55 protein-coding genes and 2 pseudogenes (1 of these 57 only partly in view) are annotated in these 55,125 nt (G+C 65.4%); 34 read left to right on the top strand and 23 right to left on the bottom strand.

The features are described 5' to 3' along the window. The coding region (locus tag BUA41_RS18970) for a PAAR domain-containing protein (protein WP_175546906.1) at positions 1 to 428 on the bottom strand (428 nt) is incomplete at its 3' end. A gap of 347 nt (positions 429 to 775) precedes the next feature. Between BUA41_RS18970 and BUA41_RS10885 the strand changes: the two genes are divergently transcribed. From BUA41_RS10885 to BUA41_RS10895, 3 genes are all read left to right on the top strand, one after another. After that, entirely contained in the window at positions 776 to 1,630 is an 855-nt protein-coding gene (locus tag BUA41_RS10885; protein ID WP_072822712.1) for an SDR family oxidoreductase, read from the top strand. 91 nt (positions 1,631 to 1,721) lie between these two features. Next, the gene (locus BUA41_RS10890) at positions 1,722 to 3,023 is read left to right on the top strand and encodes a dihydroorotase (protein ID WP_072822714.1); all 1,302 of its coding nucleotides are present in this window, start codon (positions 1,722 to 1,724) and stop codon (positions 3,021 to 3,023) included. Between the two features lie 74 nt (positions 3,024 to 3,097). Then, complete coding sequence (locus BUA41_RS10895; protein WP_139249109.1) at positions 3,098 to 3,544, top strand: hypothetical protein; 447 nt, start codon at positions 3,098 to 3,100, stop codon at positions 3,542 to 3,544. Between the two features lie 20 nt (positions 3,545 to 3,564). On the opposite strand, the gene BUA41_RS10900 is transcribed toward BUA41_RS10895, so the two are convergent. Next, a complete protein-coding gene (locus tag BUA41_RS10900; protein WP_072822718.1) occupies positions 3,565 to 4,422 on the bottom strand; it encodes an IclR family transcriptional regulator in 858 nt (285 codons plus the stop codon). 109 nt (positions 4,423 to 4,531) lie between these two features. After that, positions 4,532 to 5,059 (bottom strand): 2-oxo-4-hydroxy-4-carboxy-5-ureidoimidazoline decarboxylase, encoded by a 528-nt coding sequence (gene uraD / locus BUA41_RS10905; protein ID WP_072822720.1) that lies wholly within the window; start codon positions 5,057 to 5,059, stop codon positions 4,532 to 4,534. Positions 5,060 to 5,210: 151 nt separating this feature from the next. Here uraD and uraH point away from each other — a divergent pair, with 151 nt between their 5' ends. From uraH to BUA41_RS10920, 3 genes are all read left to right on the top strand, one after another. Next, positions 5,211 to 5,564 (top strand): hydroxyisourate hydrolase, encoded by a 354-nt coding sequence (uraH, locus tag BUA41_RS10910; protein WP_072822722.1) that lies wholly within the window; start codon positions 5,211 to 5,213, stop codon positions 5,562 to 5,564. A gap of 59 nt (positions 5,565 to 5,623) precedes the next feature. Beyond that, positions 5,624 to 6,850, top strand: a complete 1,227-nt coding sequence (locus BUA41_RS10915) for a urate hydroxylase PuuD (protein ID WP_072822724.1) — start codon at positions 5,624 to 5,626, stop codon at positions 6,848 to 6,850. Between the two features lie 97 nt (positions 6,851 to 6,947). Then, entirely contained in the window at positions 6,948 to 7,697 is a 750-nt protein-coding gene (locus tag BUA41_RS10920) for a GntR family transcriptional regulator (protein WP_084671447.1), read from the top strand. 79 nt (positions 7,698 to 7,776) lie between these two features. Here BUA41_RS10920 and BUA41_RS10925 read toward each other — a convergent pair whose 3' ends face one another. Beyond that, a complete protein-coding gene (locus tag BUA41_RS10925) occupies positions 7,777 to 9,144 on the bottom strand; it encodes an NCS1 family transporter (protein ID WP_072822726.1) in 1,368 nt (455 codons plus the stop codon). Between the two features lie 108 nt (positions 9,145 to 9,252). Beyond that, entirely contained in the window at positions 9,253 to 9,984 is a 732-nt protein-coding gene (locus BUA41_RS10930; RefSeq protein ID WP_072822728.1) for an aspartate/glutamate racemase family protein, read from the bottom strand. Positions 9,985 to 10,168: 184 nt separating this feature from the next. Between BUA41_RS10930 and puuE the strand changes: the two genes are divergently transcribed. From puuE to pyk, 8 genes are all read left to right on the top strand, one after another. After that, positions 10,169 to 11,104 (top strand): allantoinase PuuE, encoded by a 936-nt coding sequence (gene puuE / locus BUA41_RS10935; protein ID WP_072822731.1) that lies wholly within the window; start codon positions 10,169 to 10,171, stop codon positions 11,102 to 11,104. Positions 11,105 to 11,116: 12 nt separating this feature from the next. Next, positions 11,117 to 11,608, top strand: a complete 492-nt coding sequence (locus BUA41_RS10940; protein ID WP_072822733.1) for an ureidoglycolate lyase — start codon at positions 11,117 to 11,119, stop codon at positions 11,606 to 11,608. 248 nt (positions 11,609 to 11,856) lie between these two features. Beyond that, positions 11,857 to 12,708, top strand: a complete 852-nt coding sequence (locus BUA41_RS10945) for a bifunctional allantoicase/(S)-ureidoglycine aminohydrolase (protein WP_072822735.1) — start codon at positions 11,857 to 11,859, stop codon at positions 12,706 to 12,708. A 219-nt stretch (positions 12,709 to 12,927) separates the two neighbouring features. After that, positions 12,928 to 14,715, top strand: coding sequence for a glyoxylate carboligase (gcl, locus tag BUA41_RS10950; protein WP_072822737.1), 1,788 nt, complete (start codon positions 12,928 to 12,930; stop codon positions 14,713 to 14,715). 79 nt (positions 14,716 to 14,794) lie between these two features. Continuing rightward, positions 14,795 to 15,571 (top strand): hydroxypyruvate isomerase, encoded by a 777-nt coding sequence (gene hyi, locus BUA41_RS10955; RefSeq protein WP_072822739.1) that lies wholly within the window; start codon positions 14,795 to 14,797, stop codon positions 15,569 to 15,571. A gap of 25 nt (positions 15,572 to 15,596) precedes the next feature. Next, complete coding sequence (locus BUA41_RS10960) at positions 15,597 to 16,484, top strand: 2-hydroxy-3-oxopropionate reductase (RefSeq protein ID WP_072822741.1); 888 nt, start codon at positions 15,597 to 15,599, stop codon at positions 16,482 to 16,484. Between the two features lie 119 nt (positions 16,485 to 16,603). Next, a complete protein-coding gene (locus BUA41_RS10965; protein WP_072822743.1) occupies positions 16,604 to 17,905 on the top strand; it encodes a glycerate kinase type-2 family protein in 1,302 nt (433 codons plus the stop codon). Further along, a complete protein-coding gene (gene pyk, locus BUA41_RS10970; RefSeq protein WP_072822745.1) occupies positions 17,902 to 19,356 on the top strand; it encodes a pyruvate kinase in 1,455 nt (484 codons plus the stop codon). The genes BUA41_RS10965 and pyk overlap by 4 nt, the downstream gene beginning before the upstream one ends. Positions 19,357 to 19,396: 40 nt before the next feature. On the opposite strand, the gene BUA41_RS10975 is transcribed toward pyk, so the two are convergent. After that, positions 19,397 to 20,158 carry a PRC-barrel domain-containing protein gene (locus BUA41_RS10975; protein WP_245791902.1) on the bottom strand — a complete coding sequence of 254 codons (762 nt, stop codon included), beginning with the start codon at positions 20,156 to 20,158 and terminating at the stop codon, positions 19,397 to 19,399. 51 nt (positions 20,159 to 20,209) lie between these two features. Continuing rightward, positions 20,210 to 21,001 carry a PRC-barrel domain-containing protein gene (locus BUA41_RS10980; RefSeq protein WP_245791903.1) on the bottom strand — a complete coding sequence of 264 codons (792 nt, stop codon included), beginning with the start codon at positions 20,999 to 21,001 and terminating at the stop codon, positions 20,210 to 20,212. Positions 21,002 to 21,194: 193 nt separating this feature from the next. Between BUA41_RS10980 and BUA41_RS10985 the strand changes: the two genes are divergently transcribed. Further along, complete coding sequence (locus tag BUA41_RS10985) at positions 21,195 to 22,370, top strand: amino acid deaminase (RefSeq protein ID WP_072822747.1); 1,176 nt, start codon at positions 21,195 to 21,197, stop codon at positions 22,368 to 22,370. Between the two features lie 32 nt (positions 22,371 to 22,402). Continuing rightward, complete coding sequence (locus BUA41_RS10990) at positions 22,403 to 23,521, top strand: endonuclease/exonuclease/phosphatase family protein (RefSeq protein WP_072822749.1); 1,119 nt, start codon at positions 22,403 to 22,405, stop codon at positions 23,519 to 23,521. 60 nt (positions 23,522 to 23,581) lie between these two features. On the opposite strand, the gene serA is transcribed toward BUA41_RS10990, so the two are convergent. Then, the gene (gene serA / locus BUA41_RS10995; RefSeq protein WP_072822752.1) at positions 23,582 to 24,832 is read right to left on the bottom strand and encodes a phosphoglycerate dehydrogenase; all 1,251 of its coding nucleotides are present in this window, start codon (positions 24,830 to 24,832) and stop codon (positions 23,582 to 23,584) included. Between the two features lie 311 nt (positions 24,833 to 25,143). Here serA and BUA41_RS11000 point away from each other — a divergent pair, with 311 nt between their 5' ends. Genes BUA41_RS11000 through BUA41_RS11025 form a run of 6 tightly spaced genes read left to right on the top strand, consistent with a single transcriptional unit; the run spans position 25,144 to position 31,301 of the window. Beyond that, positions 25,144 to 25,410 (top strand): exodeoxyribonuclease VII small subunit, encoded by a 267-nt coding sequence (locus BUA41_RS11000; RefSeq protein WP_072822754.1) that lies wholly within the window; start codon positions 25,144 to 25,146, stop codon positions 25,408 to 25,410. Continuing rightward, positions 25,407 to 26,297, top strand: coding sequence for a (2E,6E)-farnesyl diphosphate synthase (gene ispA, locus BUA41_RS11005; RefSeq protein ID WP_072822756.1), 891 nt, complete (start codon positions 25,407 to 25,409; stop codon positions 26,295 to 26,297). The genes BUA41_RS11000 and ispA overlap by 4 nt, the downstream gene beginning before the upstream one ends. Positions 26,298 to 26,307: 10 nt before the next feature. After that, a complete protein-coding gene (gene dxs / locus BUA41_RS11010; protein WP_072822758.1) occupies positions 26,308 to 28,248 on the top strand; it encodes a 1-deoxy-D-xylulose-5-phosphate synthase in 1,941 nt (646 codons plus the stop codon). Between the two features lie 33 nt (positions 28,249 to 28,281). Continuing rightward, entirely contained in the window at positions 28,282 to 29,052 is a 771-nt protein-coding gene (gene djlA, locus BUA41_RS11015; protein ID WP_072822760.1) for a co-chaperone DjlA, read from the top strand. A gap of 60 nt (positions 29,053 to 29,112) precedes the next feature. Then, positions 29,113 to 29,742: a glutathione S-transferase family protein gene (locus BUA41_RS11020; RefSeq protein ID WP_072822762.1), complete on the top strand. Its 630-nt coding sequence runs from the start codon at positions 29,113 to 29,115 to the stop codon at positions 29,740 to 29,742. Further along, entirely contained in the window at positions 29,739 to 31,301 is a 1,563-nt protein-coding gene (locus tag BUA41_RS11025) for a Na+/H+ antiporter NhaC family protein (protein ID WP_245791904.1), read from the top strand. The genes BUA41_RS11020 and BUA41_RS11025 overlap by 4 nt, the downstream gene beginning before the upstream one ends. Before the next feature lie 150 nt (positions 31,302 to 31,451). On the opposite strand, the gene BUA41_RS11030 is transcribed toward BUA41_RS11025, so the two are convergent. Further along, positions 31,452 to 31,706: a DUF4242 domain-containing protein gene (locus tag BUA41_RS11030; protein WP_072822764.1), complete on the bottom strand. Its 255-nt coding sequence runs from the start codon at positions 31,704 to 31,706 to the stop codon at positions 31,452 to 31,454. 14 nt (positions 31,707 to 31,720) lie between these two features. Then, positions 31,721 to 34,822, bottom strand: coding sequence for an ATP-binding protein (locus BUA41_RS11035; RefSeq protein ID WP_072822766.1), 3,102 nt, complete (start codon positions 34,820 to 34,822; stop codon positions 31,721 to 31,723). Between the two features lie 222 nt (positions 34,823 to 35,044). Here BUA41_RS11035 and BUA41_RS11040 point away from each other — a divergent pair, with 222 nt between their 5' ends. Continuing rightward, entirely contained in the window at positions 35,045 to 35,503 is a 459-nt protein-coding gene (locus BUA41_RS11040; protein ID WP_072822768.1) for a GFA family protein, read from the top strand. 16 nt (positions 35,504 to 35,519) lie between these two features. Further along, positions 35,520 to 36,458, top strand: a complete 939-nt coding sequence (locus BUA41_RS11045; RefSeq protein WP_072822770.1) for a carbon-nitrogen hydrolase family protein — start codon at positions 35,520 to 35,522, stop codon at positions 36,456 to 36,458. Positions 36,459 to 36,591: 133 nt separating this feature from the next. On the opposite strand, the gene trhA is transcribed toward BUA41_RS11045, so the two are convergent. Further along, on the bottom strand, positions 36,592 to 37,275 hold the full coding sequence (gene trhA / locus BUA41_RS11050; protein ID WP_072822772.1) for a PAQR family membrane homeostasis protein TrhA: 684 nt from the start codon (positions 37,273 to 37,275) through the stop codon (positions 36,592 to 36,594). A 55-nt stretch (positions 37,276 to 37,330) separates the two neighbouring features. Continuing rightward, complete coding sequence (gene ribA, locus BUA41_RS11055) at positions 37,331 to 37,966, bottom strand: GTP cyclohydrolase II (protein WP_072822774.1); 636 nt, start codon at positions 37,964 to 37,966, stop codon at positions 37,331 to 37,333. A gap of 131 nt (positions 37,967 to 38,097) precedes the next feature. On the opposite strand from ribA, the gene hemE reads away from it, so the two are divergent. Then, positions 38,098 to 39,162 (top strand): uroporphyrinogen decarboxylase, encoded by a 1,065-nt coding sequence (gene hemE, locus BUA41_RS11060; RefSeq protein WP_072822776.1) that lies wholly within the window; start codon positions 38,098 to 38,100, stop codon positions 39,160 to 39,162. 8 nt (positions 39,163 to 39,170) lie between these two features. Continuing rightward, a complete protein-coding gene (locus BUA41_RS11065; RefSeq protein ID WP_072822778.1) occupies positions 39,171 to 39,563 on the top strand; it encodes a VanZ family protein in 393 nt (130 codons plus the stop codon). A gap of 37 nt (positions 39,564 to 39,600) precedes the next feature. On the opposite strand, the gene BUA41_RS11070 is transcribed toward BUA41_RS11065, so the two are convergent. After that, entirely contained in the window at positions 39,601 to 40,068 is a 468-nt protein-coding gene (locus BUA41_RS11070; protein WP_072822780.1) for a hypothetical protein, read from the bottom strand. A gap of 285 nt (positions 40,069 to 40,353) precedes the next feature. Between BUA41_RS11070 and BUA41_RS11075 the strand changes: the two genes are divergently transcribed. Both BUA41_RS11075 and BUA41_RS11080 read left to right on the top strand, forming a co-directional pair. After that, entirely contained in the window at positions 40,354 to 40,788 is a 435-nt protein-coding gene (locus BUA41_RS11075) for a baeRF12 domain-containing protein (protein ID WP_072822782.1), read from the top strand. Between the two features lie 159 nt (positions 40,789 to 40,947). Continuing rightward, positions 40,948 to 41,464 (top strand): annotated as a pseudogene (locus tag BUA41_RS11080) (integrase core domain-containing protein); the annotation flags it as partial. A 76-nt stretch (positions 41,465 to 41,540) separates the two neighbouring features. Here BUA41_RS11080 and BUA41_RS11085 read toward each other — a convergent pair. After that, positions 41,541 to 42,467: a LysR family transcriptional regulator gene (locus BUA41_RS11085; protein ID WP_072822784.1), complete on the bottom strand. Its 927-nt coding sequence runs from the start codon at positions 42,465 to 42,467 to the stop codon at positions 41,541 to 41,543. 146 nt (positions 42,468 to 42,613) lie between these two features. On the opposite strand from BUA41_RS11085, the gene BUA41_RS11090 reads away from it, so the two are divergent. Then, a complete protein-coding gene (locus BUA41_RS11090) occupies positions 42,614 to 43,390 on the top strand; it encodes a ferredoxin--NADP reductase (RefSeq protein WP_072822786.1) in 777 nt (258 codons plus the stop codon). Positions 43,391 to 43,469: 79 nt separating this feature from the next. Here BUA41_RS11090 and BUA41_RS11095 read toward each other — a convergent pair. The 4 genes and pseudogenes from BUA41_RS11095 to BUA41_RS11110 all read right to left on the bottom strand — a co-directional run. Then, positions 43,470 to 43,589: pseudogene (locus tag BUA41_RS11095) on the bottom strand (P-II family nitrogen regulator); the annotation flags it as partial. 6 nt (positions 43,590 to 43,595) lie between these two features. Next, positions 43,596 to 43,934 carry a P-II family nitrogen regulator gene (gene glnK, locus BUA41_RS11100; protein WP_072822788.1) on the bottom strand — a complete coding sequence of 113 codons (339 nt, stop codon included), beginning with the start codon at positions 43,932 to 43,934 and terminating at the stop codon, positions 43,596 to 43,598. A gap of 167 nt (positions 43,935 to 44,101) precedes the next feature. After that, the gene (gene amtB, locus BUA41_RS11105; RefSeq protein WP_072822790.1) at positions 44,102 to 45,346 is read right to left on the bottom strand and encodes an ammonium transporter AmtB; all 1,245 of its coding nucleotides are present in this window, start codon (positions 45,344 to 45,346) and stop codon (positions 44,102 to 44,104) included. Between the two features lie 12 nt (positions 45,347 to 45,358). Further along, entirely contained in the window at positions 45,359 to 45,697 is a 339-nt protein-coding gene (locus BUA41_RS11110) for a P-II family nitrogen regulator (RefSeq protein ID WP_072822792.1), read from the bottom strand. 257 nt (positions 45,698 to 45,954) lie between these two features. On the opposite strand from BUA41_RS11110, the gene BUA41_RS11115 reads away from it, so the two are divergent. From BUA41_RS11115 to BUA41_RS11125, 3 genes are read left to right on the top strand one after another with little or no spacing between them, the layout of a single operon-like run. Next, entirely contained in the window at positions 45,955 to 46,362 is a 408-nt protein-coding gene (locus tag BUA41_RS11115) for an accessory factor UbiK family protein (protein ID WP_072822794.1), read from the top strand. A 30-nt stretch (positions 46,363 to 46,392) separates the two neighbouring features. After that, the gene (locus BUA41_RS11120; RefSeq protein WP_072822796.1) at positions 46,393 to 47,922 is read left to right on the top strand and encodes a YifB family Mg chelatase-like AAA ATPase; all 1,530 of its coding nucleotides are present in this window, start codon (positions 46,393 to 46,395) and stop codon (positions 47,920 to 47,922) included. Then, positions 47,922 to 48,968 carry a sodium:calcium antiporter gene (locus tag BUA41_RS11125; protein ID WP_072822798.1) on the top strand — a complete coding sequence of 349 codons (1,047 nt, stop codon included), beginning with the start codon at positions 47,922 to 47,924 and terminating at the stop codon, positions 48,966 to 48,968. Before BUA41_RS11120 ends, BUA41_RS11125 begins: the two co-directional genes overlap by 1 nt. A 6-nt stretch (positions 48,969 to 48,974) precedes the next feature. Here BUA41_RS11125 and BUA41_RS11130 read toward each other — a convergent pair whose 3' ends face one another. The 3 genes from BUA41_RS11130 to BUA41_RS11140 are packed head-to-tail and all read right to left on the bottom strand — an operon-like array spanning position 48,975 to position 51,616. Next, positions 48,975 to 50,087: a pyridoxal phosphate-dependent aminotransferase gene (locus tag BUA41_RS11130; RefSeq protein WP_072822800.1), complete on the bottom strand. Its 1,113-nt coding sequence runs from the start codon at positions 50,085 to 50,087 to the stop codon at positions 48,975 to 48,977. A 57-nt stretch (positions 50,088 to 50,144) separates the two neighbouring features. Continuing rightward, positions 50,145 to 50,633, bottom strand: a complete 489-nt coding sequence (locus BUA41_RS11135) for a hypothetical protein (protein WP_072822802.1) — start codon at positions 50,631 to 50,633, stop codon at positions 50,145 to 50,147. Next, positions 50,630 to 51,616 (bottom strand): alpha/beta hydrolase, encoded by a 987-nt coding sequence (locus BUA41_RS11140; protein ID WP_072822804.1) that lies wholly within the window; start codon positions 51,614 to 51,616, stop codon positions 50,630 to 50,632. The genes BUA41_RS11135 and BUA41_RS11140 overlap by 4 nt, the downstream gene beginning before the upstream one ends. Before the next feature lie 199 nt (positions 51,617 to 51,815). Between BUA41_RS11140 and BUA41_RS11145 the strand changes: the two genes are divergently transcribed. Continuing rightward, the gene (locus BUA41_RS11145) at positions 51,816 to 54,026 is read left to right on the top strand and encodes a malate synthase G (RefSeq protein WP_072822806.1); all 2,211 of its coding nucleotides are present in this window, start codon (positions 51,816 to 51,818) and stop codon (positions 54,024 to 54,026) included. A 96-nt stretch (positions 54,027 to 54,122) separates the two neighbouring features. On the opposite strand, the gene BUA41_RS11150 is transcribed toward BUA41_RS11145, so the two are convergent. Beyond that, entirely contained in the window at positions 54,123 to 54,410 is a 288-nt protein-coding gene (locus BUA41_RS11150; RefSeq protein ID WP_139249110.1) for a hypothetical protein, read from the bottom strand. A 189-nt stretch (positions 54,411 to 54,599) separates the two neighbouring features. On the opposite strand from BUA41_RS11150, the gene BUA41_RS11155 reads away from it, so the two are divergent. Further along, the gene (locus BUA41_RS11155) at positions 54,600 to 55,016 is read left to right on the top strand and encodes a PaaI family thioesterase (protein ID WP_072822811.1); all 417 of its coding nucleotides are present in this window, start codon (positions 54,600 to 54,602) and stop codon (positions 55,014 to 55,016) included. A 15-nt stretch (positions 55,017 to 55,031) separates the two neighbouring features. Here the strand turns inward: BUA41_RS11155 and BUA41_RS11160 are convergent, their stop codons facing one another. Next, positions 55,032 to 55,125: the end of a DUF423 domain-containing protein gene (locus tag BUA41_RS11160; RefSeq protein WP_245791905.1), read on the bottom strand. 311 nt of this gene lie beyond the right edge of the window; 94 of the gene's 405 nt are visible here — the last part of the coding sequence; the start codon falls outside the window, past its right edge; the stop codon is at positions 55,032 to 55,034.

Genomic DNA, 55,125 nt, shown 5'->3' on the forward strand with positions numbered 1-55,125 from the left:
TCATTGCTGCCTTGGGCCGGGGCTTGCCTTGCTGACCTGGCCAGGGTCTGTTGCGGTTTTTCTGGTGCGACGCCGGGCGGGCCCGGGATGGCACGATCCGCCGGTCGGGCTTCGGTAGCGGCCATCGACGGTGCCTGCTGGAAGCGAAAGCCGCCGATGTCGATACTCATGGGCGAGCCGGTGCTGGCACTCGAGACGGCGATCACCCGGCCCCCGCAGGAGGTCTGGCTACCGTTGATGGCTGCGGGACGATCCTCGACCTCGAACCAGTCGGCACCCGAGACGATGGCGGCCCCGCAGGAGCTCTTGTCGCCGACCCGGGCCACCGGAACATCGTCGACGAAGACGGTGCTTGCCCCGGTCACGATGCGATGGGGCCCGCCCTTGCAGTTGCACGCGATCTTGTCGCCGATTTTCGCTAGATCCATCGTAATTTGTCTCGCTTGCCCGACGAATTTTTCCAGCGCCATTATGTAACAAGCGGTAATCCAGCAGTGTGCGCGATCCTCGACAGTTGTTGTAAGCCATTGACTACAAATCACACTATTCGAGCAGCTTTCCTACTGGGCATACCGGGGAAGCGGCAAGCGGGACGTTTCCTGGTTCGAAGGTGGTCGGTGCCCTTCAGCCGCCCAAATACCTGAGTCGCCACCACCCGCACGCTTGTCGAGCCGTACGGGGCTCTTCTATCTTCCTACTGTCTCATCAATGAAGAATCGGCGCCGATGGATGCCGGTGCCGCCCCTCATTCAGTGCACCACAGGAGTGATCGCACATGGCTGAACAGCAACAACCTCCCCAGGAACAGGAGAAGCAACCCGGCGACGAGCACGCCATGCGCCCCGAGCCGGAGTTCATTCGTGCCGGCTATCGTGGCGCCGACAAGCTCAAGGACAAGGTGGCGATCATCACCGGCGGCGACAGCGGCATCGGCCGGGCCGTGGCGCTGCATTACGCCAGGGAAGGGGCCGACTGCGTGCTCGCCTATCTCGACGAGAAGCGCGACGCCGAGGACACTCGCGCGCTGGTCGAGGCGGAAGGCCGGCGCTGCCTGACGATCGAGGGCGATGTCGGCGATCCGGCCTTCTGCCGCGAGATCGTCGACAAGACGCTCGAGGCGTTCGGCAAGCTCAACATCCTGGTCAACAACGCCGCCGAGCAGTACGACTGGGACGACGTCACCCAGATTCCCGACGCGCAGTGGCAGCGTACCTTCCAGACCAACATCCACAGCCACTTCTACATGGCCAAGGCCGCCGTGCCGCACATGCGCGAGGGCGACACCATCATCGCCACCTCCTCGATCAATGCCTTCAAGGGCAATAACACCCTGATCGACTACACCACCACTAAGGGTGCCATCCAGGGCTTCATGCGCTCGCTGGCGGTCTCGCTGGTCGACAAGGGCATCCGCGTCAACGCCGTGGCGCCGGGACCGGTATGGACCCCGCTGATTCCCGCCAGCTTCACCGAGGAGAAGGTCGAGACCTTCGGCGGGCAGGTGCCCATGAATCGTCCGGGGCAGCCCAGCGAGATGGGACCGGCCTATGTCTACCTGGCCTGCGAGGAGTCCTCCTACATGACCGGCCAGACGCTGCATCTCAACGGCGGGGTGGTGCTGAACACCTGATCGAGAAAACTTCGGCACCGTTCGCGCATCCGCTATACTGGCGCGGCTTCGAGCCGCGCCGATTTCCGCCGATAGTCGATAGAGAGCCGCCATGAGTGCCGACCGTTCCGCCGTTCCCGCCTCCGTTCTTCTTGCCGGTGCCCGCCTGATCGATCCTGCCAGCGGCCTGGACAGGCAGGCGGATCTGGCCATCCTGGACGGCCGAATCGTGGCCTCCGAACATCCCGAGGCGCGGCATCTGCCTCGCCGGGACGTGAGTGGCTGTGTCATCACTCCGGGGCTGGTGGATATCGGTGCCCATCTGCGCGAGCCCGGCCCACGCTACAAGGGGAGCCTCGACAGCGAATCCGCCGCCGCCCTGGCCGGCGGGTACACGCGTGTGGCCCCACGACCGGACACCAGCCCGGTGCTCGACAGCGCCGCCCACATCCGCACGCTGTGCGACCGGGCCGCCGAGGTCGATGGCGTGCGCCTGATCCCCCTGGGAGCCTTGACCCAGGGGCTGGAAGGACGGCTGCTGGCCAACATGGCCGGGCTCAAGGGCGCCGGATGCGTGGCGTTGACCAACCTGCGCGCGCCGCTTGCCGACACGCGCGTGTTGCGACGCTGTCTCGAGTACGCCGCGACCTACGACATGCCGGTGCTCTTTCACCCCGAGGACGCCGCGCTGGCCGCTGGCGGCTGCGCCCACGAGGGCAGCGTGGCCTCGCGTCTGGGGCTGGGCGGCATCCCCGCCACCGCCGAGACCGCCGCCCTGGCCCAGTGGCTGCTGTTGATCGAACAGACGGGCGTACGCGCCCATGCGGCGCACCTCTCCTGTGCGCGCAGTGTCCTGATGATCGAACAGGCCAAGCAGCAGGGCCTGCCGGTGACCTGCGATGTGACCCTGGCGCACCTGCACTGGAGCGACGCAGCGGTGGAGGGCTTCGACACGCTCTTCCACCTGCAGCCGCCGCTGAGGACGCTCGCCGATCGGAACGCCCTGCGCGATGGCGTAAGACGTGGCGTGATCGATGCCATCGTCAGCGGTCACCTGCCTCACGAGCAGGCCGCCAAGATGGCCCCTTTCGCCGCCTCGGAGCCGGGCATGAGCAGTCTGGAAACCGCCTGGGCGCAAGGGCAGGCGCTGGTCGACGAAAGGGCATTCGACCTGCCGGCGCTGGTCGCCTGCCTGACGAGCGGGCCGGCCAGGGTGCTGGGCCTGCCGCCCAGTTCCCTGCAGCCCGGCCACCTGGCCGAGCTGGCGGTCTTCGATCCGCAACGTACGTGGACGCCGAACGACGAGACGTTGCGCTCGGCGGGGCTGAATACACCCCTGCTGGGCCAGACGCTGAAAGGACGTTGCCTGATGACCCTCGTGGCGGGACAGATAGGCTTCGAGGGTTGCGATTGACGCGAAGTTGATGCGGATCAAAGGCGTGTCGAGCGGGGTCGTTGATACTCGAGTGCATCAACAGGAGGTGCACCATGACCACTCAACGGCAATCCCCGCGAATGCCACGGCAGGGGGCGCGAGAGGAGAGCTTCATCGAGCACGTACAGGGCCCGGGGATCGTGCATCAGATGGCGCATCTGGAGCCCGAGGCCCTCGCCGCCTTGATCAGTGATCTGACAACGCCGCTCAACGGGACCTTCGAGAAAGCCGTCGAGGACATCCTCACCCAAGGCGGGCTCGAGCACTTCGCGGCGTCCAGGACCCTCTTGCCGGCGATGCTGGAGCGCTTCGGCCTGGCCGAGGACGACCTGGCGATGCATGCCGAGTGCCTCGAGACGGCACGAGAAGCCTGCGATACCTGCCCGGCCGTCGGTCGTTGCTGGCGGGCCCTGCGTCACGGGGCTGGCCGGGAGGAGTGCCGCGGGTTCTGTCCAAGCGCCGAGGCGTTCGTTTCCCGGGCCGCCAGTTCATCCGGCTAGAGACTCGCCATCCTCTTCCTTCAAGTTTCCGCGTGATCCAGCCTTTCTGCGTGTGCCACGGGCAGCCGACCGCCGATCTGCCGGGTGATCTCCCGGGCTGCCCGACTCACCAGACCACCCAGTTCAGCGAGCCGAGATTCGGGGATGCGTGCCACCGGCCCGGAGACCGAAATCGCCGCCACGGGGGTGCCCTGTTCATCGTGCACCGAAGCGGCCACGCAATTGAGCCCGACGGCATGTTCCTCGCGATCGCAGGCATAGCCTCGGCGGCGGATCTCCGCCAGGCTCTCGCGCAGGCGAGAGGGGGTATCCAGGGTGTTTCCGGTCAGCCGATTCAGGCCCCGCGCCTGCAGGATGCGCTCGATCTCGCGCTCCGGAAGCCAGGCCAGCAGCGCCTTGCCGACGCCGGAGGCATGCAGCGGCGCACGAGACCCCAGGCGAGTGATCATGCGCATCATCTGGGGGGATTCACTCTGGGCGAGGAATACGGCCATGCCGTCGTCACGGATGCCCAGGTTGGCCGTTTCGCCGCTTTCCTGGGTCAATTGGCGCAGGAAGGGGCGCGCCGTGGCCACGTAGTCCCGCGCCTCGAGGAAGGTATTGCCGACCTGAAAGGCCTTGACGCCGATCTTCCACAGGCCAAGATCGGCATCCTGGGTGATGAAGCCCTGCTTGTGCAGCGCCTGCAGCAGGCGGTGGGTCGTCGAGGGCGCCAGGCCCACGATCTGCGCGATATCGGACAGGCCCAGCCCGGAAGGCGCCGCCGCCAGGCCTTCGAGGATGTTCAACCCACGCACCAGCGACTGGCTGTGGCCCCCGCTGCCCTTGCTGCCTGGGCTTGCCGGACGCCCGACCGGTTTGCGCTTGCTTTCTGTCACGCCCGCTCTCCTCACGCCTTTTCTTGACGCCCAAGCATACACGCTCCGGCAGCGGCTGTCCGCCGTCGCGGAAAGGGTTTCCATTGATGGCCAGGTGGCGCGCTGCAAACTAGCGGCTCACGCGATCCTCGAGACGGAATAGCGCGATCCGGTTGATCTGTTCGATGGCGGTTCGACGCTCCTCGTCCGGGGCATGGTCGAGACGGGTCTCGAAGGCCTCCAGGATCCTGTGCCGATCGCTGCCCTTGACCGCCATCACGAAGGGAAAGCCGAAGCGCGCCTTGTAGGCCTCGTTATAGCGATGGAAACGCTCGTACTCCTCCTCGGTGCACTGATCGAGCCCCGCGCCGGCCTGCTCCCGGGTGGAGTCCGTCGTGAGCTCGCCGCTCTTGGCCGCCTTGCCGGCGAGATCCGGGTGGGCACGGATCACCGCCAGCTGGCGCTCGGCGGGGGCACCTTCGAGAATGCCGCTCATGAGCTCGACAAGGCCCGCGGGGCTGTCCTGTCCGGGGCCGAGCCCTCGCTCCCAGGCCAGTTCGGCCACCCAGGGCGAGTGTTCGTAGATGTCGCCATAGTGGGCGACGAAGCTGTCTCGATCCAGGCTGCTGGGGCGGGGCGAGAGGTAGCGGGTAGTCATGCTATTGTCCTCCGGGGTGAAGCGTTCAGGGATAGTTGTACAGCAAGATAAAATAGATATGTATACAAAAAAATTTTGAAATGTATTTTGCTTGGCGCTAAAACTGTATCCATTGATCCCGTTTCGATCCTCTCTCAAGGAGCACAACAACATGGGACGCCTGACGACGCATGTATTGGACACTGCCCGCGGCCGCCCGGGCAACGGCCTTCGTATCGAGATCTTTCGTATCGACGGAGAGGCGCGCCACCCCCTTGGCGAAGTGGTGACCAATGACGACGGCCGTTGCGATGCGCCGCTCCTCGAGGGAGAAGCCTTCACCGCCGGAGAATATGAACTGCTGTTCCACGTCGGCGACTATCTCGATGCCCAACGGGTGCCGGGCACCCAGCCACGCTTTCTGGAGCGCATTCCGCTGCGTTTCGGTGTCGCCGATGCCGACGAGCATTACCATGTGCCGCTGCTGCTGTCGCCCTATGGCTATTCCACCTATCGGGGCAGCTGACGGCAGTCCCGCCTCGTCGAAGGCCGAGCCACAACAATCACGCAAGATGAGACCTTTCCATGGAAGCCTATCTCCTGGACTTCACGAACATGCTGTTGAGATGGCTGCATGTCATTGCCGCCATCGCCTGGATCGGCGAGTCCATCTACTTCGTCATGCTGGACAACAGCCTGCGCCCCCCCGGGGACGCCGGCGACAGGCAGAAGGGCGTGTTCGGCGAGATGTGGGCCGTGCATGGCGGCGGCTTCTACCACAACCAGAAATACGCCACCGCCCCGGCAAAGCTGCCCGAGGACCTGCACTGGTCGTTCTGGAAGGCCTATACCACCTGGCTGTCGGGCTTCGCCCTGTTTGCACTGCTGTATCTGGCCAGCCCGAGCATCTATCTGGTCAATCCTTCCAGTAGCTGGGAGTGGGCCGCCAGCATGACCGGCTGGCAGGCCAATATCGCCGCCGTGCTGTTCCTTCTGCTTGGCTGGGTCACCTACAACGAGTTGTGCAAGCGCCTCAGCCCGACCATGGAAAACGATGGCGTGCTGAGTATTGCCGTGGCCGTGATGATGGTCGCGGTGTCCTACCTGAGCGTACAGCTGTTCGCCGGGCGTGCCGCCTTCCTGCTGACCGGCGCGGTGATGGCCACCGCCATGTCGGCCAACGTGTTCTTCTGGATCATTCCCGGCCAGCGGCGCATGGTCAAGGCCATGAAGGCCGGGGAGGCGCCGGACCCCCTGGATGGCAAGCGGGGCAAGCAGCGCTCGGTGCACAACACCTACTTCACGCTGCCGGTGGTGCTGTTGATGCTGAGCAACCACTACTCCTTCATGTACACCCATGAGTATGCCTGGGTGATCATGGTGCTGTTCATCTTCGCCGGCGCCTTGATTCGCCAGTTCTTCGTGCTGATGCACCAGGGCGCCATTCGCCCGGCCTATCCTGCCGCCGGCGTGGCGCTGATCCTGCTGTCGGTGTGGGTGGCCGCTCCCTCCAGCGAGCCGAACTCGAGTGCCGGGGCCAGCGCGAATGTCGATGTCCCAGGCGATCAGGGGGTGGGCCTGGCCCGGATCCAGGGCATCATGAACGACCGCTGTGTCCAGTGTCATGCGCAGAACCCCTCTCATCCCGGCTTCAACGCGCCCCCCGCCGGCGTCGCTCTGGACAGCGAGGAGCAGACGAAGCTGCAGGCGCAGGTGATCAAACAGGTGGTGGCCAGCGGCTACATGCCGCTTGGCAACGTCACCAAGATCACCGATCAGGAGCGCGCCGCGATCGCTGCCTGGCAAGAGTAGCGCGCGCTCGTGCGCGGCCCGCCCGGTAAGCTGTCGGGAGGCGATGGAGCGTATACAATGGCGATCCAGGTATCCGATCGCCCAGCAAGGAACAGGCATGAGCCAGCAGGAAGTAGTGCATGGTGAGGCGTCCACCAGAAACAGCGGCACCGGGCGCAAGAAGGGCAAGAATGGCGATGGTGCCGAACGCCATGATGCCATCTATCGCACCATCAGCGATGCCATCATCGAGCACCGGCTGCGCCCCGGTGCACGCTTGCGCGAGGATGCCCTGGCGGAGGTGTTCGGGGTCAGTCGCACCGGCATCCGCAAGATCCTGCAACGCCTGGCCCTCGAGCAGCTGGTGACACTGACACCACGACGCGGCGCCAGTGTCACGCGCCCCACCGCGGAGGAGGCCTGGGACGTGTTTGCGGCGCGCCAGCTGGTGGAGTGCGGCATCATGCAGGACGTGGCCCGGCGCATGGCCCCCGGCGATGCGCGCGCGCTGCGCGAGCTGGCCGCCCGCGAGCGCCAGGCACTCAAGAGTGGCGAGCAGAGCGCCGCGATCAAGCTCTCCGCCGAATTCCACCAGCGTCTGGCGCAACTCTCCGGCAACGCGGCCCTCGCCGAGTTCGTCGGCCGGCTATGTTCGCGCTCCTCGCTGATCCTCGCCGTGTACGGCAGCTCCGGCCACCTGGGCTGCGAATCCCACGATCACGATGAATTGATCAATTTCCTGGAGGCAGGCAAGGGCGAACGCGCCGCGGCCTTCATGGGGCGACACCTCAAGGCCATCGAAGCCTCGCTCTCCATCGTCGAGGAGGAAAACGAGGCCCCGGACCTGCACCATATCTTCTCTTCCTGACACCCTCTGCCCGGGGGACCTGCGCACCTCACACCCCGGTGCCAGGCGCCTGCTTGCCCGACGTCGATGACGCTCGGCGTCACTCGCGAAAGCGCTGGCAGGGAGCCCAGTACTGCATCAGCAGGTAGTAGGTGACGCCGGCGGGGATCAGGCTCGCGTACCAGGAGACGGCGGAGAAGCTCAACGCCACTGCGGCACCCACCAGCGAGGCGATGATCGCGGCATAGTTGACGCCCCGGTAGGGCCCGCGCTCGTCGTAGAGCTTGTCGATATCCAGGGTGCGCCGGCGGATCAGGTAGTAGTCCACCACCAATACCGCGAAGATCGGGCCCAGGAACGCCGAGTAGGTCTGCACGAAGAGCTGCAGGCCGGCGGCGGACTCCGGCTGCACCAGCTTCCAGGGGAAGGTGGCGAAGGCGAGCAGGCCGACGATCACGGTGGCGATCGGGTACTTCAGCTTGAACACGTCCATCAGCACGTAGGTCGGCGGCACCACATTGTTGAGCACGTTGGTGGTCACCTGGGCGAAGGCGATGAACAGCAGGGTGGTCATCAAAAGCGGCGTGTTGTCCACGGCGTTGGCGAACACCTGGATGGGGTCGGCGGTCCCGGTGGCCTCGGAGACCATGAAGCCGATCAGCCCCATGAACAGGGTGCAGGGTAGAATCGACATGGCGTAGATGGTGGTGAGCAGCCCCGGGCCGGTACCCTCCTTGTGCTCCCGGGAATAGTCGCTGACGTTGAGCATCATGGTGCTGTAGATGCCCAGAAAGAGCATGGTGGCGCCCCAGAACGGCATTCCCCAGGAGCCTTCCATGGTTAGTAGGCTCGCCGTGAGCTCGCCGCCGTAGCGCTGCACCGTGGCGTAGAACATGTAGACCAGCGAGGCGAGGATGAAGGCGCTGCCGATGTTCTCCAGCCACTTGATCCCCTGGAAGCCCGTCACCGATAGGGCGATCTGCAGCAGCTGGAAGGTGATGAAGTAGAACACCAGGTTATCGAAGCCGAACAGGGTGGCAGAGACCATGTTCAGGGCGCCGGCGCCGATCCAGCTCTGGAAGCCGTACCAGACGATGGCGGGGACGGCGCGCACCAGTCCCGGGATGCGGGTGCCGGCGAAGCCGAAGGCACCGCGCGCCTGGACCATGAAGGGGATGCCGTACTTGTAGCCCGCGGCGCCGTTGACGGCCAGCGCGATGCCGATGACGAAACAGCCGATGGCGATGGCCAGGGTGGCCTGGATCAGGTTCAGCGTGCCCACCACGCTGGACCCCATGGCGAAGGTGCCGATGGAGACGCAGCCGCCGAACCAGGCCAGAAAATAGGAAGGCCGGCCCATGATCCGGGTCTTCTGGGGCGCCAGCGACTCCTCGCCCGGGGCCTTGGTGGTGAGGGCGGCTTCTGTCGCCGTGGGGGGTGTCCCGGGATGGGAAGCGGGGGTGGTCATGATGGTAGCCTCGCAGGTTGCCGGTTGTTGTTGTCCATCTCATGGACGCTTTTGTGAGCTGCGGCGTGCCGTTGGCGGATTGTGATGTGCCGTCTTTTGTTGTGGTCGTTACTGGCTCAGGTAATCGAAGCGACCGGTGAAGGTCTTGGGGCGTGGAAAGGCCAGGTCGCCATGCTTGCTGGTACCCAGTCCCAGGCCGACCAGCGCCTCTGCCAGCTTGACCGAGGCGGTGACCCCTTCGATGACCGGCAGACCGACCGCATCGCTGATCTGGGCGGTGAGATCCGCCATGCCGCCGCAGCCCAGCACGATGGCACCGATGTTGTCCGCGTCCCGGGCACGCTTGCACTCGTCGACAAGGCGCAGCATGGCCGCCTCGCCGTCGTCCTCCAGATCAAGCACCGGGATCTCCGCGGCGCGTACCCGCCGGCAGTGGTGAGCAAAGCCGTAATTCGCGAGCAGGTGCTCGGCGATGATGCCGGTACGCCCCAGGGTGGTGACGATGGAGAAGCGTGTGCTGACCAGGGTGGCCATGTGGAAGGCCGCCTCGGCGATACCGATCACCGGCGCCCGGGTCAGCTCCCGGGCGGCGAGCAGGCCCGGGTCGCCGAAGCAGGCAACGATGTAGGCATCGATCCCGTCGCGTTCCCCACGGCGCACTTCGTCGATGACACCGACCGCACTGATGGCTTCATCGAAGTGGCTCTCGATGGAGACCGGGCCGCTGGCGGGGTTGGTGGCGCTGATTCGCGTGCCCGGGGCGGCGATGCGCTCCGCTGCCGCGCCGATCTTGCGAGTCATGCTCGCCGTGGTGTTGGGATTGATGACGCGTATGTGCATTGGCGTTCCTCAGGGATCGGCTAAATTTGTTCACGAAATCCAGGTCTATTTGTACACAAAGTAGTCCGCGGAAAAAGTGAGCGCAAGCAGGTTTTGCTGCAACGTCGCGCGGCTCGACTTGCGGCAGCCCTGGATACAGGCTAGCTTTGTATTGTATACACTTAATAAGAAAGGGATCCTTGCGATGACGTCAGCACGAGACGCCGACTACCCCCGCGACCTGGTCGGCTACGGTCGTCGATTGCCGCAGGCCAACTGGCCCGGCAACGCTCGGGTCGCTGTGCAGTTCGTCCTCAATTACGAGGAGGGGGGCGAGAACAGCGTCTTGCACGGCGATACCCATTCCGAGCAGTTCCTCTCCGAGATCATCGGCGCCGAGGCCTACCCGGCCAGGCACCTGAGCATGGAGTCGATCTACGAATACGGCTCCCGGGCCGGGGTGTGGCGCATCCTCCGGGAATTCGAGCGGCGTGGCCTGCCGTTGACCGTCTTCGGCGTGGCCATGGCCCTGGAGCGTCATCCCGAACTGGCCCAGGCGTTCAAGGAACTGGGGCACGAGATCGCCTGCCATGGCTACCGCTGGATCCACTACCAGAACGTGCCGGAGGCGGTCGAGCGCGAGCACATGCGCCGCGCCCTCGAGATCTTCCAGAGGCTCTACGGCGAGAAGCCGCTGGGCTGGTACACCGGCCGGGACAGCCCCAATACCCGGCGTCTGGTGCTCGATGAAGGGTCATTCCTCTACGACAGCGACTACTACGGCGACGACCTGCCGTTCTGGACACGAGAGACGGACAGTCGCGGAGAGGCTCACACCCACCTGGTGGTGCCCTACACCCTGGACAGCAACGACATGCGCTTCGCCTCGCCCCAGGGCTTCAATACCGGCGAGCACTTCTTCACTTACCTGCGCGACGCCTTCGACGTGCTCTACGCCGAGGGCGAGGACACCCCCAAGATGCTCTCCGTCGGTTTGCACTGCCGCCTGATCGGCCGCCCGGGGCGGTTTCGCGGGCTGCAGCGCTTCCTCGACCATATCGAGGCCCACGACCGGGTCTGGGTCACGCGGCGCGTGGATATCGCCCGGCATTGGGTGGTGCATCATCCGGCGGTGAGTTAAGGGAGAGATAATATGTTGGAACTCAAGGCAGAACCGCTGACGCCCAAGGCGTTCATGCCCTTCGGTGAGGTCATCGATTCGCGCACCTCGGACTCGTTTCCCATCAACACCGGCCGAACCCAGCGCCATCACGACCTGGCCCGGGTCGAGACCCTGGGCGAGAATGCCCGGGCGTTGATCAGCATCTTCGTCAGCCAGCCCATCCGGGTGCCGCTGGAACTGTCGTTCCTCGAGCGTCATCCCCAGGGCAGCCAGGCGTTCATGCCGCTGCACGAGGAGCGGTTCATCGTCGTGGTCGCCCCGCCGGGAGACGAGATCGACCCGGACGACGTGCGCGCCTTCGTCACCGATGGTCGCCAGGGCGTCAACTACCGGGCAGGGACCTGGCACGCCATCCAGTCGGTGCTGGAGCGCGAGGGCGAGTTCCTGGTAGTCGATCGCGGCGGCGAAGGCAGCAATTGCGACGAGTATCCCATTGAGCTGCGCATCACTCTCGACGAGTGACGTGGAGCATCTTTCCAAATCCCCAGGTGTCGGGCGCCGGGGGCAAGACGCAGCAAGGGTCTTTTGCCATGGTCGGAAAAAGCTCCATGCGATTCCGGCATTTCCGCCATCCATGGCGGTCAGAAAGCAAAAGTAGCGCCCAAGGAGGGGTTTACAGCGCCCTTGCGAAGGCTTGCCCCCGGAGAAGCCCATCTTGCCTTACAGGTTGTGAAGAACTTGGCGTTACCTTTTCAAACAGAGGCCATACGATGACAACTCGAAGCTACTACGCCCCTCGGGGCGGGCTCCCTCCCCAGACCCAGATGACCGCGGATCGCGCGGTGTTCACCGAGGCCTACGCGGTGATCCCCAAGGGCGTCATGCGCGATATCGTCACCAGCTTCCTGCCGTTCTGGGACAAGACCCGGCTCTGGGTGCTGTCCCGTCCCATGACCGGCTTCTCCGAGACCTTTTCCCAGTACATCATGGAGGTCGCCCCCGGTGGCGGCAGCGACAGGCCCGAGCCGGACGCCGGTGCCGAGGCGGTGCTGTTCGTCGTCGAAGGCGAGTTGACCCTGACCCTGGCCGGTGAAAAACACATCATGCATCCCGGCGGCTACGCCTTCATCCCGCCGGCAAGCCAATGGCAGGTACGCAACGATGGAGACGAGGCGGTACGCTTCCACTGGATTCGCAAGGCCTACGAATACGTGGAGGGCCTCGAGACGCCGGAGGCCTTCGTCACCAACGAGAACGACATCGCGCCGACGCCGATGCCGGATACCGATGGCGTCTGGGCCACCACCCGCTTCGTCGACCCGCAGGATCTGCGTCACGACATGCACGTGACCATCGTCACCTTCCAGCCCGGCGGCGTCATCCCCTTCGACGAAACCCATGTGATGGAGCACGGCCTCTACGTGCTCGAGGGCAAGGCCGTCTATCACCTCAATCAGGATTGGGTGGAAGTGGAGGCCGGCGACTACATGTGGCTGCGCGCCTTCTGTCCCCAGGCCTGTTACGCGGGCGGTCCGGGGCCGTTCCGCTACCTGCTGTACAAGGACGTCAATCGCCACATGAAGCTCAACCCTTCGGCGGCCTATCGCGGGAACACCCGCTAGCATGCTTTTTCACAAGGTAAAAATAGTTTCCAAGTATAAAGGCCGGCGGCGCACGCCGGCCTTCTTGTTTACGTCTGTGCATGGATGTCTTGTACGCAAGAAGCCTGGATGAGACGAAAAATTATTTTATGGAAATATTTTCCATAAAACTTGACGGCCTCTCGGACCCGGCCTAGCGTGAAGGCAACGACAACGATCGTGTCACCGGGAGGAATCACCGTGGCCAAGATGACCGCAGCAGAAGCCGCCGTTCACGTGCTCAGGAAGGAAGGGGTCGAGGTCGCCTTTGGGGTGCCCGGCGCCGCCATCAACCCCTTGTATGCCGCCCTGCGCAAGATCGGCGGCATCGATCACGTGCTGGCACGCCATGTCGAGGGTGCCTCGCACATGGCGGAGGGCTATACCCGGACCAAGGCCGGCAACATCGGTGTGTGCCTGGGCACCTCGGGGCCTGCGGGCACCGACATGGTGACCGGACTCTATTCCGCCAGCGGCGATTCCATTCCGATCCTCGCCATCACCGGTCAGGCGCCCCGGTCGCGGATGCACAAGGAGGATTTCCAGGCGGTGGACATCCAGGCCATCGTCGGGCCGGTCACCAAGTGGGCGGTCACCGTGATGGAGCCGGCCCAGGTGCCGCGTGCCCTCCAGCAGGCCTTTCACCTGATGCGCTCGGGCCGCCCGGGCCCGGTGCTGCTCGACCTGCCCATCGACGTGCAATTGAGCGAGATCGAGTTCGACCCGGACACCTACGAGCCGCTGCCGGTCTACAAGCCGTCGGCCTCTCGTGCCCAGATCGAGAAGGCGCTGGCCATGCTCGACGCCGCCGAGCGACCGCTGCTGGTGGCCGGGGGTGGCATCATCAACGCCGATGCCGCCGAGGTGCTGGTCGAGTTCGCCGAGATCACCGGGGTGCCGGTCATTCCGACCCTGATGGGCTGGGGCGCGATTCCCGACGATCACAAGCTGATGGCCGGCATGGTGGGGCTGCAGACCTCGCATCGCTATGGCAACGCGACCCTGCTCGCCGCGGACTTCGTGCTGGGCATCGGCAATCGCTGGGCCAATCGGCATACCGGGGAGCTGGCCAGCTACACCGAGGGGCGCACCTTCGTGCACGTGGACATCGAGCCGACCCAGATCGGGCGGGTGTTCTGCCCGGATTACGGCATCGTCTCCGACGCCGGGGCGGCGCTTGAGTTGTTCGTCGAGGTGGCCCGTGAGCGGCAGGCGGCAGGCAGGCTGAGGGATCGCTCGCAGTGGGCCGAGTCGTGCCAGCAGCGCCGGCGCACCATGATGCGCAAGACCCACTTCGACAACGTGCCGATCAAGCCGCAGCGCGTCTACGAGGAGATGAACAAGGCCTTCGGCAAGAACACCCGCTACGTCAGCACCATCGGCCTCTCCCAGATCGCCGGTGCCCAGTTCCTGCACGCCTACCAGCCGCGCCACTGGATCAACTGCGGCCAGGCCGGGCCGCTGGGCTGGACCATCCCCGCGGCCCTCGGCGTGCGTCGGGCCGATCCGCAGGCCAACATCGTGGCCCTTTCCGGCGACTACGACTTCCAGTTCATGATCGAGGAGCTGGCGGTGGGGGCGCAGTTCAAGCTGCCCTACCTGCACGTGCTGGTGAACAACTCCTACCTGGGGCTGATTCGCCAGGCCCAGCGCGGCTTCGACATGGATTACTGCGTGCAGCTGTCGTTCAAGAACATCAACTACACCAACGAACAGGCGGAGCTCGCGGAATATGGCGTGGATCATGTCTCGGTCGTCGAGGGGCTGGGTTGCAAGGCACTGCGCGTCACTCGGCCCGAAGAGATCGCCGGCGCCTTCGACGAGGCCCAGCGGCTCATGAAGGAGCACCGGGTGCCGGTGGTGGTCGAGATCATCCTCGAGCGGATCACCAACATCGCCATGGGCACCGACCTGGCGGGTGTCACGGAGTTCGAGGAGCTGGCGGAGAACGTCACCGATGCGCCGACCTGCATCGGTGCCCTGATTTGATAACGATGAGGGGCCTGTCGCTGGTCAAGCCGGCGGCAGGGCAGGATACTCGATAGCCAAACAACCCAAGGAGACCACGATGCCCAAGTTCGCCGCCAATCTCAGCATGCTGTTCACCGAGGAGGCATTTTTCGACCGCTTCGATGCCGCCGCCAAGGCGGGGTTCAAGGGGGTCGAATATCTCTCTCCCTACGATCACGCCGCCGCCGATATCAAGGCGCGACTGGACGCCAACGGCCTGACCCAGGTGCTGTTCAACCTGCCGGCAGGGGACTGGGGCGCCGGAGAGCGCGGCATCGCCTGCCATCCGGATCGCGTCGAGGAGTTTCGCCGCGGCGTCGACACGGCCATCGAGTACGCCACGGTGCTGGGCTGTAAGCAGGTCAACTGCCTGGCCGGCATCAAGCCCGAAAGCGTCAGCGATGCCGAGGCGCACGGAACCCTGGTCGACAATCTGCGTTTCGCCGCGGAGAAGCTGGGCGAAAACGGCATCCTGCTGATCGCCGAGCCGATCAACACCCGGGATATCCCCGGCTTCTTCCTCAACTACAGCGCCCAGGCGCTGGCGCTATTCGATGAGGCGGGGTCGAACAATCTCAAGCTGCAGTACGACATCTATCACATGCAGATCATGGAAGGGGATCTCGCCCCGACCATCGAGCAGCATCTGGCGCGCATCGCCCACATCCAGATTGCCGACAATCCGGGCCGTCACGAGCCGGGCACCGGCGAGATCAATTACCCCTTCCTGTTCGCTCACCTCGATCGCCTGGGCTATGCCGGCTGGGTCGGGTGCGAATACAAGCCCCTGGCGGGAACGCGGGAAGGGCTGGGATGGTTGGATAACCTGCGCTGAAAAACGACTCGGAAGGAGACAAAGTATGAGCAAGATCGGATTCATCGGCCTGGGGATCATGGGTCGGCCCATGGCGGGCCATCTGCTCGATGCCGGCCATGCGCTGGTGACCGTCAAGCGCGGCAAGCCGCTGGCCAGCGAGCTCGCCGACAAGGGCATGCAGGAGTTGGCCGATCCCAGGGCGGTGGCCGAGCAGGCCGAGGTGATCATCACCATGGTGCCGGATACCCCGGACGTGGAACAGGTGCTGTTCGGCGAGAATGGCGTCATCGAAGGATTGCAGCCCGGCACCCTGGTCATCGACATGAGCTCCATCGCGCCGCTGCCGACTCAGGAGTTCGCCAGGCGGATCACCGATGCCGGCGGTGAATACGTCGATGCCCCGGTCTCGGGCGGCGAGGGCGGCGCCATCAATGCGGCACTCACCATCATGGTCGGCGCCACCGACAAGGGCTTCGAGCGCGCCCGGCCGATTCTCGAGGTGATGGGCAAGACCATCACCCACATCGGTGGCCACGGCGACGGTCAGACCTGCAAGGTGGCCAACCAGATCGTCGTCGCCCTGACCATCGAAGCCGTGGCCGAGGGTCTGCTGTTCGCCTCCAGGGCCGGCGCGGACGTGGCCAAGGTGCGCGAATCGCTGCTCGGCGGTCTTGCCCAGTCGAAGATCCTCGACGTGCATGGCGAGCGCATGATCGAGCGCACCTTCGATCCGGGCTTCAAGGTGCGTCTGCACCAGAAGGACCTGAACCTGGCGCTGGAAGGCGCGCGCACCCTGAACCTTGCCCTGCCGGGTACCGCCAACGCCCAGCAACTGTTCCAGGCCTGTGCCGCCAACGGTGGTGCCGACTGGGATCATGCCGGCATGCTGCGGGCGCTGGAGAAGCTGGCCGATCATGAGGTCGGCCAGTAAGCGGCCTGAACGATCCAAAGAGCTTCAAACCCCGGCGGCCGCTATCGCGGGCTCGCCGGTTTTTTGTAGGCTGTTCGTTATCCCCATGCCCTGAGGGCGTGTCTTGTGAGGAGAGCCGAATGAGCGCCAACGTTTCCTTTGCCGACCGTGAGGTGGCCCGCGACTGGCTGACGCGCCTCGCCTACTCGGCGATTGCCGCCGTGCATCCGGCCAACCTGCTGCCGGATCGCTTGCCCGAACCGCCCATGGGGCGCACCGTGGTGGTGGGAGCCGGCAAGGCCGCCGCGGCCATGGCCAAGGCGCTGGAGGATGCCTGGCGGATGAAGGCGCCCGAGGCCGACCTCTCCGGGGTGGTGGTGACCCGCTACGGCCATGGCGAGGCCTGCCAGCGCATCGAGGTACTGGAAGCCTCGCATCCCATGCCCGATGAGCTCGGCGAGCAGGCGGCCAGGCGCATGCTCGAGGCGGTCAGCGCACTTGGCGAGGACGATCTGGTGATCTCGCTGATCTCGGGCGGTGGTTCGGCACTCATGACCCTGCCGGCACCTGGCCTGACCCTGGCGCAGAAGCAGGCGCTCTCGAAGGAGCTCTTGCGCTGCGGTGCGCCGATTCGCGAGATCAACACCGTGCGCCGGCACCTGTCGGCCATCAAGGGCGGTCGCCTGGCCGCCGCCGCGCACCCGGCTCGGGTCGTCACCTACCTGATCTCCGACGTACCCGGCGACGAGCCCAGCCTGATCGCCTCGGGGCCGACCCTGCCGGACGACTCCACCCCTGCCGATGCCCTGGCCATTCTCGAGTCGCGCGGGATCGAGACGCCCGAGGCGGTGCGTCGTCACCTGCAGAGCGACGATTCCGCGCCGCACCGGGACGATGCCGAGTTCGCCGGCGACGAGGCGACGGTGCTTGCCCGGGCCGTGGATGCCCTCGAGGCCGCACGCAGGGAAGCCGAAGATGCCGGCCTGGAGGTACGCCTGCTGGGCGACGACTTGGAGGGCGAGGCCCGGGAGCTGGGGCGTGATCACGCGGAACTGGCCTTGACTGCTCGACGCGACTGCCGGCGTCCGCTCTTGATTCTGTCCGGCGGGGAGACCAGTGTTACCGTACGCGGTGACGGCCGGGGCGGTCGCAACGTCGAGTATCTGCTGGGCGCGTTCGAGACCCTCCAGGGGGCCGACGGGGTTTACGCGCTGGCCATCGATACCGACGGCATCGATGGCTCGGAGGACAACGCCGGTGCGCTGATCGGCCCGGACACCTGGGAACGCGCCCAGGAGGCGCGGCTGGTCGCGGCGGACTACCTGGCCCGCAACGATGCCTACGGCTTCTTCGATGTTCTCGACGAGCTGATCGTGACCGGCCCGACGCGTACCAATGTCAATGATTTTCGCGCCATTCTGGTGCTACCGAGGACTTCATGAATCCAATGCCCCATGCTCCCATCCGCCGCACCAAGATCGTCGCCACCCTGGGGCCCGCCAGCGACCGCGACGGCGTGCTCGATGCCCTGATCAAGACCGGTGTCGACGTGGTGCGGCTCAACTTCTCCCATGGCAGCCCCGAGGACCATCGCAGGCGCCTCGTGGCGGTACGCGAGGCGGCCGAGCGATACGGCCGCGCCGTCGCCGTGCTGGGCGACCTGCAGGGGCCGAAGATCCGTATCGCACGCTTTGCCGACGGTCCGGTGGAACTCAAGGAAGGCCAGTCGTTCATTCTCGACGTCTCTCTCGAGCGCGATGCCGGCAACGCCGAACGGGTGGGATGCGATTACAAGACCCTGGCGGAAGACGTCGCGGCCGGCGACGTGCTGCTGCTCGACGATGGGCGTCTGGAGCTGGTGGTCGACAAGGTCGAGGCGCCACGGGTGCATACCACGGTACGGGTTGGTGGCAAGCTCTCCAACAACAAGGGCATCAACAAGCAGGGCGGGGGACTCTCCGCCGCGGCCCTCACCGACAAGGATCGCGAGGATCTCAGGACCGCCATCGATATCGGCGTCGACTACCTGGCCGTTTCCTTTCCGCGCAATGCCGCCGACATGCAACTGGCTCGGGAACTGCTCGGCGAGGCGGGCAAGGAGATCAGCCTGGTGGCCAAGATCGAGCGTGCCGAAGCGGTCGGCGACGAGCAGACCCTGGACGACATCATCCGTGCCAGCGAGGCGGTGATGGTGGCCCGCGGCGACCTCGGCGTGGAGATCGGTGACGCCCAGCTGATCGGCGTGCAGAAGCGCATCATCCAGCGCGCCCGTACCCTCAATCGGGCGGTGATCACCGCCACCCAGATGATGGAGTCGATGATCCATTCGCCATTGCCGACCCGGGCCGAGGTATTCGACGTCGCCAACGCGGTGCTCGACGGCACCGACGCGGTGATGCTCTCCGCCGAGACCGCGGCCGGCGACTATCCGGTGGAAACCATCGAGGCCATGAACCGGCTCTGCCTGGGCGCCGAGCGCGAACGTGCCGCCCAGGAGTCCAAGCACCGCATTCACGAAGGCTTCTCGCGCATCGACGAGACCGTGGCCCTCTCGGCCATGTACGCCGCCAACCACCTGACCGGGGTCGCCGCCATCGCCTGCATGACGTCCAGCGGCTATACCCCGCTGATCGCCTCGCGCATCCGCTCCGGACTGCCCATCGTCGGCCTGGCCCACAATCCCGTCGCCCAGCGGCGCATGGCCCTGTACCGTGGCGTGGTCTCGCTGCCCTTCGACACCAGCGAGATGACCGCCGAGGAACTCGACACCCGGGCGCTGGAATTGCTCGAGAGGCACGGCCTGGTCAGCGAGGGCGACGAGGTGATCATGACTCGGGGCGATCACATGAACGCTCACGGCGGCACCAACACCATGAAGATCCTGCAGGCCTGAGCCGGGCCGAAGGGCGGAAGCACGCTTCCGCCCAGGGCGATCAATCGAAGGGGCTGGCGTAACGGCTGTAATCGAAGGCCTGCATGCCCTCGCCGTTGCCAGGCGACGCGGGCAGCTCGAAAGCGCCCTGGCGCGGGGCCCACTCGTCATCGTAGCCGTGAAAGGGGTAGGCGTACGGCCCCTTGGTCTGTTCGTCCGCGGAAGGCTCGACGATCACCGCCTGCATCTCGCCTCGTTGAGAGAACAGCACGTTGGACACATGACCGAAGCCGCTGCCATCTTCCTTGACGGCGTAGTCGCTGAGCAGCTCGGAGAGCTTCCATACCCGCGGGCCGGTGGCCACGTCGTCCTCGATCTCTGCCAGGTCCTGCAGGTCGCTCCTGGTGACATAGGCCTCGTCGAACAGCCCATAGTCCTCGACGTTGTCCTCTCGAAGCGGCGTCTTCAGGCCATCTTCGGCCAGCGTGACTTCCTCCCAGGGGATCGCGACATACTTGTCGCCCATGTTCCAGCTGCCGCCGACCCGGGCCACCAGAGCTAGGATACGGTTGTCGGCACTGATCAGCGCGTTCTCGACGCTGCCGATCTCGCCATCCTCGGCGCCCTTCACTACCGCCTCCATGAGGCGGTCGGCCCTGAAGCCGCCGGCTTCGTAGATCCTGTCGTAGCTCCAGTCGCTGACAGGAGTGATCTTCCTGCCCTGATCCTGGCCGTCGCCGGACGAGCCGCCATCCTGGGCCTGGGCCAGAGAAGTGGCCGCAAGGGCGCTCAACAACAGGGCGAAGATGCGATTCCGTTGCATGAGAAGACTCCATTCACAGTGTCGTTTTACCCTGGCTTTCAAGCGTTCGGGTCATTCGTCCCAGAGCCCGGGATAATCCTCGTACTTGAACTGCGGTACCTTCTTCACGTCCTCCAGGAGGTGAGGAACCTCGTAGCTGCTGGCGTCGGGCGACCAGCCCTGTTCATAACCGTAGAACGGATAGGCAAAAGGCCCCCGTGCCGGGGCCTCTCCTCCGGCACTGACGACCACGGCCTGGATCTTTCCACTCTCGGAGAAGAGCACGTCCTTGACGTAGCCATAGCCTGAGCCATCCTGCAGACGCGCGTAGTCATTGATCAGCGCCGAGAGTTTCCAGGCCCGTGGCTCCTTCCCTGAAGTGTCGCCACCCGGTTCCTCGGCCTGGTCGCGCTCCTGCCCGGTGACGGGAAACTGGCCTTCGAAAAGGTCATACGCATCGGCGTTCTCCTCGTTGACCGGCACCTGAACGCCTTCCGGGGTGAGCTCGACGTCCTCCCAGGGCACTGCCACGTGGGTATCGCCCAGGTCCCAAAGTCCCCCGACCTCGGCGATCAGGGCAGCGATCCGCCCGTTCTCGCCGCTGATGAGGGCGTCCCTGACGTTGCCGATCTCTTCTCCGTCGCCGACACCGAACACTTCGATGCCCAGCAGGTCGCGACCGCGGATGCCGCCCTGCTGGTAGATCGCGTGGTAATCCAGGTCCTCCACGGAACGAGTCGTCATGTCGAGTCGGGCGCTCTCGGATGCCGAGGCTTGGCTGGATGGGCTGGTGCCGTCCTGGGCGAAGGCCGGCGGCGCCAGGGCAAGGGCCAGCACGGCGAGAGGATAATTCACTGAACGCATGGTAAAACTCCTTTTCATCAGGCGCCTGTTTCAGCCTAGACAGAGCAATGACGCGCTTCAACCTCCGTGCTTGCTGGCGAAGGCAAGACCGACTAACCAAACTGTTGTCTAGCTTGCCGCAACAAAAACACGCAGATCCGGGAGATATCACGTGCCTACCAGACGCAGACGTCAGGAAAGCCATGAAAAGGGGATGCCCCAGACAGGTCCGTCGCTGCTTGCCGGCGTCAGCCTGCCGGCGGCGGCGATCCTCGAGGCGCCACTGGCCCACAACCTGGCCTGGATGCAGCGCTTCGCTGACAGTCACCGGGCGCGCCTGGCTCCCCACGGCAAGACCACCATGGCCCCGGCACTGTTTCGGCGTCAGCTCGAGGCAGGCGCCTGGGGCATCACCCTGGCCACGGCGACCCAGTGCCGGGCGGCCTTCGTGCACGGGGTCGAGCGCCTGCTGCTGGCCAATCAGCTCGTCGGTGCGGCCAACATGGCGATCGTCGCCGAGTTGATCGAGGCCGGGGCGGACTTCTATTGCGTGGTCGACTCCGAAGCCAATGTTGCCGAGCTGGGACGCTTCTTCGCGGCACGTGGGCAGGATCTGAAGGTGCTGATCGAGTTGGGCGTCCCGGGTGGGCGTGCCGGCTGTCGCACCCATGAGCAGGCCTTCGAGCTGGCTCGGGTCATCGCTGTCGAGCCGGCATTGCGGCTCGCCGGGATAGAGGGGTATGAAGGCGTGGTGCACGGCGATGATCCCGAGCGGCGTATTCGTGATTATGCCGCTCGCTTGGTCGAGGTTGCCCAGACGCTGCACCGTGCAGGGCTGGTCGAGGTGAGCGAGCCGCTCATCACCGCTTCCGGTTCGGCCTGGTACGACCTGATCGCCGAAGCCTTCGACACGGCAGGGCTGCGCGAGCAGTTCACTCCGGTGCTGCGCCCCGGCTGCTACGTGACCCACGACCACGGTATTTATCGCGAGGCGCAACGGGGCGTGCTGGCGAGGCGTGTGGATCTGCGGAAGGGGCTGCGTCCGGCGCTGGAGGTCTTCGCCCAGGTACAGTCGCTGCCAGAGCCGGGCCTGGCCATCGTCGCACTCGGCAAGCGCGATATCGGCACCGACCGGATGCCCGAACCGCTGAGGCGCTACCGGGAAGGGGGGCGTGCCGGCGAGGCGCTCGACGTGACCGGCTGGGAGGTCACCCGGCTGATGGATCAACACGCTTTCGTGCGTCTGCCTCGTGGCGCGGATGACCTGCGTATCGGGGATATCGTGGCCTTCGGCACCTCCCACCCGTGCCTGACCTTCGACAAGTGGCGGCGGCTTTGCCTGGTGGACGAGCGACTCGATGTGAAAGAGGTGATGGAAACCCTCTTCTAGCCCCCTCTCGACCGCCGGACAAGGAGGCCCGAATGGCACGCAAGCAAGGAAAAACGCTCCCCGAGCGACTCGATCGCTGGCTCATCGTGCCGCTGCTGGCCCTCCTGGCGATCGCCTCGTTGCTGCCTCTCGTCGAAAGCAACCTCTGGTGGGTTCGCTATCTCGATTATCCCAGGCTGCAGATCGCCATCGCGCTGGCAGCGCTTATTGTCCTGCACATGCTGCTGGGCGGTTTCCGGCGCATGCGGGACTGGCTCGTCACGGCGTTGGCCGGTGTGGCACTGGCCTCGCACCTCTATTATCTCTATCCCTATGTGCTGCCGCTGGAAGTTCCTGCCGAACGTGTGGGCGCCTGCCCCGAAGCATCGCGGCTCAGGCTGCTCATCGCCAACGTGAAGAAGGCCAACGAGCATGCCGAGGCGTTGTTCGAGATCGTGCGCGATACCGACCCTGACCTGTTTCTGGTGATGGAGACCGATGCCTGGTGGGATCGTCGTCTCGATACCCTGAACGATGGCCTGCCTCATCGCATGCAGTACATTCCCCGGCGACATGCGGCCTACGGCATGCATCTGCTGTCGCGCTACCCGCTGCTCGAGCCACGCATCCGCTTCCGCTTCGATGAGCGTACCCCGGCGATCAACGCTCAGGTGCAACTGCCCGGCAACGAGGCGATCGACTTCCACGGCCTGCATCCGCGCCCGCCTCTGTACTGGTCCCAGTCGACCCTGGCGCGGGATGCCCAGCTGCTGGCCACGGCCCGGGATAGTCGCGACAACGGTGTGCCATCGGTTCTAGCCGGAGATTTCAACGCAGTCGCCTGGGAGAGCGTCTTTCGTCGCACCCTGCGCATCGGCAGCCTGCTCGACCCGCGGGTGGGCCGAGGCCTCTACCCCACCTACGACGCCCACAACCCGATCATCGCCTGGCCCCTCGATCACGTGATCTATCAGGACGAGCTCGGCCTCGTGACCTTCGAGCGCCAGCCGGATTTCGGCTCGGACCACTACCCGGTGTTCGTCGAACTCTGCCATCGTCCCGGACTTGCCGACAGGCAGGAGGCCCCGGCGCTTGCCGATGACGATCTGGGCGAGGCGAAGATAGCGATCGAGAAGGCCCGAGAAGAGGCCGACCAGGCGAGTGGATCATGAGGGGAGGACCGCCGACCGGTGTCGGCGGTCGCGAGTGCAACGCCGCGTCAACTATCCACGTCAACTATCGAAGTTGGCATCCGAATAGAGCGCGCGCAGGCGCAGGGTGTGCTCCACCTGCCGGAGGGCCTCGAGGGCCTGGGCGCCATAGGCCTTGTCGACATCGATGACCACGTAGCCGACCTTGTCGTTGGTCTGCAGGTACTGGGCGGCGATGTTGATCTGGTTCTCCGACAGCACGTGGTTGATCTCGGAGAGCACGCCGGGCACGTTGTCGTGGATGTGCAACAGGCGATGCTTGTCCGGGTGGGCCGGCAGCGAGACCTCGGGGAAGTTGACCGAGGTGATGGTGGTGCCGTTGTCGGAATAGGTGATCAGCTTCTCGGCCACTTCGATGCCGATGTTCTCCTGGGCCTCCAGGGTCGAGCCACCGATGTGCGGCGTGAGGATCACGTTCTCCAGGCCACGCAGCGGCGAGACGAACTCCTCGTTGTTGCCTTTCGGCTCGACCGGGAAGACGTCGATGGCCGCGCCCAGCAGCTTGCCGTTCTTCAGCGCCTCGGCGAGTTCCTCGATCACCACCACGCTGCCCCGGGAGGCGTTGATCAGGATGCCACCCTGCTTCATCAGGGCGATCTGCTCCTTGCCGATCATCCAGCGCGTCGAGGGCACGTCCGGCACGTGCAGGGTGACCACGTCGGCCCGGGCCAGCAGTTCCTGCAGGCTGCCCACCTGGCGGGCGTTGCCCATGGCCAACTTGGTGACCGCGTCGTAGTAGATCACGTCGAGCCCGACGGATTCGGCAAGTACCGAGAGCTGGGCGCCGATACTGCCGTAGCCGACGATTCCCAGGGTCTTGCCCCGCGCCTCGTGAGAATTCCTGGCCGACTTGAGCCAGCCGCCCTGGTGGGCACGGGCGCTCTTCTCGGGGATGCCGCGCAGCAGCATGATGGTTTCCGCAAGAACCAGTTCGGCCACCGAGCGGGTGTTGGAGTAGGGCGCGTTGAACACCGGGATGCCGCGGGTCAGGGCGGCATTCAGGTCGACCTGGTTGGTACCGATGCAGAAGCAGCCGACCGCGGTAAGCTTCTCCGCCGCGGCGAAGACACGCTCGTTGAGCTGGGTACGCGAGCGGATACCGAGGAAGTGGACGTCGCGGATCTTGTCGATCAGCGCCTCTTCGTCCAGGGAGGTCTGCAGGTGTTCGATATTGGTGTAACCCGCGTTCAGGAACTCGTCCACTGCGGACTGGTGGATGCCTTCAAGCAAGAGAACCTTGATCTTGCTCTTGTCCAGGGAGGTCTTGGCCATTTCTGATCAACCCTTACGGCGGCGGGGACCGCGCTCTCGATATGGTGTTTGGCTTGCTTGTCAAGCGGGGGCGCTATCGTAGCACAGCCAGGGAATATCGGGATGAAATCGCTTGCGGATCGACACCCGGACGCCGTCTCTTCCGCGACCGGGTGCGCATCGGGGGCAGACGCACCCCGGCAGGGAGTGTGTATACTATGCCTCCGGGGTGTCGCAGAGGCCGCAGTGCTCGAAGGCATCCCGTTCGATGGGGTTGGGCCCACCCCGGGTGGCCTACCTCGATGAGCCCGCTTGGACAGGCGAGTAGCGTGATGGCAGACACGGACAACCAGGCCCCCGAGGACTTTGCCGCCACCCTCGAGAGGCTCGAGGCGCTGGTGACGCGATTGGAATCCGGCGAACTGTCGCTGGAGGCGTCTCTTGCGGCGTTCGAGCAGGGCGTGAGGCTGAGCCGGGATGCCCAGCGGCGCCTCGACGAGGCCGAGCTGAAGGTGCGGGCCCTGGTCGAACAGCCCGACGGGTCCCTCGAGGAGGCGGCCTTCGACAATCCCGCGAATACGTTCGGAGACCAGGAATGAGTGTTGACGCGGCTGAACTGCCGCTGCGCCTGGATGCCGATCGGGCCCGGGTCAATGAAGTGCTGGCGGCGCTGTTCGCCGATCGTGACACGGTCGCGCCACGACTCGAGGCGGCCATGAGCCACGGTGTGCTGGGCAATGGCAAGCGCCTGCGGGCGCTGCTGGTCTATGCCGCCGGCCGTGCGGTGGGTGCCGAAGAGGATGAGCTCGACCCCGCCGCCGCCGCCCTCGAGCTGATTCACGCCTATTCCCTGGTGCACGACGACCTGCCGGCCATGGACGACGACGACCTGCGCCGCGGACAGCCCACCGTGCACCGCGCCTTCGACGAGGCCAGCGCGATCCTCGCCGGCGATGCCCTGCAGACCCTGGCCTTCGAGCTGCTGGCCGATGCCGCGCACCCGCGACTGGCGGCCATGATACGTGCCCTGGCCCGGGCCGCCGGCCGCGAAGGCATGGCGGCCGGACAGGCGCTGGACCTGCTGACGGTGGGCGATCGCCTGGATGTCGAGACCCTCGCCAACGTGCACCGCCACAAGACCGGGGCGTTGATTCGTGCCGCCGTGCGTCTCGGTGGACTGACCGGGGTCGCCGAGACCGATCCACGGCTGATGGCGCTGGACGATTACGGCGCCGCCATCGGGCTGGCCTTCCAGATCCAGGACGACATCCTCGATGTGGTGGGCGATACCCGGACCCTGGGCAAGACGTCGGGTGCCGATGCGGCCCGGGACAAGCCGACCTATCCGGCCCTGCTTGGCCTCGACGTCGCGCGTACCAAGGCCCGGGGGCTCCTCGAGGAGGCTCTCGACGCCCTGGCCCCGCTGGGCGATGCCGGCGCACCGCTCGCCGACCTGGCCTGTTACATGATCGAGCGCGATTACTGAAAGAGCCCTTATGAAGCTGTTCGACGAGATCCCCGTCGAGCGTCCGGCCACGCCGTTGCTCGACACCATCGATACCCCTGCCGCCCTGCGCGCCCTGAGCATGGTCCAGTTGCTCGAACTGGCCGACGAGTTGCGTGCCTACCTGCTCTATAGCGTCGGCTGCAGCGGTGGCCATTTCGGGGCGGGGCTGGGGGTGGTCGAGCTGACCGTGGCCCTGCATCAGGCACTCGATACCCCTCACGATCGTCTGGTGTGGGACGTCGGCCATCAGGCCTACCCGCACAAGATCCTCACCGGGCGTCGCGAGGCGATGACCTCGATTCGCCAGTACCGGGGGCTGGCGGCCTTTCCCCGGCGCATCGAATCCGAATACGACACCTTCGGTGTCGGCCACTCCAGCACCTCGATCAGTGCCGCCCTGGGCATGGCGCTGGCCGCGCGAACCCAGGGCAAGCAGCGTCGTGTCTGCGCGGTGATCGGCGATGGCGCCCTGACCGCCGGCATGGCCTTCGAGGCCCTGGCCCACGCCGGCCACGTCGATGCCAATCTGCTGGTGATCCTCAACGACAACGAGATGTCGATCTCCGAGAACGTCGGCGGCATGGCCAGCTATCTGGCGAAGGTCTTCGCCAGCCGCACCTACACCACGGTGCGCGAGAGCGGCAAGAAGGTGCTGGCGCATCTTCCCGGCGCCCTGGAGATCGCCCGGCGCACCGAGGAGCACATGAAGGGCATGGTCAGCCCGGCGACCCTGTTCGAGGAGATGGGCTTCAATTACATCGGCCCCATCGACGGTCACGATCTGCCCCGGCTGATCCATACCCTGCGTACCCTGCGCGATCTGGATGGCCCCCAGTTCCTGCATATCCGCACCAGCAAGGGCAAGGGCTTTCGTCCGGCGGAGGCCGACCCCATCGGCTACCACGCCATCACCAAGCTCGAGAAGGAGACCGCCACATCGGCGCCCAAGGCGCCTGCTCAGGGGCCCGCCGGGCAGCCGCCGGTAGCCCCCAGGGCCAAGCCACGCAAGTATTGCAGCGTGTTCGGCGACTGGCTGTGCGACATGGCGGCGGTCGACAAGCGGCTGATCGGCATCACCCCGGCGATGCGCGAAGGCTCCGACCTGATCCGCTTCTCCAAGGAATACCCGGAGCGCTATTTCGACGTGGCCATCGCCGAACAGCATGCGGTGACCCTGGCGGCCGGCATGGCCTGCGAGAAGATGAAGCCGGTGGTGGCGATCTACTCCACCTTCCTGCAGCGCGGCTACGACCAGTTGATTCACGATGTCGCCGTGCAGCAGCTCGACGTGACCTTCGCCATCGACCGGGCCGGGCTGGTCGGTGAAGACGGCCCGACCCATCACGGGGCGCTGGATCTTTCGTACCTGCGCTGCGTGCCGGGCATGGTGATACTGGCGCCGGCGGACGAGGCCGAATGCCGGGCGATGCTGAGTGCCGCATACCACCATGCGGGGCCGGCGGCGGTGCGCTACCCACGGGGCACCGGCCCCGGCACGGCGGTTCCCGACCATCTCGAGGCGCTCGAGATCGGACGCGCCGAACCTCGCCGCCGGGGCAAGCGCGTGGCGCTGCTCGCCTTCGGCAGCCTGAATGTGCCGGCCGCCGAGGCCGCCGAACGCCTCGATGCCACCCACCTCAACATGCGCTCGGTCAAGCCGCTGGATCGTGACGCCGTGCTCGAGGCGGCGCGCCACCACGACCTGCTGGTGACCCTGGAGGACAACGCGGTCGCCGGGGGGGCGGGCAGCGCCGTCAATGAACTGCTGGCCAGCGAAGGCGTTCGGGCGGGGGTGCTCAACCTGGGCCTGCCGGATGCGTTCATCGAGCATGGCAAGCCGGCAGAACTGCTCCGCGAGTGCGGGCTCGATGCCGAAAGCATCGAGGCATCCATTCGCCAACGTCTCGACCGGGAGGGACAGCGTGAATAGAGAGAACGACCGCTTCATCTTGCGGGGGGGCTCATGCTGATCGCCGTCATCATCGGAGGCGTACTGGGCTACCTGATCGGCGACCTGCTGGGCATGCTGATCGGTGCGGGGCTCGCCTACTGGCTCGTTCGTCGTCTGCGGCGCAGCCTCCTGGGCAGGCTGCTGGAGACGCAAAGACAGTTCCTGGACTCCACCTTTGCGGTCATGGGCTGCCTGTGCAAGGCGGACGGCCAGGTCACCCAGGCCGAGCTCGACGCCTCCCGGCGGTTGTGGGAACGCCTGCGTCTCAATGAGACCCAGCGCGAACGGGCCCGGGCGTCCTTCACTCGAGGCAAGTCGCCGGAGTTCGATCTGGACGCCGAGCTGGCGGTCCTTCGCCAGGTGACCAGGGGGCAGCAAGCTCTGCTGCAACTGTTCCTGCAGGTTCAGCTGTCGGCCATTGCCGCCGACGGCGTGCTGCATCCTGCCGAGCACGACATGTTGCTGCGGGTGGCGCGAGGTCTGGGCTTCAGCGAAGCGGATATCCAGCGGATCGAGGCCATGCTACGCGGTGGTTCCCAGGCAGCGGGCACCACGTCGGGGCAGTCCCTGGAAGATGCCTATTGCGTGCTGGGGATCGATGCCTCGGCCAGTGATGCCGAGGTCAAGCGCGCCTATCGCCGCCTGATGAGCCAGAACCATCCCGACAAGCTGGCCAGCAAGGGCTTGCCCGAGAGCATGCGCGAGGTGGCCAAGGAACGCACCAGTGAAATCAGCACGGCCTACGAATTGATCAGGAAGTCCCGGGAACGCCAGGCTGCCTAGAAGGCGCCGATGAAATGCCGGGGACTACACTGGGGATAACCCTCACGACGGTAACACGCCATGATCACCCTTTATTCCTACCCCAACAGTCGTTCGCTGCGGGTCGCCTGGACGCTTGAGGAGCTGGGCCTCGAGTATGCCTGCCGGTACGTCGATCTGGCCGCCGGCGGCGGGCAGGGCGCCGACTACCTGGCCCGTCACCCCGACGGCAAGGTGCCGGCCCTGCAGGACGGTGAACTGACCCTGTTCGAGTCGGCGGCGATCTGCCGTTACCTGGCCGAACGCTACGGGGAGGGGCGACTGCTCCCTGCCGAGCCCGAGCGCCGGGCGATCCTCGACCAATGGCTGTTCTTCATCGTCAGCGAGCTGGAGCAACCGCTCTGGACCCAGGCCAAGCACAAGTTCGCCCTGCCGCAGGAGCGCCGCGCACCGGCCGTGATTCCCACCGCCGCCTGGGAGTTCCAGCGCGCCCTGGCGGCGCTGCAGCGTGGGTTCGACGGCGAGGGCTGGCTGCTGGGCGACGACTTCACCATCGCCGATATCCTGCTGGGGCACACCCTGAGCTGGGCGCAGAGCGCCAAGCAGCCGCTGCCTGCCGTCCTGGAGGATTACCGCCAACGCTGCAACGCGCGGCCGGCGCGAGAGGAAGCTTGCCGTCGCGAAGAGGCGGCCCGGGAAGCGGGTGAATGAGCGATATGCAATTCGAACTCCTCTCCTTGTTGCCCCCGCTGCTGGCGATCGTCCTGGCACTGGTCACGCGCAACGTCATTCCCGCGCTATTCTGCGGTGTCTGGCTGGGCGCCACCATGCTCAACGGCTGGAACCCCGCGACCGGGCTCTATGCCAGCTTCGGCGACTTCATCATCCCCAGCGTCGGAGACGAGTGGAGCGCCACCGTATTGATCTACTGCGGCCTGTTCGGCGTGCTGATCACCATTCTGCAGCGCACCGGCGGCGCCCAGGCCATCGCCCGCAGCATCGCAACCAAGGTCAAGTCCCCTCGGGGCGCCCAGGGTGCGACGCTGGGCTTCGGCGTGCTGATCTTCTTCGAGGACTACTTCAACGCGCTGACCGTGGGCAGCGTCATGCGCCCGATCACCGATCGCATGCGAGTCTCCCGGGAGAAGCTCGCCTACATCGTCGACTCCACCTCGGCGCCCATGTGCCTGCTGGGGCCGGTCTCCACCTGGGTGGTGTTCGTGATGGGGCTGATCGGTACCCAGCTCAATGCGCTGGGGGTCTCGGGCTCCGAATACCTGATGTACCTGACGTCGATCCCGCTGAACTTCTATGCGTGGCTGACCCTGCTGATGATCCTGCTGGTGGTGATCACTCAATGGGATTTCGGTCCCATGGCCCGGGCCGAGCATCGTGCCCGCACCACCGGCCAACTGCTGGCCGAGGGCGCGCAGCCGCCCTCCGACGAAGAAGTGCGCGAGATGGCCGACGCTTCGTCCCAGGTGTCCCGCAAGCGCGACATGCTGGTGCCCATCGCGGTGCTGGTAGGCCTGATTCCACCGCTGTTCCTGTGGACCGGCGATTTTCCCGCCAACGACCTGGTGACCGCCGTGGGCGAGGCCGAGGGCGGCAAGTCGATCCTGATCGCGACCTTCCTCGCCTCGCTGGTGGGGCTGGCCATGGGCATGCAGCAGAAGCGCTTCGATTTCCGCGAGGCGATGGAGATCGTGGTCACCGGCTTCAAGAGCATGACGCTGGTTTACATCATTCTCACCCTGGCCTGGTCGATCGGCAGCGTCGCCTCGGAACTTGGCACCGCGGACTACATCGTGACCCTGGCCCAGCAGGGGATCTCGCCAGGCCTGATTCCCGTGCTGCTGTTCCTGATCGGTGCCGTGGTCGCCTTCACCACCGGCACCTCCTACGGCACCTTCGCCATCATGATCCCCATCGCGATGCCGGTGGCGGCGGCACTCGACCTGCCCCTGGCCCTGGCCATCGCCGCAGTGCTCAGCGGCGGCATCTTCGGCGATCACTGCTCGCCGATCTCGGATACCACCATCCTCTCCTCCGCGGGCTCCTCTTGCGACCACATCGACCATGTGCGCACCCAGCTGCCCTATGCGCTGAGTGCCGGCGGCTCCGCCATCGTCGCCTTCTTCGTCGCCGGGATGACCGGGTCGGCGCTCGCGGCGCTGGGTGCCGGTATCGTCACGCTGCTGCTGCTGGCCTATCTGCTGAGCCGGCTGTGGGGCAGTCGTCCAATCAGTAGCGACGTCCCTGAGGGCTGAACCATGGCCATAGCCTGCTCACATCGACGCCGCCTCGAGCAGCGGCTGTCTCGCAACGCCGTTCCCTCGCTGTACTGCGCATCGAGACGGCGATAGCGGACCCACATCCTTGAATTCAGGACGGAGGCAACGGACGGGCGACCGCCGAGATCACGGCTCGCCTAGTACCTCGGCCGACCAGACACGGTCGAACGCGGCTTCGGCCTCGCGCTGCACCGACTTCACGCTGGCGGCGTCTGGCGCTTCATATTCGCAGATCATCCGTCGCCGGTCGGCCGACCAGTAGCTGCGAATCCAGCGGACCCGGTAGAGATCGAGACACGGCATCATGCGCGCCTCGGTCGCTTTCAGCTCGGCGTCGGTCAGGGGTGTGGCGAAGTTTCGTTCAACGATGATGTGCAGCATGCGTTATCTCCCCCTCAGCGCGGTTTCTCCCTGATGGGCGTCGGCGCCAGGGTGGGAGCGGCAAGGACGACGGCTGCCGCTTCGTCGAGGGCCGCCTGCGCCCGGGCATTGAGCCGATCGCGGTCGGCGGCTTGCTTGGATAAGCGCCTGATCGCCCTGTCCGAAGCGCCCACACGACACCGCCCGCCAAGTCGCGCCAGTGTCGCCTCGGCAATGGTGACTTCGCCATGCCGCTGCATGGCAGTCGCCGCGCGCAGCGCTTCCTGGGCAAAAGCCTGTGCCACGTCGAGCTGTCCTCGGCGAAGATAGAGCGACGCGGCCGTATTCAGGGCGTAGGCGAGATAACTCTTGTCGTCCACGATCCGCAGCCGCGACAACGCCGTCTCCAGCCGGTCAAACGCTTGCGCGCCGTTCTCGGCGAGGTCGGCGAGCGCCTCCAGCGCATCGGCGACCGGGGCCTCATTCTCGGCCAGCTCTACGGCAACCGCGCGCAGCTGCCGGCATCGCTCCGTGGTAACGGCGTATCGGCCACGCTCGAATTCGATCACGGCGAGCCAGGACAGACATTGGTACTCCCGCCAGCGATCTTGTACATCCCGGGCGAGGTCGAGCGCGCATTCGATTCGCGCGGCTGCGCGTTCGTTGTGTCCCTCCCAGCGCTCGAGCAGGCCGCAGCCCCATTGCAGTTCGCAGACGCGTTCACCAGCGGGCCCGAGGAGGGTCTCGGCTTCTCCCAGCAGGGCCCGCGCCCGCGGAACCTCGGTCTCCAGTTCGATCAGGCAGCGCGCGGTGTTGGCAAGCTGGCGGGCGAGCGTCTGCCGGTGCGCCCCGCGTCCGGCCTCGGCGGCGCTCACCGTGCTTTGTCGGGCACGGGGGGTGTCGCCCCGTTCCTGGTGCAACACCGAGAGCAGGTAGTGACCCGTCGCCGCCCCCGCGTGCAAACCCGCCGCCTCGGCATCGCTGACCGCCTTCACCAGCTCGTTCACCATCTGCGGTGGAGAACGCATGGCAGGCCCTGCGGCGGCCAGAAGCTCGACCTTGAAGAGGCCGATCAGTAGCTCGCGGCGAAGCGGGCCGTCCGGCAGCCGGTCGAGATGAGCGCGACCGCGCCTGGCCAGCGCCGCCGCCTCGGCATTGGCGAAGAGCTGCAGGCTCCGCTCGCCGCCGATCACACAGGCGCGAGCCGCGAGCGCATGATTACCGGCCAGTTCCGCGTGGCGGGCAAGATCGGTTGCCAGGTCATCTTCGCTCTCGACCCTCTCGTCGAGGGCTTGCGCGAGTTGCCGATGCATCAGCTTGCGACGCGGCTGCGAGATCTGCTGATACGCGGCCTGGCGCACGAGGTCATGAACGAAATCATAGGTGTCGGCATCGACCGCCCGAACGATGCCGCGCCGCTCGAGCCCCTCCAGGGCGGTGAGGAGCGCCGGCATCTCGAGGCCGGCCAGCCGGACCAGCAGGTCGGGGCCGAAGGTCCGGCCTATCGCCGCGGCCCAGGCGACGAGACCCCGACAGGGATCGTCCAGCATGTCGACCTGTTGCGCGATCACCGCCTGCAGCGGGCGCCCGGGCCGATGGCGCCCTTCGCGGTATGTCCGGGCGAGCTCCAGGGCGAAGAGAGGATGGCCCTCGCTCTCCCCAGAGATCGCCGCGACATCGATGGCAGGGTCGACGGCTCGCACCAGTTCGGCGGTTTCCGTCGCACTCAACACCCGAAGAGGGAGCCTTAGCACGCGCTCGTCGCGTTCGAGGGCTCGTAGCGTACGCGCCACGGCAGGGTTGTCCTCGAGTTCGCCCGGCCGGACGGCGCAGGCGAACAGTACGGCGTTCGAGGCAGGCAGTGTCCTGACCACATAGTGGAAGAGCGCCGACGAGGCCTCGTCGAGCCACTGCAGGTCATCCAGCACCATGACCAGCGGCGCCTGCCGGGAAAAATGATTCAACAGCGAGAGAATCGCCTCGAAGAGCCGGGCGCGGTCCGTCGCCACCGCCGGCGGTGGCCCCAGGTCGGGCCGGAGCAGCACCAGGCTCTGTCGGGCCTCCTCGGGGATGGCGCCGGCGGGCAGCGCGCGCAAGGCATCGCTCCAGACTCCATAGGGACGCGCCGCTTCCGCCTCGAAGGCGCGCCCCTTGAGGCAGCAAGCTCCGGTCATCGTCATGCGCTCGACGAGATACTCGAGCAGCCGGCTCTTGCCGATGCCGGGCTCGCCGGTGATGAGCAGGACCGGCGTTGACCGGCCTTCGGCGGCTGCCGACACCAGCCGGTCGATCTCGGCACGCTCCGTAAGCCGGCCGACGAACGGAACGACGCCATGAGGTCTGCATTGGGTCGTGGCTTCCGCTTCGATCTTCTCTGCTTCGGGCTGCCATGGTTGTGGCGCGAATGATTTCGGTGCGATGGCGCGTCGGGCTCGCTCCAAGGCACCGCAAGGCGTCGCCCCCAGCTCGCGTTCGAGTACCTGGTGAGCCCGCGCGTACTCCGCTAGGGCCTCGCGTCGGTGCCCCAGCCGACCGAGCAGCCGCACGACATGCGCATGTCCGTCTTCCGATAAGGGATCGATCGCCACCAGGGCGCGAGCCTGGACGAGCGCCTCTTCAGGACTGCCGTCCAGCCGCTCGACCAAGGCACCGAGGGCTGCGAGCCGTAGCCCACTGAGTGCCGCGCGTTCGGCCAGACACCACGCCTGGAAGCGGTAACAGGCCGGCAGGTCGAGCCCGTCCAGGAACTCGCCCTGGAATAGCGCAATGGCGGCCCTGAGCGTCGCCAGGGACGCGTTCGGGATATCGTTGAGCAGTTCTCGGACCGTGGTGAGATCGACCACCGCCTTGGGCGACGCGAAGGCGACCCGCGACCGGTCCGTCTCCAGGCGGATCGTCCCGCCGATGTCGAGCAAAGGCCGAATCTTGGCCAGGCTCCACCGTAGTTCGCCGCGTGGGTCGTTCGGCCCCTCCCACAACAGGTCACAGAGCCATTGGCGGCGATGCGGTCCGCCGGTGGCGACGAGGTAGGCAAGCAGCGCACGAGTCTTCTTCGAGGCCGGCAGGGTGACCTCCCGTCCATCGGCGACGAGTTGCAATTCGCCCAGTAGATGAAGTTCGAGAGGGCGGCCTCCCATGTGCGTTTCCTGTCCGTTCGGGAGTCATTCCCATGGGAATTCCCACGGGCGTTCCCACGGCTGTCTTCCAGTCTAGCACTTGGGCGCCCGCCTCATGACTGTGTTCTTCGGTCAGCAGGGTAAGCCAAACCTGATTCGTCCCCGAACAGGCGAGCCGCACCCTCGATTGCCACGAGCACGATCACGCGCTAGCACAAACACTCAAATGGAAGGAGACCTATCATGGTCAATGACAGCACTCATGGAAGTACCCACGAAAGTTCCTATACGGGCAGGTGCTTCTGCGGCGCCGTGGAACTCGCCGTGAGGGGCGAACCGGTCGCAATGGGCTATTGCCATTGTGACGCCTGTCGCTCGTGGTCGGCCGGCCCGGTGAATGCCTTCACTCTGTGGAAGCCGGAGAACGTGAGGATCACCAAGGGGGCCGACAATGTCGCCGGTTTCCAGAAGACCGAGAAAAGCCTCCGCAAATGGTGTCAATGCTGCGGCGGGCATCTTCTGACCGAACATCCCCCCTGGGGAGTGGTGGACGTCTATGCCGCCATGCTTCCTGCGCTGACATTCACGCCGTCCTTGCACGTCCACTACCGGGAGGCGGTGCTACCGGTGCGGGACGGTCTTCCGAAACAACGGGATCTTTCCACCGACATGGGTGGAACCGGCATTCTGCTACCGGAATGAGAGGAGAAATGTCGCCATGAACACGATAGTTGCGGTGATTCAAAAACCGCCGGTGCTGCTCCGGCGGGACGAGACCATCGAGCAGATGCTGGCATCGATCGACGAGGCGGCCGGCAACGGCGCTACCCTGCTGGTGTTTCCGGAGGCCTATATCCCCGGCTATCCGACCTGGGTCTGGCGTCTCAAACCGGGCGGGGACATGGCGCTGTCCAGCGAGATCCACGCCAGGCTGCGCGACAATGCCGTCGACCTGAGCCGCGCGGGGTTGCAATCCCTACAGGACACGGCTGCCCAGCATGCTGTGACCCTCGTCGTGGGAATCCACGAACTCGACGGGCGCTACAGCGGCACCACCCTCTTCAATACCGTGGTGGTGATCGGTCCGGACGGCACGCTGCTCAACCGCCATCGCAAGTTGATGCCGACCAATCCCGAACGCATGGTCTGGGGCATGGGCGACGCGACCGGGCTCAGGGTCGTCGATACTCCCGCAGGACGGCTCGGCAGCCTGATCTGCTGGGAAAGCTATATGCCGCTGGCGCGCTATGCGCTCTACGCCCAGGATCTCGAGATTTTCGTCAATCCGACCTGGGATGCCAGCGACGCAGGCCTTGCCACCCTGCGACACATCGCCAAGGAAGGCGGCTGCTGGGTGGTCGGCACGGCCACGGCCATCCAGGGAAGCGACATACCCGCCACCTTCCCCGAACGCGACAGGCTCTACCCGCCGGAGGAATGGATCAACCCCGGAAACGCCGTCGTCATCGCTCCTTCGGGCGATGTCGTGGCCGGTCCGCTCCACCGCGAGAAGGGTATCCTCTATGCCGAGATCGATGCAGAGGCGGCGCGGCGGGCAAGACGCTCCCTCGATGTCTGCGGACACTATGCCCGGCCGGATATCTTTTCACTCTCGGTGAACCGAAAGCCCTTTCCACCGCTGGTGTTCGCAGATTGACGGGACTCGCCACTGTACTGCCGGAGGCGATGATCGCCGGCATGATCCGTCCAGGATCGGTCCGAGTCACGTGGCCGATCCTGACCGTCCTTTCGCCACGGTGGTTGTCAGGCTGGAACGCCAATTTCAGGCTTCATGCCTTGAACGGCAGCACCGCGGTATACACCGCGAAGTAGTGAAAGGCGCTGCCGCCGAGGACGAACAGATGCCAGATGGCGTGATGATAGGGGATGGCGCGAATGGCGTAGAAGATCACGCCCAGCGTGTAGGTGACGCCACCGGCCACCAGCAAGATGATGCTGGTGGTCGAGAGATATTCGCCCATCTCGCCGGCGGCCACCAGGATCAGCCAGCCCATGACCAGGTAGATCGCCACCCGCAGTACTTCGAAGCGGTGCGGTCGGATCAGCTTCAGGGCGATGCCGCCGAGCGCCAGGCTCCAGATGATGGCGAAGAGCGTCCAGCCCAGCGGGCCGCGCAGGTTGACCAGCAGGAAGGGGGTATAGGTGCCGGCGATCAGGCCGTAGATGGCGCAGTGATCGAGCAGCTTGAAGATGCGCTTGAGCCGGGGATGGCGGGTGCCGTGATAGATTGTCGAGGCGGTATAGAGCAGCACCAGGGTAACGCCATAGAGGCTCACGCCGACGATCTTCCAGGGATCGACCTGTACCGCCAGGCTGGCCAGCACGATCAGTACCGTCATGCCGGCCAGGCTCAGGGCCGCGCCGACACCGTGGCTGATGCTGTGCAACAGCTCCTCGAGGAAACTGTATTCGCTGGCGTGGTCGATGCCGTGGTCAGGGTGCGATCGGCTCATCGGAAGTCCTCCGCCGTAGGGGGATGGGTCCAGGCCACGAGCCACCAGTGCGAGGTCAGGGCTGGCGATGCTTGTCCTCGTCGCTGGCCTGGGTGAAGTCGTCCAGGGCCATCAGGTGGCCGAGCTTGCCGGCCTTGGTCGATAGGTACTGTTCGTTGTGGGGGTTCAAGCCCGTGGTCAGCGGCAGTCGTTCGGTGATGGTCACGCCGTCCCGGGTCAACGCATCGACCTTGCGCGGGTTGTTGGTCATGAGCTTGAGGGCGGCGACCCCCAGGTGCTCGAGCATGGGAACGCACAGGTCGTAGCGGCGCAGGTCGGCGCCGAAGCCCAGGTGCTCGTTGGCCTCGACGGTATCGAAGCCCTGATCCTGCAGGTGGTAGGCGCGAATCTTGTTGAGCAAGCCGATGCCGCGCCCTTCCTGGCGCAGATAGAGCAGCACGCCGCGCCCCTCCAGGGCGATGCGCTTGAGGGCCTCCTGAAGTTGATAGCCGCAGTCGCAACGCATCGAGAACAGGGCGTCGCCGGTCAGGCACTCCGAATGCACGCGACCGAGCACCGGCGCGCCATCGGCCACGTCACCCAGGGTCAGGGCGACATGATCCTTGCCGGTGGCCTCGTCCTCGAAACCGTGCATGGTGAAGGTGGCCCAGGGGGTGGGCAGCTTGGAGGCGGCGATGAAGCGGATCGTCACATTGAACCTCGGTAAACGCGCGTGGCCCTGAGTGGCCATGGGCGCGGTCGCAGAGAAAAGAGTCGTATTATAACAGCCGAGCGCCGCCATCCGTTACAATGGCGGCAAATTCGCGATTTGACGAGAACCCGATGGAACTCAAGAACGACCGCTTTCTCCGCGCCCTGGCCCGCCAGCCGGTGGATCGCACCCCCGTATGGATGATGCGTCAGGCTGGCCGCTACCTGCCCGAATATCGCCGGGTGCGTGGCGAGGCCGGCAGCTTCATGGACCTGTGCCGCGACACTGCCCGGGCCTGCGAGGTCACGTTGCAACCTCTGGAACGCTATCCGCTGGATGCCGCCATCCTGTTCTCGGATATCCTGACCATCCCCGACGCCATGGGACTGGGGCTCTATTTCGAGACCGGCGAGGGCCCCAAGTTCAGGAAGCCGGTGCGCAGCGCCGAGGCAGTCCAGGCGCTGGGCCTGCCCGACGCCGAACGCGATCTGGATTACGTCATGAATGCGGTCGGTGCCATTCGCCAGGAACTCAATGGCCGGGTGCCGCTGATCGGCTTCTCCGGCAGCCCCTGGACGCTGGCCACCTACATGGTCGAAGGCGCTTCGAGCAAGGACTTCCGTCACGTCAAGACGATGCTCTACGACGACCCGGACACCATGCACAAGCTGCTCGATCTGCTGGCCCGGGCGGTCACCGATTATCTCAATGCACAGATCCGCGCCGGTGCCCAGGCGGTGCAGATCTTCGATACCTGGGGCGGGGCGCTGTCGACCCCGGCCTACCTGGAGTTTTCCCTGCGCTACATGAAGCAGATCGTCGCCGGACTGATCCGCGAGCAGGAGGGCCGCCGCGTGCCGGTGATCCTGTTCACCAAGAACGGCGGCCAGTGGCTCGAGCACATTGCCGAGGCGGGCAGCGATGCGATCGGCCTGGACTGGTCCACGGAGCTTTCCGACGCCCGGGCCCGGGTCGGCGATCGGGTGGCGTTGCAGGGCAATCTCGACCCCAACGTGCTGTTCGCCAGGCCGGCGGCGATCAAGGCCGAAGTGGCGCGCATCCTGGCAAGCTACGGCACGGGGCCTGGGCATGTCTTCAATCTCGGGCACGGCATCAGCCAGTTCACCGATCCGGAGCGTGTCACCGCCTTCATGGACGCGCTGCACGAATTGAGTCCGGCGTACCATCGCCGTTGAACACCGCGATGCGCTGGCGTTGGCTCGAAGACCGGCGACTGTGGAGACTGCTGGCCGTGGCGGCTGCCCTGGCGATTGCCTTGGGCAGCCTTGCACCCGGTGACGAGATGCCCAGGAATCTACCCTGGGACAAGCTCAATCACTTCCTCGGCTATGGCGTGCTGGCCGCCCTGAGCGGGCTCGCCGGGCTGCGCCCCTGGAGCGCCTGGCTGGTCGCCTCGGGTTACGGCATGCTCGTCGAGCTCGCCCAGATCGCCGTGCCCGGGCGGCTGGGCGGCGATCCCTACGACATGCTGGCCAATGCCCTGGGGGCGGCGATGGCTGTCCTGCTGCTCGCGGCCCTTCGCCATTTCTTCAACGGTGCCCTCTTTGCGAAGCAGAATCGCAGGAACAATCCATGAGCGAACGGCTCGACGACCCCCAGGTCAGGGACACCGATCAGTTGCCCGCCCCTCTACGAGGCGCCTCGCGGGTCGTCCCGTCGCCGCGCGGCGTCAGCTTGCGGCGAGGTTCCAGTACCCGGGCATCGCCGATGACGCCTTCATCCTCGGGCATCGGCTTGACCTCGTTGACCCAGGCCTCTGCGGGATCGTGCATGGCCGGGCGTCGCTCGAAGGAGCGGGTGACGACCGAACCGGGCCCGAATCCCTGAAGCTGGCTTCTCACATGGTGAGGCAGCATCAACAGCTCGGCGAGCAGGCGCAGGCCCACCATGGCCAGCAGAAGCACACCGGCGCCGAATGCCAGCGTCGGCCAGGCGTCCTGCCAGGAGGCGGCGCTCATCCAGGGGCTATGCCTGACCAACCAGGCGGTACCGCCCAGCAACAGTCCCATCTGGGCCATTCCATGGCAGAAGATCAAGGTGCGTCGCGGCAGCGGGCAACGCAGCGAAAAGAGAGTGCCCATCGGCAGTACTCCCGAAGAGTCGCTAGGATCGGTGATGGCTCGGTCGCGTCGGCATCCTTGCCAGAAGAGGGATACTACCAGCTTCTGCCGTTCGAGGTGGAGATGGTTGTCCTCAGCCGAATTCCCCGTGCGATGCCACGGAAATTTGAGTCCGGTGCGGCTATCACCCATCCTGAGGAGGCGACGAGGGACGGATCACGTGGAAGGGGCTTGAAAAAAGGAGCGGTTCGCCAGATATCCAACCCGTGTTCGACACCCTGAGACACCAACGGAAAAGGAGACGCCATGACCACCTATATCGTGGTTTCCGATGCGGCGCGTGCACGTGTGTTCGCCCATGCGGCCGGCAACACCCGCGAGGTCGACAACCTGGTGCACCCCGAAAGCCGGGAGCATACCGGCGACCTGCGCACCGGCGGGGAGGGCGCCGCCACCAATGACGGCGGACAGCAGCGCCAGACGGGCAACGACGACGCCACCTCGGAAAAGCATGCGATGTTCTTCGCCAAGGAAGTGGCCGACTATCTCAAGAATGCCCGTTCTCAAGGCAAGGCGGATAGCTTCGTCATCGCCGCCGATCCCAAGTTTCTGGGCCTGTTGCGCGAGAAGATGGATTCCAATACCCGCGACATGGTGGTGAAGGAGATCGACAAGGATTACTCCAAGGCGAGCCTCGAGGAAGTGATCGACAAGCTCGCAAGCCAGATATCGAACGTCTAGCTGTGATCTCTCAGTAGGTTGTTCATCCGGAACCTACCTACCCGGACAATTGGAGGTGTGACCCAAGCCAACCTCCAGGAGGCCCGGATGAACACCCATGCCCGTCTCACACCGCATGGTCGAGCCCTGCTGGTCCACCGAGTCCTGGCCCCTGCCCGTGCCGAGAATCGCTACGAGCATGACACGCCGGGAGATCTTCTGCACCTGGACATCAAGAAGCTCGGGCGCTCGCCCGCCCGGGCACCGCGTCACCGGCGATCGACAGCAGAGCACACGTGGCGCCGGTTGGGAGTATGTCCATGTGGCCGTCGACGACCATTCCCGCGTTGCCTTCATTACTCTCCTGCCGGATGAAACCCGGTGGAATGCCTGCCGCGCGCTGCTCCAGGCCGTGCGTTACTACAGGGGGCCCTGTGTCGGCGTCTGGGGGCTGAAATACAAGCGCACCCGGCCTTATACGCCCCGCACCAATGGCAAGGCAGAGCGGTTCATTCAAACCGCTCTGCGCGGATGGGCCTATGCCCGCTCTTATATGAGCTCGGACGAGCGAGGCGAGCAACTGCCCACCTGGCTTCACCAGTACAACGGGTATCGTCCGCACGCCAGTCTGGATTTCCAACCTCTGGTTAGCCGGTTAGGGTGTTACGTGAACAACCTGGTGGGTTTACACATCTAGGGGCCTCCCCCTGGCGACGAGGACGGCATCAAGCGACACACGAAAGGCCCGGGCAAGTTAGCCGGGCCGTCGGCTATCAGGGAATTCGCGGCAGCTCGATCTCGTCGATGCGCCGGATATTCTCGGTCAGCTGCTGGCATAGCCTGAGGAATTCGCGGATGCCGGTGGTCAGGTACTTGTGACGATGCCAGATGAAGGTGAACTGACGACGCAGGTCGAGTTGCGGCGTGGCGATCGGCACCAGGCTGCCGCGGCGGAAGGCGTCGCGCAGCGCCAGACGCGAGATGCAGCCGATGCCCAGGTCCGATTCCACCGCGCGCTTGATGCCCTCGGTATGCTCGAGCTCGAGCAGGATGTCGAAACGGCCCCGGCGGTGGCGCGTCGCCTGTTCCAGGGTCTGACGTGTCCCCGAGCCGCGTTCGCGCATGATCCAGGTCTCGCGCAGCAGCCTGTCGAGGCTCGCCTCGCTGACGTTCGCCAGCGGATGCCGGGGTGAGCAGAAGACCGTGAGTTCGTCCTCCACCCAGGGCTGCATGACGATGTCCTCGTGCTGACAATCGCCTTCGATTAGACCCAGATCAAGCTCGTGCTGAACGATATGCTCGATAATCATCGCGGTATTGCGGACCTGCAGGCGGACCCGACTGCCGGGGTGGTGGTGCAGGAAGTCGCTGATCAACAGCGTCGCCAGGTAGTTGCCGATGGTCAGGGTGGCACCGATGTCCAGGGAACCGACACCACGCTGACCCCGCAGCAGTTCCTCGATCTCTTCGGCTCGGTCGAGAAGCGCTACCGCCTTCGGCAGCAGTTGAAAGCCCAGGGCATTGAGCTTCAAGCGCTTGCCGATGCGATCGAGCAACTGGCAGTCGAACTGGCGTTCGAATTCGGCCAGGGCAGTGCTCGCGGCGGACTGGGAAAGCGCCAGCGCCCGAGCGGCCCGGGAGACGCTCTCATATTGGGCGACGGCAACGAAGACCTCGAGCTGGCGCAGGGTGTAGCGCATGGCGACCTTCCTGATGCTTCTTTATCTGCATTATAGATAAGTGTTATCCAGATAAAGCATTTAACAGATATTCGTCGACCACTTATAATCAATAAAATTTTGAAGCATCTGTTATGTGATTTTTAGTTATAAGCAAAGGAGATAATATGAGCAAGTTTGCGCTGGAAGACGTCCTGAGTGTTCATCACTGGAACGACACACTGTTCAGCTTCCGCACGACCCGTGAACGCAGCTTGCGTTTCAAGAATGGCCAGTTCGTGATGATCGGCCTGGAAGTACAGGGCAAGCCATTGATGCGCGCCTACTCCATCGCCAGCCCCAATTACGAGGATCATCTCGAGTTCTTCAGCATCAAGGTACAGGATGGCCCCCTGACCTCGCGCTTGCAGCACCTCAAGGTCGGCGATCAGATCATGGTCAGCCGCAAGCCTACCGGCACCCTGGTGACCGACGATCTATTGCCCGGACGCAACCTCTATCTGCTTTCCACGGGCACCGGCCTCGCGCCGTTCATGAGCCTGATCCAGGACCCGGAGGTCTACGAGCGCTTCGAGAAGGTGGTTCTGGTGCATGGCGTACGCAACGTCAACGAACTGGCCTACGCCGACTTCATCAGCAAGGAACTGCCGGCCCACGAATACCTGGGCGACGAGATCAGCGAAAAGCTCATCTATTACCCGACCGTGACCCGCGAGGCATTCCATACCACCGGACGGCTGACCGATCACATCGCCAGCGGCAAGCTCTTCAAGGATGCCGGCGTGCCGGCCATCGATCCCAAGCAGGATCGCGCGATGATCTGCGGCAGCCCGGCAATGCTGGCCGACACCAGCGGGCTTCTCGACGACCTGGGCTTCAAGATCTCGCCGCGCATGGGCGAGCCCGGCGACTATGTGATCGAGCGCGCGTTCGTGGAGAAGTAAGCCTCAGCCTACTAGGGAGAGGCCCTGATCCTGGGCCTTTCGCGTCGTGGACACAGGCTCGGCGGGGGGCGCTATCGTCTTACACCGCGTCCTTGCCGGTCTCGCCGGTGCGGATGCGGATGACCTGCTCCAGCGTCGAGACGAAGATCTTGCCGTCGCCGATCTTTCTGAAGTGAATCGACGCGACCGGCGTGATAGCGCGATGCTACACCGCGTCCTTGCCGGTCTCGCCGGTGCGGATGCGGATGACCTGCTCCAGCGTCGAGACGAAGATCTTGCCGTCGCCGATTTTTCCGGTGTTCGCGACCTGGGTGATGGCATCGATGACCTGCTCGGCCATGTCATCGTCCACGGCGACCTCCAGCTTGACCTTGGGCAGGAAGTCCACGACATACTCCGCCCCGCGGTAGAGTTCGGTGTGACCCTTCTGACGCCCGAATCCCTTGACCTCGGTCACGGTGATGCCCTGAACGCCGATCTCGGAGAGAGATTCGCGGACGTCGTCGAGCTTGAAGGGCTTGATGATGGCGGTCACCAGTTTCATGGGTTACTCCTCGCGTCCTTTCAATGCGGATGGCCGAAGGCCTGTCGAGATATTGCATTCAAGTGTGCAGTATCGGCGGTCAAAAGCATACACCGCCAGACGCGCGAATAAAAAAGGCCCTCCGAAGAGGGCCAGTAGGAGCACGCCAGCTCACTCGTTGTGTCGGCTCACTTGTTGCCGCCGACGGTAAACTCGGGATAGGCCTCCAGGCCGCATTCGACCAGATCGACCCCCTCGTACTCTTCCTCTTCGCTGACCCGGACGCCCATGATCGCCTTGAGGATCAGCCAGGCAACCAGGCTGGTGACGAAGACCCAGCCGAAGATCCCGATGACCCCGATCAGCTGGGCACCGAAGCCGGCATCGCCGTTGGTGAAGGGCACCACCATCACGCCCCAGATGCCGACCGTGCCGTGAGCGGAGATGGCCCCCACCGGGTCATCGACCTTCAGCTTGTCGAGGGAGACGATGGACACCAGCACGATCAGCCCCCCGATGGCGCCGATGATCGTCGCGCCGAGACCGGAAGGCGAGAGCGGGTCGGCGGTGATGGATACCAGGCCGGCGATGGCACCATTCAGTGCCATGGTCAGATCCGCCTTGCGGAACCACAGCTTGGAAAGCACCAGGGCACCGATCACCCCGCCGGCGGCGGCGGCGTTGGTGTTGAGCAGTACCTGGGCCATGTTGTTGGCGGAGACGACGTCCGATACCTTCAGCTCCGAACCGCCATTGAACCCGAACCAGCCCATCCACAGGATGAAGGTGCCCAGGGTCGCCAGGGGCATGTTGGCACCAGGGATGGCATAGATGGCACCGTTCTTGCCGTACTTGCCCCGGCGAGGACCGAGCACCAGGACCCCGGCGAAGGCGGCAGCAGCGCCGGCCAGGTGGACGATGCCGGAGCCGGCATAATCGGAGTAGCCGATTTCCGACAGCCAGCCGCCGCCCCAGGTCCAGAAGCCGGAGACCGGGTAGATGAAGGCGGTCATCACCACGGCAAAGGCCAGGAAGGCCCACAGCTTCATGCGCTCGGCCACGGCGCCCGAGACAATCGACATGGCGGTGGCCACGAACACGACCTGGAAGAAGAAATCCGAGCGGGCCGAGTAGTAGGGCGCGTCCTCGCCACCGGCGAGCACCGCATCGACGCTGTTTTCCTCGCCGATCAGAAAGCCGAGACTCGGCAGGATGCCACCGGCACCGCTGGAGTACATGATGTAGTAGCCGACCAGCAGATACATCGTGCAGGCGATCGCGAACAGCACGATGTTCTTGGTGAGGATCTCGGCGGTGTTCTTCGAGCGTACCAAGCCTGCTTCCAGCATGGCGAAGCCTGCGGCCATCCACATGACCAGCACGCCACAGATGAGGAAGTAGAAAGTATCGAGCGCGTAGTTGAGCTCTGACATTGTTGTTGTCTCCTAGACTGCATCGGGTCCACGTTCGCCAGTGCGAATACGAATGACGTCCTCGAGGGGGGTGACGAAGAGCTTGCCGTCACCGATCCGGCCGCTGCCGGCCGCCTGAACGACGGCTTCCAGCACACTCTCGACCCGCGCGTCATCCACGGCGATCTCGATCTTCACCTTGGGCAGGAAGTCCACGACGTACTCCGCGCCGCGATAGAGTTCCGTATGGCCCTTCTGGCGGCCAAACCCCTTGACCTCGGTGACGGTGATGCCTTGCACCCCGTTCTCGGCCAGCGCTTCTCGAACATCGTCGAGCTTGAACGGCTTGACGATGGCGGTGATGAGTTTCATCGATTGTTTCTCCATTGCGGCTCTGCATCATATGCAAGTGCTAATGCTTGCGGCGTGCCATCGTGTAAATTGTTCTTTAAAATCAATTAATTGAATTCATATTGCCGAGAAAGACAAGGGGCCGCGGGGCATGGCGAGGGTGTGGTGCGCACCATTAAGTGCTCTCGATTCAACGTTTTGCACCTTACTGGCGCATGCGCGCTCGGCCATCCTTGCGTATGCTGGGACGGTCAGTACACGAGCGAAGGAGCGTAGCGATGGCGGGCAGCGACAGAATCAGTCGATTGGCACAGCAGTTGGGCGAACGGCTTCAGGATGCGTCTCATGCGCCCGAGGAGATCCAGCGCAGCGTACACAACGTGATGCGCGGGGCCTTCGACCGCATGGAGCTTGTCTCCCGTGAAGACTTCGACATCCTCATGGATGTATTGCAGCGCACCCGAGCCCGGGTCGAGGCCCTCGAGAAACAGGTCGCCGCCCTGGAGACGGCGCTGGACCAGGAAGCCACCTCCGCCCTGGCAGCCGCCGACAGCGTGGCGCCCCCGGCGCAGGCGTCAGGCGGCGTCAGCGAGATCAGCGAGAGTGGCGAGAGTGGCGAGAAGGACAACCCTCGAAAGGGCGCTGCGGATAACGATGACGAGACCGGCGGTGCCGAGAAGCAATAGGCTCCAGGAACGCATTCGCGAGGAATCAGTATGGCGCTGGCCATAGTCACGACACGGGCGGGCGTGGGTCTCGAAGCGCCGGAAGTTCTGGTCGAAGTGCATCTTTCCAACGGTTTGCCCGGGTTGACCCTGGTAGGGCTGCCCGAGACGGCGGTGCGTGAGAGCCGGGAGCGGGTGCGCAGCGCCTTGCTAAATGCCGGCTTCGACTTTCCCACCACGCGGCGTATCACCGTCAATCTGGCCCCGGCGGACCTGCCCAAGGAGGGCGGGCGTTTCGACCTGCCCATCGCCCTGGGGATCCTGGTGGCCTCCGAGCAGATTCCCGTCTCGGCCCTGGAAGGGCTCGAATGCCTGGGTGAACTGGCCCTGGATGGCCGGCTGCGACCGATCAATGGCGCCTTGCCGGTGGCGCTGGCCGCCCAGGCGGCCGGGAGACGCCTGCTGCTGCCCGCCGCCAATGCCAACGAGGCCGCCCTGGCAGAGGGGCTGCAGGTCCTGCCGGTGGAGCATCTGGGCCAGGTGGTCGCTCACCTGCTCGGGCGCGAGAGCATCGCCCCCCATCGGCTCGCCATGCCGGCGCTGCCGGAGGGCCCCAGCGAGGATCTCGCCGACGTGCGCGGTCAGCATCAGGCCCGCCGCGCCCTGGAGGTCGCCGCGGCAGGCGGGCACAACCTGCTCTTTGCGGGCCCGCCGGGTACCGGCAAGACCATGCTCGCCAGCCGCTTGCCCGGCATCCTCCCGCCTCTCTCCCACGACGAAGCCCGGGAAGTTGCCGCGATTCGTTCGGTGTGCGGCCTGGGATTGCTCGAACGCTGGGGTGAGCGTCCCTTCCGCTCGCCGCATCATACCGCCAGCGGTGTGGCCCTGGTTGGCGGCGGTTCGAAGCCGCGTCCCGGGGAGATCTCCCTGGCCCATCATGGCGTCCTCTTCCTCGACGAGTTGCCGCAATTCGACCGTGGCGTGCTGGAGGTGATGCGCGAGCCGCTGGAGAGCGGCCGCATCCATATCGCCCGGGCCAGCCATCAGCGCTGTTTCCCGGCGAGCTTCCAGCTTGTCGCGGCGATGAACCCCTGCCCGTGCGGGCACCTGGGCGACCCGCGCAAGAGCTGTGTCTGCACGCCGGCCCAGGTACAGCGCTATCAGTCGCGCCTGTCGGGCCCCCTGCTCGATCGCATCGACCTGCAGGTAGAGGTGCCCGCGCTGCCGGCGGACCAGCTGACGTCTCCCGCCGGCGGGGAAAGCTCGGCAACGGTCCGCGAACGGGTGCTGGCGGCGCGCCGGCGTCAGCAGGGCCGGGGCGCACTCAATGCCCGACTGCCGGGACGCGAATTGGAGACCGCCTGCGCGCTGAGCCAGGCGGAGCGCGCCTGGCTGGCGGATGTGCTGACCCGGCTCAAGCTCTCGGCCCGGGCCTATCACCGCGTCCTACGGGTGGCCTTGACCCTGGCCGATCTGGCCGGTGAAGCCAGGCCGAGCCGCGCGCAGCTGATGGAAGCCATCGGCTATCGTCAGCTCGATCGCCTGCGCGGGACGAGCATGACCGGCCGAGAGATCGCCTGATGCTGGCATTCCTGAGTGACATGTCCCTGACCGTCGCCATCGGCCTGTTCGTGGCACTCTCGGCGGTGATCGGCGTGGTGGGCACGCGCCTGGCCCACGTGGTCGATGACCTGGCCGATCGTACCGGCCTGGGCGAGGCGATTGCCGGTGCGGTACTCATGGGCATGGCCACGTCGCTTTCCGGTATCGTGCTGTCGGTGAGCGCGGCCCTGCGTGACCAACCGGAACTGGCCATGAGCAACGCCCTGGGCGGCATCGCCGTGCAGACCCTGTTCCTGACCGCGGCGGACGTGGCCCATCGGCGGGCCAATCTCGAGCATGCCGCCGCCTCCATCGGCAATCTCATGCAGGGCACGCTGCTGCTGTGCCTGCTGTCGCTGCTGCTGATCGGCCGGTTCTCTCCGGAGATAACATTCTGGCAGGTCCATCCGATCACGCCGCTGCTTTTCATCGGCTATGTGTATGGGCTGTATCTGGTGCGCCAGGCCCAGGACAACCCGATGTGGCGACCCTCGCGTACCCGGGAGACCCGGGTCGACGAACCCGACGAGCAGGCCCTGCAGCGGTCGCTGACCTCACTGTGGCTGATGTTCGTGCTGCTGGCCGCCATCCTGGGGTTTTCAGGCTGGATGCTCGAGAGAAGCGCCACGGTGATTGCCCAGGAGACCGGCCTGAGTCAGGCGGCGGTCGGGGTGCTGCTGACCTCGGTGGCGACCTCGCTGCCGGAACTGGTCACCACGGTCGCCGCAGTGAAGCGCGGCGCACTGACCCTGGCCGTGGCTGGCATCATCGGCGGCAACGCCTTCGACACTCTGTTCGCCGCCGCCTCGGACATCGCCTACCGTGGCGGGTCGATCTACCACGTGGTGCCGGACTCGGTGTCGCTGTGGATCGCCCTGTCGTTGCTGATGACCGGCGTGCTGATCATGGGATTGGTACGTCGCGAGGAGCAGGGCCCCGGGCGTATTGGCTTCGAGAGCGTGGCGATCATCGGCTGCTACGTTGCCGGGGTGGTGATGATACTGATCTCGGGCGGCAAGGACTGAGCGCCTTTATCTCAGGTTGCCGCCCAAGGCCTCCTCCAGGGCGGCCAGGCGCCCCGGCGCCAGCGCATCCGCCAGGGTGCTGATGCGCAGCACATGGCCCAGCTCGGGGTGCAACGGGCGGTGGATCAGGCTGCCCGCCTCGAGCAGTTCGTCCTTCACCTGGGCAGCGAGACCGGCCTCCGGCAGGCGCACGGCGACGAAATTGGTGGCGCTGTCGGGCACATCGCCCCCTCGTTCTCGCAACCAGGCGGCGAGACGCTCCCGACGTTCGATCACCGCCTCGATATGGGCGTGCACCTCCTCGTGATGATCTAGCACGGTCTCGGCAGCGGCCAAGGCCAGCGACGAGACCGCGTAGTGAATCCTCACCTTCATCAGCACTCCGAGAAGCGCCGGTGCAGCGATGGCATAGCCGATGCGCAGGCCGGCCAGGCCATGGGCCTTGGACAGGGTGCGCACCCGGATCACCCCAGGCCAGGCCTCGCCGGCGCCGGGCGCCCTGGCGTCATGGCGAAAGTCGTGGTAGGCCTCGTCGAGCAGCAGGGTGCAGTCGTCAGGCAGGGCGCGACGCAAGGCACCGATGTCCCGGTCATCGTGCAGATGGCCGCTGGGGTTGTCGGGGTTGGCCAGGTAGACCACCCGGGCGCGATGGCGGGCAGCGGCATCAGCCAAGGCGTCGAGGTCCGGCGCCAGCACGCCGGGCCGATCCTGGTAGGAGACCTCCTGGACCGCACACCCCTGGCCCTCGGCGAAGTAGCGAAAGGTGGGATAGGTGCCGGCACTGGTGACGACCACGCAGCCGGGATCGCACATCGCCCTCAGCGCCAGGGCAATCAGGCTGTCGGCCCCCGCATCCACGAGCAAGGCATCGATGGGCGTGCCCAGGGCCTTCGACAGGCGTTGGCGTACCCCCACCGCTTCGGCATCGCCATAACGACGGGCAAGTGTGGCCACCTCGTCGCCGAAGCGTGCCGATAACGCCGCATGGGGCATGTCCAGCCCCTCGTTGGAGCCCAGGTTATGAGGGATGCCACGTCCCAGGCGTCGCTCCAGCGCCTTGATCCCGGGGAAGGGATTATGCGGGCCGTCACGATAAAGATGGCTGGCATGGCGGGGCATGGCGGCTCCTTGGCGAGGGAAAGGGGTATTCCTCATTGTGGCGTCCGAGACACGTGCCTACAAGGCGCTGGCATCCAGTGCGCCATCGATGACCTGGCGCCAGCGAGGGTTGGCGGAACCGGGCCTGAACAGGGAGAGCTCGAGGCGATAGGGCAGCAGCTCGCGGTCGGAGAGCCGCAGGGCCGGCCCCTGCGCGACCAGTTGGCTCTTCAGCAGCCATTGATTGTCCGGCGAGGAGGCGTCCGCCATGGAGGGCACCCAATTGAGTACCTGGGGGCCGTCGTCCTGGGCCAGCAGCGCCCGGGTCAGGGTCTCGCGGAAGTGCTCGGTATCGACGCCCAGGCCCGTGTCGATGTCCGGGCGCGCCAGCAACAGCACGATCTCCTCGGTCGGGGCTGCCCAGTCGGGGGCCTCGACCACCGCCTGGGCGGCCCGCTCGCCCAGCCCGTAAAGCGCCTGACGCTGGGTGGTGGGGCGCTCCGGTTCGCTGGCACACCCGGCCGCCAGACTCGCCAGCAGCAGGAGGAGAAGAGGCCCGAGTCTCATAGAGCGGCCGGCTGGTGAGTGCTGGAAGAGTAGTGGCAGCGCTGCTCGATCTCGTCGACGAAGCCATCGAGTTCGTCGAACAGCGATTCGCGGATGATGTCGGCTTCATTGACCAGATGGTGCCGTGCTTCCGGATGGCAGTGGACCCGGGCTGCCGGGAACTTGCGCTGCAGCACCTCGAGGTTCCATTGCCAGTCGACGGTCAGGTCCTGCTCTCCCTGCAGGATCAGCACCGGCACGTCGCTGGCCGGGAGTGTCAGCATGTGCGTCATCCAGCGGCGCATCGCGGTGACCCAGGTCAGGGTAAGCCGATCGGCCTGAAGGGGGTCCCCCTCGCGCAGGAAGGCGACGAAGTCGTCGTCGGTGGAGTTGGGCCGATAGGTGCGCGGGATCGAGTCGATGAAGGGGCTCGCCAGGCGATGCAGCCAGTTTGATTGCGGCCAGCCCCAGGGGCGCACCAGCGGGGCCAGCAGCACCAGGGCCTGCCAGGGGGCGGTGGCGCCCTGCATCAAGGCATCGGTGGCAAGAATCGATGCTCCGGTGCTCTGGCCGAGGCCGATCCAGGGGCGTGGCGCCAGCTCGTCCTGGGTCAGTCGATGTTGCAAGGCCTGCAGGCAGGCGCCGTACTCCTCGAAGTCGTCGATGGTCGCCCGGGGCCCGCTGGACAGCCCGTGCCCGGGCAGGTCCCACAGGACGACGCGAAAACCCTGGCGCAGCAGGCGTTCGAGCAGATGGCGATAAAGCCCCAGATGGTCGAAGTAGCCATGGACGACGAAGGCGGTGCCGCGGGGCTGTTCGGGCGACCATACCTGGGCCCAGAGCCGAAAGTGTCGCGTATCGACGAATCCCGCATACAGACCCACATTGTCTCGAAGCAGCGGCGTCAGCCGGTAATGATCGAGATAATGGATCAGCGCAGAGGAATGTGGTTCATTGACGGGAGCCAGCGGCCCCAGGGCTTGCAGCGGTGCGAAGTCGATCATCGAGTTCTCCCTGTACGCTCTCATGCTAGCCCGAATGGGGCCGGAACACGAAAAGTCCTTATTAACCATTGGTCAAGTGGATCGCCACCCGAGCCCTGTTTCGGGTACTATGTGGAAGCCATTTCCATAACCGTCGTTGTCACAACGGACTACCTATCGCCGCTGATCGGGTGATAGCAGCACACCAGGAGTGTTTTTCATGTCACAACGCATCTCCCGCCATCGCCTTCAGGTGGCTTCCGAACTCGATCGGTTCCTCAATGAGGAGGCCCTGCCGGGAACGGGGCTCGATGCCGATGCCTTCTGGGCCGGGGTCGATGCCCTGATTCACGAGCTGGCGCCCCGCAATCGCGAACTGCTGGCGGAACGCGAGCGCCTGCAGAGCGAGCTCGACACTTGGCATCGCGAGCATCCCGGCCCGGTGCGCGACCTGGCCGCCTATCGCGACTTCCTGAAGAAGATCGGCTATCTGGTGAATGCCCCGCACCGGGTCGAGGCCTCCACCGCCAACGTCGACGACGAGGTCACCGTCCAGGCCGGCCCGCAACTCGTGGTGCCGGTGAGCAACGCCCGCTATGCGCTGAATGCCGCCAATGCACGCTGGGGAAGCCTCTACGACGCCCTCTACGGCACCGATGCCATCAGCGAGGACGATGGCGCCGAGATCGGCCGCGACTACAACCCCAAGCGCGGCGCCAAGGTCATCGCCTACGCGCGCAACGTGCTCGACCAGGCCGCGCCGCTGTCCAGCGCCTCCCACCGCGATGCCGTGCATTATGCACTGCGCGACGGCCAGCTGGTGGTCTCTCTCGAGGGGGGCCGCGAAACCGGTCTCGAGCGCCCCGATCAACTGGTCGGCTATCAGGGCGAGGCCGACAAGCCCAGCGCGATCCTGCTCACTCAGCACGGTCTGCACCTCGAGGTGCAGTTCGACGCCGAGCATCCGATCGGGCGCACCGACGCGGCGCGCATCAAGGATGTCGTGGTCGAGGCCGCCATCACCACCATCATGGATTGCGAGGATTCCGTGGCCGCGGTGGATGCCGAGGACAAGGTCGGCGTGTACCGCAACTGGCTCGGCCTGATGCAGGGCACGCTTCAGGAGGAGATCGACAAGAACGGCAAGGTCCAGACCCGCCGCCTCAATCCCGATCGCACCTACACCGATCCCGATGGCGACGCCCTGACGCTGCCCGGTCGCTCACTGATGTTCGTGCGCAACGTCGGCCATCTGATGACCACCCCGGCGATGCTCGACGGCGACGGCAACGAAGTGCCCGAAGGACTGCTGGACGGCATCGTCACCAGCCTGATCGCCATGCACGACCTGAAGAAGACCCGGGTCCTGGGCGGCGGCGATCCGGGGGCGTCGAAGGGCATCCAGAACAGCCGCACCGGGTCGGTCTACATCGTCAAGCCCAAGATGCATGGCCCCAAGGAGGTCGCCTTCTCCAACACCCTGTTCGAGCGGGTCGAGGACCTGCTGGGTCTGCCGCGCAATACCCTCAAGATGGGCATCATGGACGAGGAGCGCCGTACCTCCGTCAACCTCAAGGCATGTATCCACGAGGCCGCCAGTCGGGTCGTGTTCATCAACACCGGCTTCCTCGATCGCACCGGCGACGAGATGCACAGCACCATGGAAGCCGGTCCCATGCTGCGCAAGGGCGACATGAAGCACAGCACCTGGATCGACGCCTATGAGCGCAACAACGTCCAGGTCGGCCTGGATTGCGGCCTGCGCGGTCGCGCCCAGATCGGCAAGGGCATGTGGGCGATGCCGGAACTGATGGCCGCCATGCTGGAGCAGAAGATCGGCCACCCCAAGGCCGGGGCGAACACCGCCTGGGTGCCGTCGCCCACCGCCGCGGTGCTGCACGCCTTGCACTACCATCAGGTCGACGTGGGTGCCGTGCAGCACGAGCTGAAGAGTCACGGTCTTTCGGATCTGCTCGACGACCTGCTCACGGTGCCGGTGGTCGAGAGCGCCGACTGGTCGGAAGACGAGATCCAGCAGGAACTCGACAACAATTGCCAGGGCATCCTCGGCTACGTGGTGCGCTGGGTCGAGCATGGCGTGGGCTGCTCCAAGGTCCCGGACATCCACGACGTGGGACTGATGGAGGACCGGGCCACCCTGCGCATCTCCAGCCAGCACATCGCCAACTGGCTCTACCATGGCGTGGTCAGTGCCGCCCAGGTCAAGAAGACCCTCGAGCGCATGGCCGCCGTGGTCGACAAGCAGAACGAAGGTGATCCGGGCTACACGCCGATGACCTCGCACCTCGAGGAGTCCACCGCCTTCCAGGCCGCGACGGACCTCATCTTCAAGGGCCGTGAGCAACCCTCGGGCTACACCGAGCCGCTGCTGCACCACTGGCGGGCGGTACACAAGGCCAAGGGGCACTAGGCAGACGAAGTTTCCTCCGAGAGGGGAACTCGCTGTCGGAAAAGCGGGAGGCCTCGCCGTCATGGAGCGGCGGGGCCTCCCGTGCTTCAGTCCGTTTCACTCCTTTTCCTCGCGCTCGTCGCGTCGATCGTCGCAGGATGCCTGCTGCTCGCTGTTGTCGGGTTTGCAGCCAAACCAGTTCTCTTCCGGCTGAGCGTTGCCGGAGGGCGCCTGCTTGGCACCATCCTCCGTCGGCTTGGACCGATCGAGGGACTCTTCCATCTTCTCGGTCGCCTCGCTGGGCGATCGAGCCTCCCCGTCGTGAGAGGGGGTCTCCTGAGCCATGAGAGGCGCACTCAGCAACGTGAAGGCGAGTAGCAGCAGCATGAATAGGCGGGTTGGCACGTGGACTCTCCTTGTTGTCTTGTCTGGCTTCTTAAACCAAGCGCTTTTCGAGTGGACACGCAACCGGCAGGACGGCTCGATTCCTTGCCTGAGGGCCACGTGGACGGCCTCGTCCTGGCCAAGGCTGTGCCGCGATCGCCGGTTACGCTATCGTGAGGCCTCGGGTTCGCTAATGCCAGGAGAACACAGATGACCGTGATGACCGCCGCCGCCATCGAGGACTTTCTCGACGAGGTCTTCCCCCAACGTCAGGGAACCATCGAGGGCGTCGATGAGATGCGCGCCACCATGAGCCTGGCCATCGAGGATGAACACCTGCGCCCCGGCGCCAGCGTGTCCGGTCCCAGCATGATGGGCCTGGCGGATGTCTGCCTGTACGTGGCGATCCTGGCCCAGATCGGGCCGGAACCCATGGCGGTGACCACGGACCTCAATTGTCACTTCCTGCGCCGCGCCCGGGGCGATCGCGATCTGATCGCCAATGCCCGGGTGGTCAAGCTGGGGCGTCGCCTGGCGGTGGGCGAGGTCGAACTGTTTTCTGCCGGTGACAATGATCCGGTAGCGATCGTGACGGCCACCTATGCCCTGCCCGACCGGGACGACTAGCATCCGACGTCGTTATCAAAGCCTGGTTCGCCAGACGACTGCCGCCAGGGCCAGCCAGCCGGCCAGGAACGACACCCCGCCTATCGGGGTGATCATGCCCAGGGCGCGA

Origin of the sequence: Modicisalibacter ilicicola DSM 19980 (assembly GCF_900128925.1) — a bacterium.
In the GTDB taxonomy this organism is placed as follows: domain Bacteria; phylum Pseudomonadota; class Gammaproteobacteria; order Pseudomonadales; family Halomonadaceae; genus Modicisalibacter; species Modicisalibacter ilicicola.

Excerpts from the sequence above, each read along its gene's own strand:
- BUA41_RS10885 (WP_072822712.1), top strand. The coding sequence starts at position 776 with ATGGCTGAACAGCAACAACCTCCCCAGGAACAGGAGAAGCAACCCGGC.
- BUA41_RS10890 (WP_072822714.1), top strand. The coding sequence starts at position 1,722 with ATGAGTGCCGACCGTTCCGCCGTTCCCGCCTCCGTTCTTCTTGCCGGT.
- BUA41_RS10895 (WP_139249109.1), top strand. The coding sequence starts at position 3,098 with ATGACCACTCAACGGCAATCCCCGCGAATGCCACGGCAGGGGGCGCGA.
- uraD (WP_072822720.1), bottom strand. The coding sequence starts at position 5,059 with ATGACTACCCGCTACCTCTCGCCCCGCCCCAGCAGCCTGGATCGAGAC.
- uraH (WP_072822722.1), top strand. The coding sequence starts at position 5,211 with ATGGGACGCCTGACGACGCATGTATTGGACACTGCCCGCGGCCGCCCG.
- BUA41_RS10915 (WP_072822724.1), top strand. The coding sequence starts at position 5,624 with ATGGAAGCCTATCTCCTGGACTTCACGAACATGCTGTTGAGATGGCTG.
- BUA41_RS10920 (WP_084671447.1), top strand. The coding sequence starts at position 6,948 with ATGAGCCAGCAGGAAGTAGTGCATGGTGAGGCGTCCACCAGAAACAGC.
- BUA41_RS10925 (WP_072822726.1), bottom strand. The coding sequence starts at position 9,144 with ATGACCACCCCCGCTTCCCATCCCGGGACACCCCCCACGGCGACAGAA.
- BUA41_RS10930 (WP_072822728.1), bottom strand. The coding sequence starts at position 9,984 with ATGCACATACGCGTCATCAATCCCAACACCACGGCGAGCATGACTCGC.
- puuE (WP_072822731.1), top strand. The coding sequence starts at position 10,169 with ATGACGTCAGCACGAGACGCCGACTACCCCCGCGACCTGGTCGGCTAC.
- BUA41_RS10940 (WP_072822733.1), top strand. The coding sequence starts at position 11,117 with ATGTTGGAACTCAAGGCAGAACCGCTGACGCCCAAGGCGTTCATGCCC.
- BUA41_RS10945 (WP_072822735.1), top strand. The coding sequence starts at position 11,857 with ATGACAACTCGAAGCTACTACGCCCCTCGGGGCGGGCTCCCTCCCCAG.
- hyi (WP_072822739.1), top strand. The coding sequence starts at position 14,795 with ATGCCCAAGTTCGCCGCCAATCTCAGCATGCTGTTCACCGAGGAGGCA.
- BUA41_RS10960 (WP_072822741.1), top strand. The coding sequence starts at position 15,597 with ATGAGCAAGATCGGATTCATCGGCCTGGGGATCATGGGTCGGCCCATG.
- BUA41_RS10965 (WP_072822743.1), top strand. The coding sequence starts at position 16,604 with ATGAGCGCCAACGTTTCCTTTGCCGACCGTGAGGTGGCCCGCGACTGG.
- pyk (WP_072822745.1), top strand. The coding sequence starts at position 17,902 with ATGAATCCAATGCCCCATGCTCCCATCCGCCGCACCAAGATCGTCGCC.
- BUA41_RS10975 (WP_245791902.1), bottom strand. The coding sequence starts at position 20,158 with ATGCAACGGAATCGCATCTTCGCCCTGTTGTTGAGCGCCCTTGCGGCC.
- BUA41_RS10980 (WP_245791903.1), bottom strand. The coding sequence starts at position 21,001 with ATGCGTTCAGTGAATTATCCTCTCGCCGTGCTGGCCCTTGCCCTGGCG.
- BUA41_RS10985 (WP_072822747.1), top strand. The coding sequence starts at position 21,195 with ATGCCCCAGACAGGTCCGTCGCTGCTTGCCGGCGTCAGCCTGCCGGCG.
- BUA41_RS10990 (WP_072822749.1), top strand. The coding sequence starts at position 22,403 with ATGGCACGCAAGCAAGGAAAAACGCTCCCCGAGCGACTCGATCGCTGG.
- serA (WP_072822752.1), bottom strand. The coding sequence starts at position 24,832 with ATGGCCAAGACCTCCCTGGACAAGAGCAAGATCAAGGTTCTCTTGCTT.
- BUA41_RS11000 (WP_072822754.1), top strand. The coding sequence starts at position 25,144 with ATGGCAGACACGGACAACCAGGCCCCCGAGGACTTTGCCGCCACCCTC.
- ispA (WP_072822756.1), top strand. The coding sequence starts at position 25,407 with ATGAGTGTTGACGCGGCTGAACTGCCGCTGCGCCTGGATGCCGATCGG.
- dxs (WP_072822758.1), top strand. The coding sequence starts at position 26,308 with ATGAAGCTGTTCGACGAGATCCCCGTCGAGCGTCCGGCCACGCCGTTG.
- djlA (WP_072822760.1), top strand. The coding sequence starts at position 28,282 with ATGCTGATCGCCGTCATCATCGGAGGCGTACTGGGCTACCTGATCGGC.
- BUA41_RS11020 (WP_072822762.1), top strand. The coding sequence starts at position 29,113 with ATGATCACCCTTTATTCCTACCCCAACAGTCGTTCGCTGCGGGTCGCC.
- BUA41_RS11025 (WP_245791904.1), top strand. The coding sequence starts at position 29,739 with ATGAGCGATATGCAATTCGAACTCCTCTCCTTGTTGCCCCCGCTGCTG.
- BUA41_RS11030 (WP_072822764.1), bottom strand. The coding sequence starts at position 31,706 with ATGCTGCACATCATCGTTGAACGAAACTTCGCCACACCCCTGACCGAC.
- BUA41_RS11035 (WP_072822766.1), bottom strand. The coding sequence starts at position 34,822 with ATGGGAGGCCGCCCTCTCGAACTTCATCTACTGGGCGAATTGCAACTC.
- BUA41_RS11040 (WP_072822768.1), top strand. The coding sequence starts at position 35,045 with ATGGTCAATGACAGCACTCATGGAAGTACCCACGAAAGTTCCTATACG.
- BUA41_RS11045 (WP_072822770.1), top strand. The coding sequence starts at position 35,520 with ATGAACACGATAGTTGCGGTGATTCAAAAACCGCCGGTGCTGCTCCGG.
- trhA (WP_072822772.1), bottom strand. The coding sequence starts at position 37,275 with ATGAGCCGATCGCACCCTGACCACGGCATCGACCACGCCAGCGAATAC.
- hemE (WP_072822776.1), top strand. The coding sequence starts at position 38,098 with ATGGAACTCAAGAACGACCGCTTTCTCCGCGCCCTGGCCCGCCAGCCG.
- BUA41_RS11065 (WP_072822778.1), top strand. The coding sequence starts at position 39,171 with ATGCGCTGGCGTTGGCTCGAAGACCGGCGACTGTGGAGACTGCTGGCC.
- BUA41_RS11070 (WP_072822780.1), bottom strand. The coding sequence starts at position 40,068 with ATGGGCACTCTCTTTTCGCTGCGTTGCCCGCTGCCGCGACGCACCTTG.
- BUA41_RS11075 (WP_072822782.1), top strand. The coding sequence starts at position 40,354 with ATGACCACCTATATCGTGGTTTCCGATGCGGCGCGTGCACGTGTGTTC.
- BUA41_RS11085 (WP_072822784.1), bottom strand. The coding sequence starts at position 42,467 with ATGCGCTACACCCTGCGCCAGCTCGAGGTCTTCGTTGCCGTCGCCCAA.
- BUA41_RS11090 (WP_072822786.1), top strand. The coding sequence starts at position 42,614 with ATGAGCAAGTTTGCGCTGGAAGACGTCCTGAGTGTTCATCACTGGAAC.
- glnK (WP_072822788.1), bottom strand. The coding sequence starts at position 43,934 with ATGAAACTGGTGACCGCCATCATCAAGCCCTTCAAGCTCGACGACGTC.
- amtB (WP_072822790.1), bottom strand. The coding sequence starts at position 45,346 with ATGTCAGAGCTCAACTACGCGCTCGATACTTTCTACTTCCTCATCTGT.
- BUA41_RS11110 (WP_072822792.1), bottom strand. The coding sequence starts at position 45,697 with ATGAAACTCATCACCGCCATCGTCAAGCCGTTCAAGCTCGACGATGTT.
- BUA41_RS11115 (WP_072822794.1), top strand. The coding sequence starts at position 45,955 with ATGGCGGGCAGCGACAGAATCAGTCGATTGGCACAGCAGTTGGGCGAA.
- BUA41_RS11120 (WP_072822796.1), top strand. The coding sequence starts at position 46,393 with ATGGCGCTGGCCATAGTCACGACACGGGCGGGCGTGGGTCTCGAAGCG.
- BUA41_RS11125 (WP_072822798.1), top strand. The coding sequence starts at position 47,922 with ATGCTGGCATTCCTGAGTGACATGTCCCTGACCGTCGCCATCGGCCTG.
- BUA41_RS11130 (WP_072822800.1), bottom strand. The coding sequence starts at position 50,087 with ATGCCCCGCCATGCCAGCCATCTTTATCGTGACGGCCCGCATAATCCC.
- BUA41_RS11135 (WP_072822802.1), bottom strand. The coding sequence starts at position 50,633 with ATGAGACTCGGGCCTCTTCTCCTCCTGCTGCTGGCGAGTCTGGCGGCC.
- BUA41_RS11140 (WP_072822804.1), bottom strand. The coding sequence starts at position 51,616 with ATGATCGACTTCGCACCGCTGCAAGCCCTGGGGCCGCTGGCTCCCGTC.
- BUA41_RS11145 (WP_072822806.1), top strand. The coding sequence starts at position 51,816 with ATGTCACAACGCATCTCCCGCCATCGCCTTCAGGTGGCTTCCGAACTC.
- BUA41_RS11155 (WP_072822811.1), top strand. The coding sequence starts at position 54,600 with ATGACCGTGATGACCGCCGCCGCCATCGAGGACTTTCTCGACGAGGTC.